This is a genomic window from Maritimimonas sp. 2210JD6-3, from assembly GCF_056591795.1.
This window is the reverse complement of the sequence record NZ_JBWQOJ010000013.1, coordinates 1-57,671: the sequence shown is the minus strand read 5'-3', so window position 1 is coordinate 57,671 and position 57,671 is coordinate 1. Positions and strand designations below refer to the sequence as shown.

Sequence of the window (57,671 nt, the reverse complement as noted above, 5' to 3'; positions counted from 1 at the left end):
TTGCTTGTACTTTTAATTGCATGTAGTGCCTCTAAAAGTACTACTAGTACTGCAAAAAATCCTGTTAAAGAAGAAAAATTAGCAAAGTCCTTACTCTGGAAAATTACTGGAAATGGTATTCAGAAACCATCCTACTTATATGGTACAATTCATTTAACTTGTGATTACGATTTAAAAGAGAAGATGAAAAATGCATTTTCTGAAACGGATCAAATAGTTTTAGAAGTAGATATGGACGATCCTCAGATGCAGATGAAAGCGATGCAGAGTATGATGATGAAAGATCAAACTATTAAATCGTTATTATCTGAAGAAGAATATACGACACTTGCTAAGTATATCAAAGATAATACGGGTATGAGCTTAGCCATGTTTAATAAGATGAAACCTTTTTCGTTGCTATCGCTGTTAGTAATGAAATCTGTAGATTGTGAATCACCTACAGCTTATGAAACAGAGTTCGTAAAGATTGCAAAAGAGCAAAATGAAGAAGTATTGGGGCTAGAGACCATAGAATCTCAAATGGCTATTTTTGATTCGATTCCTTATAAAGATCAATTAAATGATATTTTAGAAATGGCAAAAAAAGGGCTCGATCAGAATAAAAGTGAGTTTGCTGCATTAACAGATTTTCATAAGAATGAAGATATTGAAGGTATGTTGAAATTGGCCAACGAAACCGAAGGAATGACCAAAGAATTTTCTGAGATATTATTAGATGGTAGAAATAGAAATTGGATTCCAGTAATGGAAAAAATGATGAAAGAAAAACCTACTTTTTTCGGAGTAGGCGCTATGCATTTAGCGGGTGAGAGTGGAGTAATAAAATTACTACGTAAACAAGGTTACATAGTGACTCCTGTAAACTAATCTATTTTGAGATTTGTAGGCGCTTTATCTTTATGCTTAAAGCGCTTGTGAGTCCAAAAATAATATTCTGGTTGTTCTTTAACAATACGTTCAACTTCACGTAGATACATATCTGTTATTTGATAATCTTTGTATTCTTTTGGGTATTCAGCCAATACTTTAAAAGTACATTCGTAATAACTTCTTTTTATTCTTTTTACACTAAAGAACACCACAGGTAAATCGTATTTTTTTGCAAAAAATTCAGTTCCTGTTTGAATAGGTACAGTTACGCCAAAAAAATCACTCCAATAATGGGCTTTTTTAGCTTTAGGTGTTTGATCTCCTAAGAAGCCATATAGAGACAATAAATTGTTATTAAAATTTTGCTGTACAACTTTAAAAATCTCTTTAGTAGGTACCAAAACTGAGCGATAACGACCACGGGTTTCTTTCATTTTTTTATCGAAAAACTTGTTGGCAATTTTTTTGTAAATAGCAAAACCCGTGTATTTTACTTGCGTATTTAAAATAAATACCCATTCCCAATTCGAATAATGAGCTCCGTAAAGAATACCGCTCTTTCCTTTGTCTTCTAAGGCTTTCAAAACTTCGATATTTGTAATTTTAAAACGTCTTTTCGTTTCTTCTTTAGAAATAGTAAACGATTTGATCATTTCAACAAATATATCTGTAAAATGTCGATATGATTTTTTAGCAATTTGTTTGATCTCTTTTTCTGATTTTTCAGGAAATACTAGTTTTAAATTACCAAATACTACCTTTTTTCTATAGCCAACAATGTAATAAATAACATAATAGGCTAAATCAGATATAAAATGTAGTATAGGCATTGGTAAAATAGACAATAACCAAATGATAGGATAGACAAGTATATAAATTAAAAACTGCACAAAAAAAATTTAAGCAAATATCGCATATAATTTTATCTTTGATACTAAATAATATAAAGAATGAATGCTACTGTTCTAGCGTTAATTGCAGCTAATGTATTGGTTTCTATGAAGGGTTTTTCTGATAGACTTTTTTTAGAAAAGTATAAATTTCAAGTCGGTCCTATTTTAAGAGGTGAACAGCTACGAATGTTTACCTCTGGTTTTTTGCATGTTGACCAAATGCACTTGTTCTTTAATATGTTTGGCTTGTATATTTTTGCTGATGAAGTAATAGATAGGGTAGGTATTGTTAAGTTTCTTATCATTTATCTAGGAAGTTTACTTGCTGGTAGTACTTTAGCATTAAGTTTTCATAAAAAAGAGCCATATTATAGTGCAGTAGGAGCTTCTGGAGCTGTTATGGGTATCGTGTATGCAGCCATCATGTTGAATCCTAGTATGCGTTTATCTTTTATTTTTTTACCTATCGTTAGTTTTCCTGGCTGGGTTTTTGGTTTAGGGTACTTTTTGTATTCAATTTATGGTATGAGACATCAGGTGGGTAATATTGGTCATAGTGCACATTTAGGAGGAGCTGTTGGAGGGTTTATATTAACCTTGGCATTATTCCCACAAATATTTTCAGAAAACAGTAGGATTATTTTAATACTGGCACTTCCTATTGTTTTGATGTTTGTCTTTAAAGACAAATTAGAAAGAAATTAATTTTATTTTTTTAGAGAGACTTGTTTTTCATATTAATTTATTTTCTACATTTGGTTTGTATCATTAAGTAAAATGACAGATTTTGCTTTTTTCGATTGCATTTTTATCGAGAAGAAATTAAAATGCAATGTACAACGCATGTACAACGAAAAAATAAAGGTTATTTCTTCGAAACTTATATTACTAATTTGTGGCAACCATCTTCAAGTTGTCAGGTTACGTAATGTCTATTTAGAACTAAGAGTTTAATTTTTTAATATATCATAAGTGCTTCATAATGAGGTTTGAAGCAAATATTATTTATATTAAAAAATAAAATGAATACTAAATACATAGATTTAATTGAACAAACGTTCGATTTTCCACAAGAAGAATTTGCGGTAGCTCAAAATCAACTAACATTTCACGATATAGATTTAATGGAGCTCATCGAAAAATATGGAACTCCATTAAAATTTACATACCTACCTAAAATATCTGAAAATATAAATAGAGCAAAAAAATGGTTTCAGAGTGCAATTAAAAGGCATAATTACAAAGGTATTTACCATTATAGTTATTGTACAAAGAGTTCACATTTTAAATATATTTTAGACGAAGCTTTAAAAAATGATATTCATATAGAAACATCATCTGCTTTTGACATTGATATTGTCTTAAAACTTAAAGAAGAAGGAAAACTAAAAGATAGTTCTTATGTGCTTTGTAACGGATTTAAAAGAGATCAATACATTGTAAATATTGCAAAATTAATCAATCAAGATTATAAGAATTGTATCCCTATCATCGATAATTATGATGAGTTAGAGCTACTTCTAAATGAAACAGATAAAAACTTTAAAGTTGGTATTAGAATTGCTTCAGAAGAAGAGCCAAAATTTGAGTTTTATACCAGTAGATTAGGCATTGGGTATAAAAACATTGTGAATTTCTACGAAAAACAAATTGAAGAAAACCCACAGGTAGAATTAAAAATGCTTCATTTTTTTATCAATACGGGTATCAAAGACAATGCCTATTATTGGAGTGAACTTCTTAAATGTTTAAAAGTTTACATCAATCTAAAAAAAGTATGCTCATCATTAGATAGCTTGAATATTGGAGGTGGTTTCCCTATTAAGAACTCATTAGCATTTAATTATGATTATGAGTATATGGTTGACGAAATCGTTAATCAAATAAATACGGCATGCATTGAGGCGGAAGTTCCAGTGCCAGATATTTTTACAGAGTTCGGAAGCTTTACTGTGGGTGAATCTGGCGGTGCGTTATATGAAGTATTATACCAAAAGAAACAAAACGATCGCGAACGTTGGAATATGATTAATTCATCATTTATAACCACATTACCAGATAGTTGGGCAATTAATAGACGGTTTATCATGTTGCCCGTGAATAAATGGAACAGACAATATGAGCGAGTGTTACTTGGCGGATTAACATGTGATAGCGACGATTATTATAATTCTGAGCAACACATAAATGCTATTTATCTGCCAATTTATGAAAAAGATAAACCCTTATACATTGGTTTTTTTAATACGGGCGCCTATCAAGAAACTATTGGTGGCTTTGCAGGATTACAACACTGTCTGATTCCACATCCAAAACACATACTTATTGAAAAAGATACTAACGGAACGATAAGAACCAAAATTTTTAAACAACAACAGAAAAGTGAAGAATTCTTAGAGATTTTAGGCTACTAAGAAAAAGTTAAACAAAATGGAAAAAAGAAATTATGCTAGCATACCAGATCAGTATGCCAAACAAGAAAGAGCAAAGATTGTACTAATACCTGTGCCGTACGATGGCACGAGTACCTGGCAAAAAGGTGCAGATAAAGGCCCTGAGGCTTTTCTAGATGCTTCTGAAAATATGGAGTTGTACGATATTGAAACTGATAGTGAAGTATATAAAGAGGGTATCTATTTAGCGGATGCTATAACTGAAAATAGTTCTCCTGAAAAGATGGTAGCAACTGTACATCAAGAAGTAAAAAAATATATAAATAGAAACAAATTCGTTACTGTTTTTGGTGGAGAGCATGCTATATCTATAGGTACCATTAGAGCTTTTAATGAATGTTTTAATAACTTATCGGTATTGCATATTGATGCGCATGCCGATTTACGTAAAGAATACGAAGGCACATCTTGTAACCATGCCTGTGCAGTATATGAAGCAAATCAAACCACAAACCTAGTGCAAGTTGGCATTAGAAGTATGGATATTTCAGAAAAGTTATCAATGCATACAGAAAAGGTGTTTTTCGCACATGAAATGGCCGTTAATGATTATTGGATGGATGACGTGCTAGATCAATTAACAGGTAATGTATTTATAACTTTTGATCTTGATGCGTTAGATCCTTCTATTATGCCCAGTACAGGTACCCCTGAACCTGGAGGATTATTTTATTACGAAACACTAGAATTCTTAAAAAAAGTTTTTACAGAAAGAAACGTAGTAGGATTTGACATAGTCGAATTATGCCCTAATGAGCATGATAAATCATCTGATTTTCTAGCCGCAAAATTATACTACAAAATGTTGAGCTATAAGTTCACTTCTGATATGGAAGATGAAGAAGAATATAAAGAGGATAATGATAATTCTCCATTTAGTCAATTGTCTAAATTTAAAGATGATGATAATGACTTCTAGACCCATTACCAATTTTATTGAAAAGTATTTTTTGCATTTTAATGCTGCTGCTTTAGTAGATGCAGCTAAAGGATATGAAGATCAGCTAGATTCTAATGCAAAAATGTTAGTTTCTCTTGCCGGAGCTATGAGCACAGCTGAGTTAGGTAAAATATTTGCTGAAGTGATCCGTCAAGATAAAGTGCATATTATCTCTTGTACAGGAGCTAATCTTGAAGAAGATCTCATGAATTTAGTAGCGCATTCGCATTATGAAAGAGTGCCTAATTATAGAGATTTAACACCAAAAGATGAATGGGAGCTTTTAGAAAAAGGACTTAATAGAGTTACAGATACTTGTATCCCAGAAGAAGAAGCATTTAGAAGATTACAACAACATATTTATAAAATTTGGAAAGAGGCTGAAAAAAATAATGAACGCTATTTTCCACATGAATTCATGTATAAACTATTGCTTTCGGGAGTTTTAGAGCAGTATTACGAAATTGATATTAAAGATTCTTGGGTGTATGCTGCTGCACAGAAGAATTTACCAATCGTTGTACCAGGTTGGGAGGATAGCACCATGGGAAATATATTTGCAAGTTATGTGTTAAAAGGAGAACTAAAAGCTTCTACTATGAAATCTGGAATCGAATACATGACCTTTTTGGCCGATTGGTATACTGAAAATTCTAAAAATGGTATTGGCTTTTTTCAAATAGGTGGTGGAATTGCAGGAGATTTTCCTATCTGTGTGGTACCTATGCTTTATCAAGATATGGAAAGAACAGATACACCATTTTGGAGTTACTTCTGTCAAATATCTGATTCAACAACGAGTTATGGTTCTTATTCTGGAGCTGTACCAAACGAGAAAATTACCTGGGGAAAACTCGATATTGATACTCCAAAATTTATTATAGAAAGTGATGCTACCATAGTGGCGCCACTTATTTTTGCGTATTTATTAAAAATGTAAAATCAATTAAAAAATATTTTATTTTTATTCAAAAAAAAAATGAAAAGAGTCATAGTAGATTATAAAAAGCTAACCCAAAGCATCTTAGATCTTCTTGTAGAGAAGTATCCTGATGGCTATAACGATAATGATATTATCACATTTAAAAATGCAGCCGGTGAATTGGTAGAGGCTGTTGAAGTAAGAACAGAAGATACCGTTTATTTGGTAAAAGTAAGTGTAAAGCTTGAAGAACGAATGGAAAGTTTTATGGATGACGACGATGACGATGTAGATGATACTAATGATACATCTAATGACTTAAATATTGAGGATGATATTGATGATGATGATATTGAGGATGAGGAAGACAATAATGATGATTTAGATTAACAAGTAATTCTATATGATATGCCCGTATTTAATTTGAATGATTATAGAGAAGAAACGGCAATATTCATAAATTATGAAAATGGTTATTGTACGTTTGAACTTGAAAGCAAGGAAGAAATAATATTTGAAGAAATTAACAAGGCAATTTTTAACGAGTTTGATTTAAAAGATAAGGCCTTAAAAGGAAGCATTTTTACAATAGGTTTTCGTGAATTGTTAGAAGATGACGAAGATTTGGTTGTTTTTAGACTAGAAAAAATTAAAAGACATAAGCTATGAAAGCATCGTTTCATTTAGCGTTACCTTGTTTGAGTGTAACTGAAACAAAAAAATTCTATATCGATAAATTGGGAGCCTCTCTTGGTAGAAATGCTAATAATTGGGTAGATATTGATCTTTACGGAAACCAAATAACGTTTACAAAATCTGGCAGGTTCGATTTTAACTATCAGAATTATAGCTTTGAAGGAAAAATATTACCTTCTTTTCATTTTGGTGTTATTGTTGACATTATTACTTGGGGTAAAATATATGCTAAAGTAAATGTAGAAAACATTGAAGTTTTTGACGAAATCACCTTTTTAAAAGGAAAAAAAGGAGAACATATTTCGTTTTTTGTTAAAGATCCGAATGGTTTTATGGTAGAATTTAAATCATTTAGTCAAGAAGAAGAAGTTTTTGAGAAATAGAGTACTTATTTTTTAATAGTTCTAAAAGTTAAATTAACTCTTGATTTATGTACTTTTTTAGTAGGAGGTAAGCGATGTAACCAATGTGTTTGTGTTGTTCCTTTCATGACTAACAAGCTGCCATGCTCTAAAATCAAATCTACTTTTTGTTTGGTTTCTTTATGTTTAAAAGCAAATTTACGTTCTGCACCAAAGTTTAGAGAAGCGATGGCTCCATTTTTCTTAAGGTCTTTCTCACCATCACTATGCCATGCCATACCTTCTGAACCGTCATGATAGAGATTTAATAGACATGAATTATATGTTTCGCCTGTTTTTTCTTCAACGACTTTTTTTAATGCAAGTAATTCATCAGTCCATGGTAAGGCAATTTTTGTGCGATTAGAATAGCGATATTCAAATTGCTCATCTGCATACCAAGCGACTTTACGTTTGGTAATAATGAGTTTCCCAAAAATCACGGCTTCATCATTACGCCAATCAATAGTTTTTAATAATTTTTCATAGTAATTATTAGCATCCTTATAAGAGAATATCTTTCCATAATACTGCACTACACCATCTTTATGGAGTAAATTGTGAGGTTCATTTAGTGTATGCGAGAATAAATCCAAATTAATGCTCTTTATAATCCTCAACAAGTTTCTTAAAATTGTTCATCCACTTTTCACCTTGTTTTCTATACATACTAGGAAAGAGTACACCCATTACCTTTGGTAAAAAAGTCATACGTATATAATCTACTTCCATTGTATAGCGTGTTTTTTTAGCCTCTAACTCTATAAAACTGGCTAAAAACGTATTATCCATATGTTTATGATGATAAAATGCTTCGAAAGTATTAGGCAATCTATTAGCTTTTATGGTTTCTGTTAAAACCATGTCTCGTTTACCCTGTTTATAATACATTTTTGATATCGCACCGTCTTGACCAGCTTCACCTTGAATTAATTCTTTTTTTACAAAACCCTCTTGATAATCTTTTAAGTATTGAGGGTCTTCAAAGAATTTGGTAACAATAGCTAAAGATTGATTTATATCGATAGATGCTTTAAATTTCATGCCAATAATTATTTTGATTTTATTGGAATGGGTGGTGGTCCGTCTGGGATAATAGGCTTATAAACAGTGTTTCCTTTACGTTGTTTGTATTCTGCCTTTACTTTTTCTACTAGTTTCGGATTTTCAAATAAATCGAGCATGGTCATTCCCATAGCTTTAGAAGCATAGATCATTCCTTTGTGACCAATACTCATTCCGCCACAGGCAACGACAGCCCAAGAATGCCATGGTGTATCTTTAGGAGCTGATGTTACTGAAAGATTTATGTTTGCAACATTCCAGCTTACATCACCTACATCTGTAGAGCCACCACCAGGATGTTCTTTGGTGGTTTCTAATGGTTTTATGGTACTATCCATACCTACTTGTGGTTTACCAGTAACTTCTTGAATCTTTTTTCCAAAAGCAACTTCTTCATCAGTATAGGTAATAGGGCCTAATAATTCTAAGTTTTTTTGCATAATTTCACCACCAGATCTGTTTACCAAAACTTCATAAATACCTGAAATTAAAGAGATTTTATACTCTACATTTGCCATAATAGCAGCACCTTCAGCCATTTTTTGAACACGTTCATAAACAGGCATCATACCTTCTCGTTTCGTGTCACGAACACGTACCCATAGCTTGGCATAATCTGGAACTACATTCACCACCTGACCACCATCTTGAATATGATAATGAATTCTAACAGTAGGCTTTATATGCTCTCTGTAATAATTAATTCCGGTAGTATAGAGTTCTAATGCATCTGAAGCACTTCTACCATTCCACGGATCACCAGATGCATGTGCAGCCTGGCCAAAAAATTCGACCTTAAAATCAACCAAGGCTAATGAACTTTGTACATCGGCTTTTATGCTTGCACTAGGGTGCCAACTAATATTTACATCTACATCATCCCAGAGTCCGTCACGAACCATCCATATTTTGCCAAAAAATTTCTCTTCAGAAGGTGTGCCGAAGAATTTTATAGTACCTTTTATCGTTCCTTCTTCAATCAGCTCTTTAATTGCAATGGCTGCACCTAAGCTACCGGCACCAAAGAGGTTATGACCGCAACCATGACCTGCACCACCTTCAATCAATGGGTTCTTTGTCGGTTCTGTTTTTTGAGAAATTCCAGGTAAGGCATCAAATTCACCCAATACACTTATAACAGGTTTACCTGAGCCATACGTAGCTACAAAAGCTGTGGGCATACCTGCAACGCCACGCTCTACGGTAAATCCGTTTTGTTCAGCGTAATCGGCCAGTAGTTTAGCAGATTCATATTCTTCGAAAGCTGTTTCTGCTTTATTCCAGATTTCATCAGAAATTTTAATAAGATTCGCTTTGTGTTTTTCAACAGAAGCTTGAATAGCTTTTTTGTTTTTTGAAAGTTTCTTTTTCTTTTGAGGAAATACGATCAACGATAACGTAAAAAATGCTAGTACTAAAAGTTTGGTTTTCATTATATATGAATTTAGTCTCTACTAAATTACCATATTTTTGAGAATCTCAAGTATCAGTTTGTAAAAGTAATGTCACGCAAACTAAACAAAATAATGAGTTGGAAGAAGAGTAAGATTATCTTAGCGCTTTTTTAAGAATTGAAATTGGGTGCTCTGCAGTTCGCTTAGTACCATCAAATATTTGATGGCGACAACTAGTTCCGGCTGCAACTAAAGTTACGTTACTTTCTAGTTTTCTAACTTTAGGAAATAAGGTGTCTTCACCAACTTGCATACTCACCTCATAATGCTCTTTTTCATAACCAAAAGAACCCGCCATACCACAACAACCTGTATTCATTATTGTAGGTGTGTAGTTTTTTGGAATATTTAACATGGTAAAGGTTGAATGAATATTCGATAGCGCTTTCTGGTGACAATGCCCATGAATCTTTAATACCTTATCTTTATTTGTAAATGACTCAGAATGTATATTCCCTTTTTCGTACGCTTTAGCGATAAACTCTTCAATGGTAAACGTGTTTTTAGCAATATATTTTGCGGCCTCCTTATCATCAGCTAAACGTATATATTCATCTCTAAAGGTTAAAATTGCTGAAGGTTCAATGCCAATGAGCGGCGATTTATCAGATATAAGATCTCTGAAAGTAGAGAGATTACTATTTGCAATTTCTTTGGCTTCTTTTAAAAAACCTTTTGAAATGGCACTACGTCCACTTTCTTCATGCTTTATTATCTGAACTTTATAGCCTAATTTTTCTAGTAAGATTATGGCGTCTTTACCAATTTCTACATCATAAAAATTGGTAAACTCATCACAAAATAGATATACTATTTTTAAATTTTTTGATGCAGATTGTTTTGAATACCACTTACGTAACGTCTGCGAAGCTAATTTGGGAATGGTTCTTTTTGTAGCAATTCCCATAAAAGATTTTGCTAATGAGGTATTGAGAAAGGTATTTGTTATACTTGAAAATTTGACACCTAGCTTATTGTACTTTACACTATTGGCGAATAGTTTATTTCTAAAAGAATACCCGTTTGCTTCTTGATATTGATATAAAAACTCAGCTTTTAAAGTTGCGACATCAACGTTACTTGGGCATTCACTAGCACAAGCTTTACAACTCAAACACAAATCAAATACTTGTTTAAGTTCATTGTGATCGAACTTGTTGGTTTTATTAGAGTTTGTTAAAAACTCTCGTAAGGTATTTGCACGTGCACGTGTCGTGTCCTTTTCATTTTTTGTTGCGCGATAACTCGGGCACATGGTACCGCCAGCTTCCGCAGACTTTCTACAGTCACCAGAACCATTACATTTTTCGGCGAGTCGTAATATACCTTGATTATCAGAAAAATCTTGAATAGTCTCAATTTCTGGTTCTTTTCGATCAACTATATAACGCAAATTTTGATCCATTGGTAATGCATCAATAATTTTCCCTTTGTTAAATATATTATTGGGGTCGAATGTGTTTTTAATATCCTTTATGAGTTCGTAATTCTTTTTTCCAATCATCAAAGGGATAAATTCTGCACGCACAATGCCGTCGCCATGCTCACCACTGAATGAGCCTTTATACTTTTTTACAAGCTTAGCCGTTTGGGTTGTTATTTCTCTAAATAATTTAACATCTTCTTGCTTTTTTAGGTTTAAAATAGGACGAAGATGTAATTCTCCAGCTCCAGCATGTGCATAATAGACAGCATCCTGATTATAGCTATCTATTAAAGCTGTAAACTCATCAATATAAGCAGGTAAGTCTGATAAAGCTACAGCAGTATCTTCAATACAGGCAACAGCTTTTTTATCACCAATCATATTCCCTAGCAAACCTAGACCAGCTTTACGGAGGTTCATTACTTTATCGATATCAGTCTCTGCAATTTTTGGGTGATGATATCCAAAATTATACTTATTTAAGTCGGCAATTAATATTTCCGCTTGTTGGTTAGCATCTTCAAGTGTTTCTCCTTTTACTTCAAGCATTAACACCGCTTGCGGATCTCCTTGTAAAAAAAATCTATTTTTTGAATGCTCTCTATTGTTCTTGGTACAATCTAAGATCACCTTATCCATCAATTCGCAGGTATATAGATTATGTTTCATTGCTATTACCGTAGCCTTTAAACTTTCTTGAATACTATTAAAATGAGAAGTTACCATTACGCTGTGTTTAGGAGGTAATGTATCAAGTTGTAAAGTAATAGCCGTTGTAAATGCTAATGTACCTTCGCTACCGCATACTAATTTTGCAATATTTGTAGTGTTTTCTGCACCTCCAAATAAGTCAAAATCTAAGAACGTATCAATAGCATACCCAGTATTTCTTCTATGGATTGATTTTTTAGGAAATTCCTTTTCTATTTCATTTCTAATCTCTTCTTTTTCAAAAGAATTAAATATCTTTTTATAAATAGAAGCTTCAAGAGAATTAGATTTAGATTTTGCTAAAAATTCTACACTATTTATATCAGAAAATATAGCTTCACTACCATCACTCAATATGGTTTCTAAGGCTACTATTTTATCTCGAGTAACACCATATTGTATAGAGGTGCTTCCAGATGAATTATTACCGACCATACCACCAATCATACAGCGATTTGAAGTTGAAGTATTTGGACCAAAAAACAAGCTATAAGGTTTTAAAAAGCGATTTAGGTCATCTCTAATAATGCCAGGTTCAACCGTAATTATTTTCTTAGTTTCATCGAAAGTAAGTATGCGGGTGAAGTATTTTGAAATATCTACAACGATTCCATCACCAACGCATTGTCCAGCCAAAGAAGTACCTGCAGCTCTGGGAATAAGGGTTAATCTGTGTTTTGTAGCAAAGTCTATGAGTTTTTTGATATCATCCTTATCCTTGGGGTATGAAACAGCCAAAGGCAATTTTCTATACACTGAAGCATCTGTAGCATACATGCTCGCATGCAAGGCATCTGAATATAATTCACCAGAAAGTGTTAAGGCTAGTTGAGATAATGGTTCTTTCAAAGTCTTTTAGCTGATTTGCTCTCCGTTTTTAATAGTATTTGAAGCCTGTAACAAGATAATTTCTCCGTGTTTATTTGCTACACCCAAAATTAAACATTCACTTATAAAATTAGCAATTTGCTTCGGTTTAAAATTTACAATTGCAGCAACTTGTTTATTCAGTAATTCTTCTTTTGAATAAAGATTAGTAATTTGAGCGCTAGACTGTTTAATACCTAGGTCATCAAAGTTAATCTTAAGCTGATAAGCTGGCTTTTTTGCCTTCGGAAAATCATTTACTTCGATAATAGTACCTATGCGAATATCTACTTTGGTAAAATCTTCAAAAGAAATAGTATCTGCCATATATTTTGTAATTTTATTCGATAAATCTACAAATTAAATTGTTATGGCTAGAACTCCTTCTAATATGATTCCTTTAGGAACTACAGCCCCTAGTTTTACATTATATGATACGGTTTCTGGAGAAGATCTTTCGCTCTTTGAGTTACGCGGTAATACAGCTACAGTTGTCTTATTTATTTGTAATCATTGTCCTTTTGTATTACATGTAAATGATCAATTAGTACAAGTTGCTACAGATTATATGGATAAAAAGGTATCTTTTATTGCAATTTCATCGAATGATGTGAAGAACTATCCTGATGATGCTCCGCATTTAATGCAAAAACGAGCTTTAGAATTAAAGTATCCCTTTCCATATCTGTATGATGAATCACAAGAAGTCGCTATAGCTTATGATGCAGCTTGTACGCCAGATATATATGTATTTGATAAAAACTTGAAGCTTGCGTATCGAGGACAATTAGATGATTCACGTCCTGGAAACGGATTACCTGTTACTGGAGAGGATTTGCGTTATGCCTTAGACTGTATCATAGAAGAAAAAGAAAATACAAAAACTCAGAAACCGAGTATTGGGTGTAATATAAAATGGAAATAATAGTTTTAATCTTAGATTTTAAAATGATGGAAAATTTAAAATTACATTCTTCAGGACAAGAAAATCACTTAAAATCCTTAAAAAAAGAGTTGAAAACTTTATTAAATACTTTAAAAAGTGATCCCAAGTTATCTAATGAAGAAAAAGATATTGAAATAAGAAAAGCTAGAGCATCTTTTAACAAACAAAAGAAGCAGTTGTTAGATAAATTATTTTAGTTGCTGTTGGTAACTAACTGTATGTGCGCGTAATGATGGTTGCTGTGCCACGCATAAATGCCAATATTTTCAGCCAACGAGACTTCCTTTCCTGTTTCTGGGTGAATAAAAGATTTTTGTAATTCTTCAAAAGTCAACCCTTTTACTAAATAGACTAATTTTGCATGCGTACTTGTTAAAGCATTTAAAGAGAGTAGAATAGGAGCTTTTCTACTATCGTGCAAATCAGCCCAACGGTCTTCATAATAGGCTTTTATTATGGGTTTATCTTCAGTTAATGACCATTTAAAACGTATGTAAGAGTTATGGTGGCTATCGGCTAGATGGTGTATTACTTGTCGTACGGTCCAGCCACCTTTGCGATAAGGAGTTTCTAATTGTTTTTCAGTAAGTTTTGAAACTAATATTTCTAGTTTTTCTGGAAATTTTTCTAGGGTATCAATCCACTCAGATATATGTTGCTGTGTTATTTGATCGGGAATCTTTGGGTGACCTATAGGATATTTTAGCTCTTCTAACGTTTTATTGTGCATAGTTAATAGCGGATGATTCCTAAAGTAGCGTTTTGATTTTTAGCCAGATTCCATGCTTTCGCTGTTACTAATTTTCCTTGATCATCATAAACCATAAAAGCTGCAGTATTTGGACCTACTAACCCTTGATTCAAGGCAGTAAAATCTATTCTGTTATAACCAGGTTGCATTTGTAGTTCTATAAATGCGGAAATTCCTGTTAAGGTAATATTCTCTTCAACTATTTTTTCATTTAAAAAAATGCGAACGCGATCACCATCAACTAAACCATGATCAGCAAACTCAATACGAACGAATTTAGTAGAACTCTCAATAGTACCTAGACTAGCATTACTCTTAATTTCATTAATACTAGTATCTTTTCCGTTAAAGCTACGTTTTACCAACACATCGCTATCTACATTATTTTGCAAAGACATGGTCGATAAGTCTCTTTTGTTTGGCGCTTTGCTTTTAGTACCTAAATTTAAATAATAGTCAAACCCTTTGAGTGGCTTCGCTTCTTTTTTATCTAAATTAAATATTGGACTCAGGTTTTTTTCTTCTTTTTTGCCAATAACAAAACCATCAACAGATTTTGGCCCGTCATAGATACGCTTAAATGTTGTAGTCGTTTTTTTCTTCTTTTTGACCGTATCATTTTGTGCGTTAATCATCTGTGCACTTATACATACTATAAGTAGGGTAATTATGTAATACTGAGTCTTTCTCATCTATTTTTCTATTGAAAAATGTACATCAAATATAATGCCTTATTTATCATTTGAGACGAAGAAGCTGTTAATTAATTACAAAAAAGTCTTTGGTATGTGTTACCAAAGACTTTTTTAGTTATTATTCTAATAAATTATTTTACCTTCATTAACTCTACATCAAATATTAGTGGAGCACCAGGAGGAATAACACCGCCTGCACCTCTAGAGCCATAGGCTAAATCTGAAGGAATTACAAAACGGGCTTTATCACCAACTTTTAATAATTGAATACCTTCATCCCATCCTGAGATTACCTGACCAACACCTAAAGCAAAATCTATCGGTTGTTTGCGTTTGTAGGATGAATCGAAAACGGTACCATCTAATAACTGCCCTTTATAGTGCACAGATACCGTAGCACCTTTCGTTGCTTTTTCGCCCGATCCTTCTTGAATAATTTGATAGCGTAAACCACTATCGGTTTGCTTAAATCCTGCAGAAGCTTCCTTTAAAGCATCTTCTTGTGCTTGTCTTTCAGCAGCAACTCTTGCTTCACGCGATCCTTCAAAAGTTCTAAAAGCCTCAACAGCATTAAATTTTTCTGCATCTTCTCCTTTACGGATAATTTCTATGGTATTAATCATATCTCCTTGAGAAACAACATCTACAACATCTTGTCCTTCAACGACATTACCGAATACAGTATGCTTATTATCTAACCAAGGTGTTTCTACATGAGTGATAAAAAACTGACTTCCGTTCGTGCCAGGTCCCGCATTGGCCATCGATAAAACACCAGGTTTATCATGTTTTAAATCTGGATGAAATTCATCATCAAATTGATAACCAGGATTACCAGTACCTGTACCTTGTGGGCAGCCACCTTGTACCATAAAGTCAGAAATTACACGATGAAATTTTAATCCATCATAATAAGGAGTACCTTGTGGTTTTGCATCATTTTCAAGGGTTCCTTCAGCTAATGCTACGAAATTACCTACGGTGCCTGGAGTTTTTTCAAATTCTAGATTTACTACTATTACACCTTTAGAAGTATTGAACTTCGCATACAATCCGTTTTCCATGTATTTTAAAATTTAGGCTGCAAAGATACTTTAATCTATGGCATAAAAAAAGCACCTATCATTTAATTGATAAGTGCTTTTCGAAGAGTAAAGATATTGACGTTATTTTTTGAAAACTTTAAAGTTTTTTGTTTGGTTGTTCATTTCAACTTGAATGATATAAACTCCTTGACTTAAATTATTCATGGGTAGTTTAGTAGCCAATGTACTAGGTTGTCTAGCCATAACTAATTGACCGATAGCATTAAACACGATAACTCTCTTTATATCTTTATTTGCGTGGATATTAAGTTCGTTGTTTACAGGATTTGGAAAATAAACTAATTCACCTTCCAATAACTGTAGTGTTAACGTTTCATTTGTATTTATAAGTTTATAGTGATCTATGGCTACACCATAGGTTCTTGTATTTTCATCATCATATGAAAAACGTACTTTAAACTGATTATTGATATGTTCTGAAACGTCAATACGAGTAGTGGTAGTGATTTCATTACTATCTTTGGCTGGGCTATCGCTTTCAACAGTTAAAATATTTTTCCATTGGTTTCCATCCCAAGCATCAACAGTAAAAATACCAGAATCAACAAACGCCTGATGATTGTAAGTCAATTCTACTTCTGCGTTAACGACAGCTTTTGCAACTAAATCTATTTGAGGGCTTTCTAATGATAGTTTGTTGTTTTTAAAAGAACCACATTTGTTATCATCAAAAAGGAGACTGCCAGAGGTCAGTTTTATAGGTTTTTTTGGATTTATAAATGGTAGCTCATTTGTATAACCAAACTTCCACGAACAGTAGCTGTTAGTATCATTTACTTTCCAACCGGTAGGTAGTGAATTATCGTCAAAGGTTTCTTCTTGTAATTGTGCATAGGTGATAAAACATGACAATGTAAGTATGTAAAATATATATAGTCTTTTCATTTTTCTAAGTTTAGCAATATTATTCTTCTGTTTCGATTCTTTGGATAAATACTTGTGAATTACCAGCTACATCTGTTACAATCCATTCTCTTATAAGTAGTAATCCTCTTATGTTAACGCATCTTTCTAATGATGCAAACATCTCAATTACATTACCATTTCCGCCAATTGTACTACCATTATCTAAGGTGCCGTTATAGGATAGTCTAAAAGCAGCTCCATAACTACCTAACTCAGCTTTAGCACCAACCTCTATATAACTATTTGGGTTATTTTGCTCTAATGTGATTGAAGCATTTTCGTAAGCTCCAAACCCATTAAAGGTGTAGGGTTGAGTAAAGTCCACTTTAGCATATTCACGCTGATCTTGTAAGGCATCACCAGGTGCCTGTCCTCCAGAAGCGACCCATTGTACATACGGTATAATGCTTTCAAAATATATTTCTACGATAAATCCTGAAGATGGATCTGTATTATTAACAACTCTACCATGTACTTTCGGCCGAATATTCAATAGCATTTCGACATATCCATATTCCCAATGATGATTCTCGTCAAACGGAACATTTTCAAATCGCATATTGGTATTTGCATTTTGAGGACCAAATTCTGCCCAACAAGATTGAACCGCTTGATATTCTCTATATTCAATAGTTACATCTGAACAGTCATCACTAAAAGTAACATCAGGCAAGTTGTTAAAGTCAAATAATAACAGATGATCTTCTAAGTTATCTGCTGTTGGTGGCGTAACGTCGTTAATAATCACGCTTTGCGTCTGTGAGCTACTATTACCAGCTGCATCTGTAAAGGTCCAAGTTACCACAGTAGTTCCTTGCGCAGTTATCGGAAAGGATGTAGTTGTGGTTCCCGTAATCTGCCCATCACAATTATCCGTTGCGGTTGGGGCAGGAGGCATACTAATACTACATCCACTTCTCAAATTTGGTAAACTGCTAGTATCTGGAACTGGCGCTAGATTATCTATATTGATGATTCTTTGCGTTTGCGTACTGCTATTTCCAACGGAATCTGTAAAGGTCCAAGTTATAACTGTGGCTCCAGGTGTTGTTATTGGAAATGTGGTACTAGTTGTTCCTAAAATAGTTCCATCACAATTATCGGTTGCTTTAGGTGGTGCTGGAGCTGCTACGCTACAGTCACCATTTATGACTGGTAATGTTGTACTATTTGGTATAGGAGGAGTAACATCTTTAATGATAATATTCTGTGTTTGCGTAGTGCTATTGCCAGAAGTATCTGTAAAAGTCCATGTAATTAGAGTTGTGCCAGCGTCAGTTATGGGAAACGAAGTAGTAGTTATACCTGTTATAGTTCCATCACAATTATCGGTTGCTTTAGGTGGTGCAGGAGCTGCTACGCTACAGTCACCATTTATGACTGGTAATGTTGTACTATTTGGCATAGGAGGAGTAACATCTTTAATGATGATATTCTGTGTTTGCGTAGTACTATTTCCAGCAGTATCAGTATAGATCCAAGTAATAACGGTTGTACCAGTCTTCGTTATTGGAAATAAAGTAGTTGTCGCGCCAGCTATAGTCCCATCGCAAATATCATTTGCTGTTGGTGGAGTAGGAGCTTCAACATTACAATCCCCTTTAAGGTCTGGTAGTTTTGCAATACTAGGTACTGGTGCTTTGCTATCTTTTATAATTACATTTTGTGTCTGCGTACTACTATTGCCAGAAGTATCTGTAAAAGTCCATGTTACAACTGTAGTTCCTGGTGTAGTAATAGGTAATGTTGTAGTAGTTGTTCCTGTAATGGTTCCAACAGTACAATTGTCTTTTGCTGTAGGTGGTTTAAGAGTGGCGACATTACATTCTCCAATAATATCTGATAAAATGGAAGCATCTGGTTGCGGTGGCGTTGTATCGTTAAGACATGAACAATATACATCAGTTTTTACAGAACCGCCCATTACCCAAGACTGACCGTTCACAGATTGTCCATTCTTTTTGTTACGAGTATCTATTTTAATTTCAATTTCGCCTACATTACCTGCAACATTTGGTAATGAAAGTTCGAAAACTTTAATACAACATTGTCCATCAGGAAAGTTACTAATGGTTTCGGTAAGTGAAACTGAGCTACCATCTGCAGCAGAAGCCTCTATATGAATATACCTACCATCTGGGGTTAACTCAGAAATAGGTAATTCAATATCAACAGTTCTCGGACCAGCATCTGTTTTGATTGGAATTTTAATTGTTTCTATATTATTGTAACCTCCAATTGCTGTAAAGGTTCCTGAGCTGCCAATGCCATTATTATTTTTTCTAAACACATATGCGAGCATAGATTGTGCATTGCCTGCATTCGAGGTATTGTTGTATTTGATTTGTGATGTTGGGACAATCTCTGTTCTGTAGTACCAAACGTTAGAGCTACCTCCCGCAGGCACTTCTCTAGTTGCAGAGTAGTTATTACCATCAGCATCTTGAATTTGTATAGTGCTTCCAGGATTTTTTCCTTTATACACTATTTCAACTACTAGCCTTTCAATATTATCAGAATTTGGAACGCTAATTTGAGCTGGAACATTATTTTTAATTCCTAAACTTAGTAATTCAACCTCAATTCCGTCTTCACAAGTATATGACCAACTATTACTGCTAACACTGGTTACCTTACCAGCGTTTTTGCTAAGCCAGTTTTTTGATATTTGTGCATGAGTCATGCAAAGGGAATGGGAGACGAACAACATAATTGTTGAAAAAATCGTAATGTATTTTGTATTCATAGGCCTGTATTAAAAATCTATATAAAAAAATCCCTAGCGGAATATATCCGTTAGGGAGTTTTGATAATAACGTCTTTTTTTTACTATTATTTTCTAATAAGGTCTTTTTTTATAAAAAATAGTTTCAGAATAACTTCAGTTGTCTATTTCTTTCATTATTGAATAGCTCTAAATTATATGGAGGTAAATACTTATCTGATAAGTACATTTTTCTTGCTAATCGAAATTGTAAAGCAATCTGTTCAGCAATTTTACCTTCGCCACGCATGCGTTTACCAAAACGAGAATCATTTAAAGAACCATTATGGCAATCTTCAATTTGATGTAGAATTTTTTCTGCCCTTTCGGGGAAGGTTTTTCGCACCCAATTTGTAAAAATTTCACCAATAGCACCATTAAGTCTCACAATAGTATAGGCAGCGGAAACCGCACCCAATTCACTCACTTTCTTAACCAAATCAAAAATTTCATGGTTATTAATTGCAGGAATAATGGGTGCCATCATTACATTTACAGGAATTCTATTTTCTGATAAAATACGAACAGTTTCTAATCGTTTTTTTATGGATGCTGTTCGTGGTTCTAAAATTCTACGTGTTTCTTCTTGTAGCGAAGTAATTGAAATACTTACATGCACTAAATTGAGCTTTGCCATATTTTTAAGAATATCTAAATCTCTTAAAATCAACGCGTTTTTAGTAATTATTCCTGCAGGATGCTTGTATTTGTACAACACTTCAAGCATTTTACGTGTAATCTCTAATTTCTTTTCTATAGGCTGATAACAATCAGTATTGCCTGAAAACATGATTGGAATTGGTTTCCAGTTTTTACTTTTTAGCTTTTCTTCTAAAAGTTGAGGAGCACTTTTTTTGAATAATATTTTTCGTTCAAAATCTAAACCAGCAGAATAGCCCCAATATTCGTGGGTATTTCTAGCATAACAATAAATACAACCATGCTCACAACCTTGATACGGATTCATAGAATACGACATACCAATGTCTGGGTTATCGACTTTGTTTAAGATTGTTTTTGGATAAATTTCAATGTATGTAGTTCTATTGCTTTCATGTTCTTCCTCTTCTGCATAACAATAGTTTAAAAAGTCATCTTCTACGGTATGAGAATACTGTAAAAAACGATTGTGCGTGTTAATCTGTGCACCTCTACCTTTTATGTGTTTATTGTTTTCGATGCTTAAAAATACATCGAAAATTTAGTATAAACTAGCTAAGTTTTCAGTTTGAATTCACAGATTTTTTTGTTGAAAACTTATTCTTCAAAATGTCTCAAAAAAGCTGAAGGTGAATTTAAAAATGATTTTGTTATTGTGTAGTGCTCAGTGTTTTCCAATTTAGTTTTTATCATTTCTGATTCAGAAATTTCATAAATAGTTGCATTAGGATATGCCAAAATTATTGGAGAATGTGTTGCAATAATAAATTGAGAATTAAACTGTTGTAAGTGTTCTTGTAAAAAATAGATAAATGCTAATTGCTTTGATGGAGATAACGAAGCTTCAGGTTCATCTAATAGATATATGCCTCTTTGGTTTACCATTTGATGCATAATATGTAAGTATGCCTCACCGTGTGAAAAAACGTTTAAATCTTGTCCAAAATCTCTTTTTACTCTGTGTAATTGTTGGTTTGCACTATCTTTCATTTGTTGGAGAACGCCGCTAGGAATTTTTCCTTCTAAATCAGATAATTGCCTATGAATAGTATCATCTGTTCTTTGAACACTATTAAGATAATCTCCAAAATCTTCTGCTCTAAAAAAGAAACCAGTAGAGCGTTCTATACTCCATTCAATTTCTAAAAAGGGCACTAACATTTTTGCAGTATCAAAACTTTGTTTATTATAACTATAACCATCCATATGTGGAAGATGCAATCTACAGGCTAAAGTTTCTAATAGAGAAGACTTACCCGAACCATTTTCACCAACTATAAATGTTATTTTATTTGAAATATCTAAATTTTTAGCATTTTTTATCGCTGGGATACTATATGGGTATGGTTGTATTCTGTTGGTGTTTATATGAATTTTTGAAATATAGGTCACTTAATTATACTCTTCGAGTTTTATCTAATAAATAAAAGTCTGCCAAAACCATAGCTGCTAAAGCTTCTACAATAGGTACTGCACGAGGTACTACACAAGGGTCATGACGCCCTTTGCCTTGCATTTCAACAACATTACCTTGAGAATCTATAGTTTCATATTTTTGGAGTAGGGTAGCGACTGGCTTAAACGCTACACGAAAATAAATATCCATTCCGTTTGAGATGCCTCCTTGCACTCCGCCAGAAAGGTTGGTTTTTGTGCTACCATCACTATTAAAAGCATCATTATGCTCAGAACCTTTCATTTTTGCACCGCAAAAGCCACTACCGTATTCAAAACCTTTCACTGCGTTCAGGGAAAGCATGGCGTGCCCTAGTCGAGCATGTAATTTGTCAAAAATAGGCTCGCCTAAACCAACAGGAACATTTTGCAATACACACGTTATTGTTCCACCAACGGTATCACCTTGTTTTTTAATGATTTTAATGTGTTCTATCATCTTTTCCGCGAAAGCGTTATCAGGACAGCGAACACTATTGGTTTCGGTTTTGGTAAAATCTAATTCTTGATAGGGTTTTTTAAGAAAAATACTACCTACCGAAGAGGTATATGCATTAATATTTATTTTTGAAAGTAGTTGTTTAGCTATGGCACCCGCAACAATCCAATTAGCAGTTTCGCGCGCAGATGAGCGTCCGCCCCCACGATAATCGCGAAATCCGTATTTTTTATCATAGGTATAATCTGCATGTGAAGGTCTGTAGGAATCTTTTATATGTGAGTAATCCTTTGATTTTTGATTCGTATTCTTTATTACAAAACCTATAGAAGAACCTGTTGTTTTCCCTTCAAAAATTCCTGATAAAAATTCAACAGTATCTGGTTCTTTACGTTGTGTAACGATATTCGATTGCCCTGGTTTACGTCTATTTAGCTCTAACTGAATTTTTTCTATATTTAGTGTTAATCCTGCGGGACATCCATCAATAATACCACCCATGGAAGTACCATGAGATTCGCCAAAAGTGGTCAGTTTAAATAGTTTTCCTATTGTATTGCTCATAAAACAAAAATAACTTTAATTATTGAAATTGAATAGCTGCGGAAACCAAAGTTTTATAGCCATTGCAATTACTACAATTACTAAAAATATTCTTACAACTCCATCTCCTTTTTTAACTGCCCAACGACTAGCAAACCAAGCTCCAGAAGCATTACCAATTGCCATGGTGAGTCCGTATTTATAATTAATTAACCCTGCATACGCAAAAACAGCCACTGAAGCAATGGTATATACAATTACGATGGTAGTTTTGGCTGCATTACTTTTTACCAATGTAAAATGATTTATTGTTGAAAGTGCTAATAATATGAATATACCCGTACCTGCTTGTATAAAACCTCCATAAATTCCGATAAAGAAAAATATAACAATACTAAGCCAAAAGTGCACTCCTGAAGTTCGCTCGTGTAATTTTTCTAAAGTTGCAGCTTTTGGTTTTATAATCATATAGGTAACAATAACAATCATAACGATACCCAAGATTTTATTAAAAATATCATCTTTTATATAATTTGCTGCGAAATAGGCACCAAGTATAGATCCGAACATGGCAGAAATACCCAGGTATAAGCTAAACGGAAAAGCAGAAATACCCTTACTTTTAAACCCAGCACCTGAAGAGAAGTTCTGAATTAAAATTGCAATTCTATTAGTACCATTCGCTACATTTGATGGTAATCCGATAAAGATAAGCATGGGTAATGTAATTAATGAACCTCCTCCTGCAATTGTATTGACAATTCCAGCGATAAAGCCTACGATTACTAGTAAAATATAGTTTAAGGAACTATCCATTAAAATTTTAATATAAGGTCGTAAAAGTACTATTTATTAAAAGACAAAAAATATTTAAAAAATCTTTAATGAATTGAAAAAGCTTTCTATATTTGCATCCTCTTAGGCAAAAAAACTATAGAGAACGCAGACCGCGAAATTGGAGAAATGGCAGAGTGGTCGAATGCACTGGTCTTGAAAACCAGCGAGGGTCACACCTCCGGGGGTTCGAATCCCTCTTTCTCCGCTGAAATTTTAACAATTTCTACCAAAACCCCGTAAACTCTATGTTTATGGGGTTTTTTAATTTTCAAAAACATCAAATAAAGGCAATAAATCACATATAATAGGTGTCTAATTCGGTGTCACTTGCAATCATTACCCAACTGACACCGAATGGCTCTGAATCACCTTATTTTACTACTACTCCAGAAAAAAAGTTTGAATTATTTTTCGTAAATTTATTAGGAATCTTAATACTGACACCTATGGAAAATTCATTTACACTTCTTTTCTACATAAAAAGAAGTAAAGCTGACAAAAATGGGTATGCTAATATTTACCTTAGAATTACCGTAAATGGTAGGCGTTCTGAGCTAAGTATTAAACGAAAAGTACATGTTGAAAGGTGGAGTTCTGAGGCAGGAAAGGCAAAAGGGTTTTCGTCTGAATCACAAGAGATAAATAGGTATATTGATACTATTGCGAATAAGATTTATCGCATTCACCAAAGGTTAGTAGATGATAATATGTCTATAACAGCCGCTGGTATTAGAGACGTTTATTTAGGTAAAAAGAAAAATCAAAGAATGTTACTTGAAATCTTTCAAGAACATAACGACAAGGTTGATTCGCTGGTTGGTAAAGATTTTGCTTACGGAACGGCTGAACGCTACAGAACTGCAAAGAAACACGTTGGCGAGTATATTAGTCTTGAATATAGAGTTGATGATATTCCCGTAAGAGATGTAAACCACAAATTTATTAGTGGTCTTGAGTACTATCTAAAAACTGTTCGTAACTGTAGCCATAATACGGCTATTAAGTATATCACTAACTTTAAAAAGATAATTCGTATTGCTTATGCCAATAATTGGATATCCACAGATCCATTCTATAATTGGAAGGCTCGATTAAAGATTGTTGATAGGGAATTTTTAAATGAAGAGGAAATTCAAAAAATGGTTGAAAAAGAATTGCACACCCTTCGTTTGGATCAAGTTAAAGATATTTTTATTTTTTGTTGTTTTACTGGTCTCGCATATGTTGACGTTAAAAAGTTATGTAAAGATGATATTGTTATTGGTATTGATGGTGAAAATTGGATAAAAACAAAACGAACTAAAACGGATACAAGAAGTAATATACCTATACTTCCAACAGCAGAAGCTATTCTCGAAAAATATGTTAATCATCAAGATATTATTAATACTTATAAAGTTTTACCAGTTTTGAGCAATCAAAAAATGAATGCGTATTTGAAAGAAATTGCTGATTTATGTGGGATTCAAAAAAATCTAACGTTTCATCTGGCTCGTCATACATTTGCTACAACTGTGACTTTGACTAACGGTGTACCAATTGAGTCTGTAAGTAAAATGCTCGGACATAAATCGTTAAAAACTACACAACATTATGCTAAAATACTGGATAGAAAAGTTAGTGATGATATGAAAGCTCTCAAAGGAAAATTTAATTTAAGTAAAAGCATTAACCAAGTAGGTTAATTTTAACTCTTTGCTGTTGGTACAGAGCTTGTCCAAATTTTGGTCAACTGCTGTAACAGTTTGCCATTTTTTTACTTCATAAAATTTGTATCGTTTTGGTATTTTGAATTTTTGTTGATTTTTAAGAAATGAAAATTTAAAAATTAAAAAACTCTTTTTTTTGTTTTTACTGTTTGTTATTGTTTGTATATGTTTATATATAGATACCAGCGCTTGTCCACTGCTTGTCCATTTTTTGGACATGTAGTAGTACACTGCTAGTCCAGTGCTAGTCCAAAAAATGGACAACCTAACATTTAGTATTATTTGCATTGTTTTAGTGCTTTTTGATGATTCAAAATTTTTAATGATTTTTAAATTTTTCATACTCTTCTAGACTTAAATTTAGTTTTAAATAGTTCTTTCCAAAACTTCTTTTCTCAACCACAATCTTGCTCAATAAATCATCAAAATTGTGCTTTAACTTCACATTTTCTTGTTGTGATTTTTGATACTCATTTCGATAATATTCCAGTTCTTCATTTTCGGTTATGAGTGTTGGTGTACCAAAATCATAAACTTCTTCCTCTTCTTCTTTAGAGGCTTCTTGAAACAACTGTTGCAACATGGCATTAGTAGGCTTGGTTTGTGTTTTTTCAATATCTCTCATAATAGCAACAACACAGTTAAAACGTTTTTTCATAAGGTGTTTGATGCTAGAAATTGTTTCGCCCAAACGCTCATTTGGTGCGATTTCATTCACTTTAAAAAAATCAATCATATCGAGTAATGTCATTGATTGTGATTTAGAATACTGCTTACAAAACTTCTTGAATTTTTGCGCCACAGAATCCTTAATGCTTATACTCACAAATCGCTCTTTTTCATATCCTTTATCCATTTTTTCGTGAAAAATTCCTTGATTTTACTTCGCTTTCATCATTTTTCCGTGAAAAAACAAGAAAAACATCAAACTATTAAATTGTCGTAACCCTTTATTTTTAAAGGGATTTCGGCTGAAATAGAATATGTAACATCGCTTTAGCGTGTTACCCTCTTGCTTCTCCATTTTTGCCCTTTAATGGGACAAAAACAGAAAACATCCAAACCGAATTTTTGGTTGAATTTTGAGGAATATTAATTACTTAACCTGCCGTTCTTTAAGATAATTTGAATTGAGTTTTTAAAAAAATGAAGTTTGATATCAATTAGCATTTTTTTAAGCCAATATTTATGATTTTATCAAATTTTTAAAAAATAGACGTCAGATTGATTGATAAAGAAATAGAAAATTGATTTACTTATTATATCTAGAAGCGTTTTCCTTTTTTGCTTTTTTAGTGTCACTTCCTTTTTAGATATTTTGATATGATTTTATACTTCGATTATTTTGATTTACTTCCCATAGAGCTGTCAGCTGTTACCTTTTTTGCCATTAGTTGTCTAATATTTAGGATTATTAAGGACTTATAAAAAGTGCGAGCGAGTTTACCCTGAGCGTAGACGAAGGGAGCCTGATTATGCAGTCCGTTTAAGACTAAATATTGTTGTTTTACAGGTAAAAAAGGTATAAGGGTGGTGGTTCGGGTTTGAAGCAAAATTGTAGCGTGAAGAATTGAAAACTATAGGAAGTGATACTAAATGAAAATATGAAATTCCGATTAAGCGGACTTAATTCACTATTTTGGCCTGTAATGCAAGGCTAAAGTTGTGGATTGTGTCCAAGACTTTTTTAGCGAACCTTTTTTCTCGAAATGAAGAGGAACGCAATATCGAGAAATGTGGTTAAACGGTTTATAATTAATACACTAACTTGGTTTTATTAGTCTATAAATGTTGTTTGGTCCATATTTTAGAATATTCGATATTCTTTAGTTTATCAAGGTGCAGATATCCCGCTGATAAATGTTTCAACAAATTTTAAAATTTTAGAGGTTACACGCTCCGACTTTGTTTTGCGTTCTTTTAAACTAGGCCTCTTATTCATAATTGCTACGATATCATCACGAAGCGGTATTTTTTCAGTAAATAAATAATCACCTATGATTTTTTCTAGTTTCTCAGGATTTAAGTCTTCTTGTTCACTAAGGTTTTTAATAGCAATACGTTTTTCTTTTCCTATGAAGTTGGCGAATTCGTCTGGCACATCATCAGAATCTTCAATATATGGTAAATGTTGATTTATAAATCGTTCTATTAACTCTCTCTTACTTCGTAATTGTGTTTCTCCTGCAATTAAATCATAGATAGATTTTTCTTGCTTCTCTTTTTCCTCTGGTGTTGCATCTTTCAATTTAGCTAAGAGCTTTAAGATATAAGTAACGTTAATCTCATCTCTATGAATTAGCTCCAATTCAAAATCTATATCCTGTAGTATTGATATTTTTTCTTTAGCATCATGGCTCTTTACTTTATCATACAAATCTAAATACTTACTCTTATAATCTTCAAAGGCTTGTTCGTTAATGCTTAAATCACTAAACGAGAATTCTGTAAATGTGATTAGTATATTTTTAATACGCATTAATTCCCTAAACGTTTTTGCAAAAGCTAATTCTTCTTCTTCATCTTTAAGAGCATTTACACTATCAACGGTTGGTGCTATTTGAAGTAATGCTATAAAAGCCTCATTCATTTTCTTGACATAAGCCTCATAGGGTTGCATGATGATTTCATCCTTGGCATCGATATTTGAAAACAAGGTAATAGCATCATCTGTAGCGTTTTTCAAGTTTCTAAAAGCAACAACGTTACCTTGTGATTTTAACTCGTTTAAAATTCTATTGGTTCTAGAATAGGCTTGTATTAACCCATGATAACGTAAATTTTTATCTACATAAATTGTATTCAATGTTTTGCTATCAAAACCAGTTAAAAACATATTAACGACTAGCAGAATGTCAATTTGTTTGTGCTTTACACGTTTTGCAATGTCGTTATAGTAGTTATAAAACGTTTGCGAATCTTTTGTAGAATAATTTGTACTAAATAATTTGTTATAATCTCTGATAAAATTATCGAGATGTTCTCTGTTATGTTGATAGTTGTTGCCATAACTAGCTTCAGGTTCTGCCGCTGCTAAAAATGCATCATCTTCCCAAGTTACTCCCTTAGCTTCTTTATCATCTTCATTGGTTTGATAAGAAAATATGGTAGCTACTTTTAAGTTATGCTCATTTACATCTTTTTTTTGCTGAAATAGTTTGTAGTACTTAATAAGCGTTTCAACATTACTAACACAAAATATTGCTGTAAACTCTCTACCGTGAGTTTTTCTATTGTGATTAGCAATAATGTAATCTACAATGTTGTTTAAACGTTGAGGAGTTTCCATTACTCCTTTTTCGTCTATGGCTTCAACCTGTATATCTTGAATTCCGTCTTTTTGTTTGAATGTACTTATATATTCTACTGAAAATTTAAGTACATTTTCATCGCGTATAGCATCTGTTATAACGTACTTGTGTAAATCTTTATCGAAAAGCATTTTAGTAGTACGTTTACCATATTCGTTTGTGCCTGCATTTTTCTCAAAGATTGGTGTGCCTGTGAAACCAAACATCTGGCTATTTTGAAAAAAATCTTTTATAGCCTCATGCGTTTTACCAAATTGCGAACGGTGGCATTCGTCAAAAATGAAAACAATACGTTTGTCTTGAAGTTTTTCCAACTTTTTTACATGCCTGGATTTGTTAACAGCTGTATTTAGCTTTTGAATGGTTGTTACAATTAGTTTAGCATCTCCAGATAATTGTTTAACCAAAGTTTTGGTATCATTAGTGCCATCTATACTCCCTTTGCTAAAGCTGTTAAACTCTTTGGTAGTTTGATAGTCTAAATCCTTTCTGTCAACTACGAAAACCACTTTATGTACTTGTGGCATTTGGGTTAATATTTGACTAGTTTTAAAAGACGTTAAGGTTTTTCCCGAACCAGTAGTATGCCAGATATATCCATTCTTAGTTGTGGTTTTTACACGTTCTATAATAGCTTCAACGGCATAAAATTGATATGGTCTGAGCACCATTAAAAACTTACCTGACTCATTAAGAACAATGTATTTGCATATCATTTTAGAAATGTGACAAGGCTCTAAAAATATCGCTGAAAAATCTGCAAGTTGTGTAATGAGTTTATTCTTAATGTCCGTCCAATAAAACGTTTGCTTAAACGAACGCGCTTTTATTGGGCTATTGGCATAGTATTTTGTATTAACTCCGTTGCTAATTACAAAGATTTGAATAAATTGAAATAATCCCGCACCAGCACCAAAACTATGACGTTCGTAACGGTTAATTTGATTAAAAGCTTCTTTTAGCTCTAAGCCTCTACGCTTTAATTCTATTTGTACTAAAGGTAAGCCGTTAATTAAAATGGTAACGTCATAACGGTTTTTATATTTTCCTTCAATTTCTATCTGTTGTGTTACTTGAAACTCATTTTGACACCAATGTATTTGATTAATTAGTTCTATCGTTTTAGATTCGCCTTTGTCGTTTACATAAGGAACACGGTCTCTTAAAATTTTAGCACGCTCATATATTGTACCTTTATTGATATAGTTTAGAACTTGCTTAAAATCTTGTTCAGATAGGCTAACTTTATTGTGCTTTTCTAATTGCGATTTTAGATTAGATAATAATGTTTCCTCATTTGTAATAGTTACTTTTTTATATCCTAAAGCCACCAATTGAGTAACTAAATTATTTTCTAAAATTTGTTCGGGTTGTGTGGTCATTTATACTTGGTATAAGGTAAAATAGTTTACCTCTAATTTATTTAGTGTTAGGTTGCGATAAATTTAACGATTATTATTTCAGTGAGCGAAACATTTGGTTTATCGTTTTTTTCTTTTGTTCCATATTAGGATGCACATATAAATTTAAAGTTGTGCTTATATTAGAATGCCCTAATAACACACTTACCGTTTTGTAATCACATTTACTTTCAATACAACGAGTGGCGAAGCTATGTCTAAGTCCATGAAACTTGAGTGCTGGTATATCAAGCTCAGTCATTAGTTTTTTGTAATAACTTCTATACGTTCTAGGCTCTGTAGGTTTTTCATTATTGGTTAACACAAAAAAGGAAGTATTCATTATTTTTTTTAAAGGTTTTAATAGTTGTAAGAGTTCGCGACTCATAGGAATTTCGCGAATAGAATTTTTAGATTTTGGGCTATCGATAATCAATTCGGTTTTTTTGGTATTCTTCTCAATAGTGTATATTCGTTGAATGGTTTTACAAATCTTTACAACACCTGTATCGGTATCTAAGTCGCTCCAAGTAAGTGCGCATACTTCTCCTATTCTTATACCTGTACTTAGGCAAATGTAGATACCTAAATTTCGAAATGTAAAATGAGTAGTAACATGTTGCATTATCTTTTTTTGATGTGTACGGCTTAACACTTCTATTTGATACGTTTTATGATTGGTAGGAAATTGTATATCGAATGGTTGATACGTTATCCAATTGTGCTTAGCACCAAATTTGAGAATCATTTTTAACACAATTAAAATATCTTTTACTGTTTTTTGGTTTAAACCCTTTTCTAGTTTTTGAAGTACAAAGGTCTGCACATCTTGTTCTTTAACGGTTTGTAATTTTCCAAAAGCAGGTACAATGTGATTTTCAATTAACAATGCATAAGCTGCAAAGCTTGATTTTTTCACATACTGTTTTTTGTCGTTTTTCCATAGAGTGCTAATTTCTGAAATGGTTTTTGTCATGATTTATAAGTTTTATGTTTTAAAAACATCAAAGTAAAAGCTTTAAATATTTTAAATAATTAAGGATTCGTTAGAGTTAATGTTCCCAATTTGAGATTTCCTGAGTTTGATAATTTTTGGAAAAAAAAGAAACTAGAAAGTTTATGCTCAAAAATAGGTAGTGGCAAAACACCCAGAGGAGGCGAAAATGTCTATCAAAAAAGCGGTATTCCATTTATAAGAAGTCAAAATGTAGTTAATGATTCCTTGGTGTTAGATAATACACATATCCCGAATGAGATACATTTGAGTATGAAAAGTAGTAAGGTTTTCTCAAATGATATTCTGTTAAACATTACTGGAGCTTCTCTTGGTAGAAGTTGTGTTGTCCCAAGAGAATTTAAAGAAGGAAACGTAAATCAACATGTCTCAATTATTAGATTAATAAAAGATAATCCACATTTTTTACAATCAATTTTAAGTTCAGATATTGGTCAAAAACTTATTTTAAAAGAACAAACCGGAAGTGGTAGGGAAGGATTAAATTTTGAAAGTATTAAAAATTTCAAAATATATCTCCCTGAAATTGAAGAACAAAATAGAATCGCTTCATTTTTAACTCTCCTTAATACTCGTATAAACACCCAAAGCAAAATAATTGACAACCTTGAATCTCAAAAAAAAGGGTTTGCGCAACAGCTATTTTCCCAACAATTTCGATTTAAAAAAGATAATGGGAAAGATTATCCGAAATGGGAAAAAGAGAGGTTAGATTATATTTTTAAAGGAGAAAAAGGAAACGGTTTAGCAAAAACGGATTTAAATAAATATGGAAAGTATAAGTGCATTCTGTATGGTGAATTATATACTACTTATGATGAAATAATAAATAAAGTTCATAGTAGAACAGACAAAAAAGTAGGCAAACTTTCGAAAGTAGGAGATTTATTAGTTCCATGCTCAACAACCACAAGAAATATTGATTTAGCTAATGTAACTTCTTTAAAAGAAAATGATATTAAGTTAGGTGGAGATATAACAATATTAAGAGCAAATAAAGATGTTAGTAGTGATTTCTATGCTTATTATCTTTCAATATATAAGAAAACAGCGTTAGCTAAATATGGGCAAGGAACTACAATAGTACATCTTTATTATAACCATTTTAAAGTTATGAAAATTGATTTTCCGTGCCTAGAGGAACAAACCAAAATTGCTAACTTTTTATACTCGATAGATCAAAAAATTGAAATTGAGAAAGAGCTTCTGATAAAATACAAAGAACAGAAAGCTTATTTTTTACAGAATCTATTTATATAAAAAGTTGCTGTAAAAAGAACTTTTTCTGTTGGGTTAATTGTTCTAAATATTTGGTTTCTAGCTCTATCTTTTTATTAATAGCCGTAAGTGTTGTAGCTATTTTTTGTTGTTTGGTAATATGAGGTAATTTAACTTCCAACTTTAAGAAATCATTTTTAGAAATATTGTATCTAGTACTTCCTTGTGCTAAAGGAATTACTGCTTTTCTAAACAGTTCACTTCTAAATAAATATTGAGCAAATTCTGGAATTATTAGCTCCTTATTTAACCTAAATCCAAAACAAAAACTATTTAAATAAATTTCATTAATATTATCCAAAAAAACCGAGCATGTGGCTATTTCTAAAGGTGTTTCCGAAGAGGTTGTAAATAGAGCATCTCCATATTGAACTTTGTTTTGATTTTCACTTTCATATATCTCAACAAGAGAACACTCATTAAAATTAATTTTAGAATCATTAAATATTTGTTTGTATTGAATATATGGTTTTCCCAATCCGAAATTTTCTTTTGTTTTTCCAGTAAGTCCATTATATAAACTCCCTAAGGTTGAAAGCTTTATTGGTTTCTGTGATAAATGATTACTTTCATTAAATAACCTTTTAGAAACACTTTTGAGTAGCTTTTTTAAATCCTTAATTATTTTGCTTTGGGTGTTTATACGTTGGTCAATTACATTAAAAAAGTGGGCTATTTTTTTCTGTTCTGTTGTCTTTGGAATATTCAGATTTAGAGTTGCTAGTTGACTTGCATATAGATGTACAACTGAAATTCCTTGTGCTAGTTTTGCAATATCTTTTTTCTTTTTATTGCTTAAATAATATGATAAAAACACACCATTTATAGATGTCTTGATTATATTTAAGTCTCCACCAAGAGCAATTCCTCCTTTTAAAACACACGATGCCGTAGCAATATCAATAGAAGTTTCGCCAGATGACGGTATAATAACATCATTTTCCTCACTGAGTATTAAATTTTCTTTCTGTATATCTGTTCTAGAGTTTATTTCATTAATAATCTCTCCATATTGTGTATATAATTCGCCATATCTAATACATTCGTTTTTACCATTTTCGTTAATGTCAGCTTTACTAATTCCCTTTCCTTTTGAAAATTTAGAAACTTCTCCCAATTTTATTTCCATTAACTCATCACTAAACTCAGGAAATCTCAAATTGGGAACGTTACGACTATTTTTATTGCTTTTTTTCATCTAAACAGCATCAATGTTTGTGCTATAAAACTTAAGGATTTTATCATAAAAAAAATTAGAATACTAAACCAAGTTCTTTAAAATAGACATCTATTTGTTGATCTAACTCGTTACGTTGGGCTTCTAACGATTTAATGTTAGCCATAACCGCGTCTAAGTCTACAGGTTCTTCTTCCTCAAAAGTATCCACATAACGTGGAATATTGAGGTTATAATCATTTTCGGCAACTTCTGCTAATGAGGCAGCATAGCTGTATTTGTCGTTTGTTTTTCGTTCGCGAAAAGTATTTATAATTAAGTCAACGTCTTGGTGTCTTAATTCGTTCTGGTTTTTTAACTTTTCGTAATGGTCATCGCCACTGGCATCAATAAAAATAATATTGTCATCTACCTCTCTACATTTTTTTAATACTAAAATACAAGTGGGTATAGACGTACCGTAAAAAATATTGGCAGGTAAACCTATGACAGCATCTAAAGCATTTAATTCTTCTATTAAATATTTACGTATAACACCTTCGGCTGCACCTCTAAATAAAACACCATGTGGTAAAACGCAAGCCATAGTACCATTTTCGGAAAGTTGGTAGTACATGTGGGTTAAAAATGCATAATCGGCTTTTGTCTTTGGTGCTAGTCTACCAAATTGGCTAAAGCGTTCATCTGTGCTATAAAGTGGATTGTCTTTACCTTTCCAATGTGCCGAAAAAGGAGGATTGGCTACCACAGCTTCAAAACGTTTTTCGATATGTTGCGGGTTTTCTAAAGTGTTCTCTTGCTTGATGTCGAAATTATTATAATGTACATCGTGCAAAATCATATTCATACGTGCTAAGTTGTATGTAGTACGGTTAAGCTCTTGTCCATAAAACTCACTCACATTAGCTTCTTTAGCTACACGCAACAGCAATGAACCCGAACCACAAGTAGGGTCATACACTGATTTTATTTTAGTTTTTCCTGTGGTTACAACTTTTGCAAGTATTGTAGAAACTTGTTGAGGTGTATAGAATTCGCCCGCTGTTTTTCCTGCTCCTGAGGCAAACTTACCAATTAAATATTCGTACGAATCGCCTAAAACGTCTGACTCTAAATCATCAAGTTTAAAATCAATATCATCTAACTCATTAATTATTTTTACAATGATTTCATTTCTTGCACCAACAGTCCTGCCTAATTTAGTTGAAGTTAAATCTAAATCTTCAAATAAGGCAGCAAAATCATCTTCGGAGTCGTTACCCATAGTGCTTTGCTCAATATGATTGAGTATTTCTTGTAAATCGTCCAAAATGTATGTGCTTTCGCCTTCAATTTTGGCGTTTCCTTTTTTAGCTACAGCAGAAAATAATTCTTCGGGCTTTAAATAATAACCAAGCTTAATAATCGATTCTTCACGAATGGCATCAAGGGTTTCTTGATCTGTTACTTTAGTAAATTCGGTAATGTCTTCGTCAATTAGCAATTCATTCGCATAAAGCTCTTGTTTTTCCGATAGATATTTAAAGAAAATAAATCCTAAAATATAATCGCGGTAATCATCAGGATTCATTTTACCTCTTAGTAAGTTGGCAATTGCCCAGAGTTTACTTTGTAGTAGTTGTTTTTGTTCTTCAGACATTGATTTTTATTTTAATTAAGTTTCTCAATCACTTCACTTTTCAACCATTGAAAAGCTAGTTCTTGGTCATATTTTATCTCTGGGCGTAAAAGCGCCTCCATATCTCCTGTAAAATTTGGGTCTTGTTTCTTTTCTTCAATATTTAACAAAAACTCTTTTTGACTTGGTGGTCTATTTCCTGTTGAAAATGAAATGTATTCCTTAAAACATGAAATTATTTGGTTAATATCCAATTTCATATGCAATCTAGAATAATCCAAATCGAATAAATCACGCCCTTTACTGCGTTGGTATAAGGCTCTTAATTTTGTGCCCAATAATTCATTTATATTATACGTTCGAATATTGGCTTTACCCTCAAACCAATCACTTTTTACTTCAAAAGGAAATTCTACCCAAGGCAACACATTAAAATGTTCTTTACAATTAATTTCTAATTTTAAGCGCAGTCTAATGTCTTCATATTCAGAAGTGAAACGGTATAATGCTTTTGCTCCGTGTCCTTTTACTTGTGTTTTTCTTGGTTCTTCAAAAAACGTAATTACCTCATTTAGCCTTTTCATTATAGGTTTAATAGGTCCTGCTTTAACTTGTACTAAATCAATATCTTCAGAATATCGTGGTGCTGGATTTAAATACAATTTGTGAAGGGCTGTACCACCTCTAAATGCCAAATTTTCATTTAAAAATTCATCTGAAAAAATTTCTACCAAAGCACGACTAATAACAAGATCTTGTTCTACTTGATAAAATTGTTTCCACGGTGCATGTTCTTGCCATTTTGCTATATAAGGCCTTGAAATCATAAATCGCTCTCCAATTTTATGTTTACATCTACTTTCCAAGTATTATGAACAGCTCCTGGTTTCTCTTTTGACGTTAGACTCAATAATACAGGGTAATAGTTTGATGCCGTTAGACGCTCCTTGATTGGTTTATACAAATTCGATTCAACTTGTAGTTCCTCTTCTAACAAAAATCCTAAGCGTTGTAGGGTGCTTTTGTGAGAATACCAGCTAACTAAGTCCGTAATGTCTTGAACTGTTATTTCCTCAGATAACTCTTCAAGAATAGCTAACATTCTATTAAGTCCACCTAATTTGGATTGATGATGGATTAAATCTACAGCAGTAAGTGCTGGACTGGAAATATTAAAAATACCTGCATCCGATTTTTTCTTTAAAATATTCTTTGTCGGCCATTTTGAAGTTGTAAAAAAATGAATGTCTATCGAGGATTTTTTAATAGTAGGGAATGATTTATCTGTCATTATATATTCCCGTTGTACTTGTTGATGCCCTGCTCCATGAAACTTTGCAGCAGAGTAAAAGCCCAAATAGTAATTACTATCCAAATAGTTAAAAAGCTTATTTATAAACAATTGCACAGGCAATTGCGCTTGTTTTGAGTACCTTGGTGGAATGATTAAATAAAACCCTTTTCTTAAATTTATAATCGCTTTTTTGGCTACCAAACGTGAAAGCTCCCGCTTTAGAGCAGTATCAGTTTTAGGACAATTTTTTACAAGTTCATCCCAAGAAAAGGAATATTCCTCAAAAGACTGTAGTTGTTTTATGTATTCCGAAATATCCACCTAAAAGTAAATTTTCGAGAAAGATACCACTTTAAGGTAATTATCTCATTATTTTACTATAATTTTTTCTTAATTTTGTTAACTGCTTGCCACAAGGCGATATAGCAACACTACCAATATGAAATATCTTTTCGTATGCTCCGCAAACAAACAACGCTCTAAAACGGCGGAGGACTACTTTGCGTTCGAATATCCTAAGCACCAATTTCTGAGTGCGGGAACCAACCTTAAGATTTGCAGAAAAGAGGGAACTACTGAACTAACTGAAGATTTATTAAAATGGGCTGACAAGGTCTATGTGATGGAAAATAAACATCTGGAACAAATTAAAAAGCATACTGGGGCAACTTATTATTCCAAGATTGAGGTTTTGAATATTCCAGATATATACAAATATTACGATGCAAATTTGATTTTGACGTTAGAAGACAAGATTTCATTTTAAATCTATAATAGTTTTGATAGTATTTACCATTTTGATAAAATATAATCTTATTTATGTTAAAAGTGTTAAAGTTTAATTCGCGGTGTCCAATTCGGTGTCAGTTGAATTTTTAGTGCTTTTGGAAGCCTTATAAACACTGAATTTTGTGTTTTTTGGATAGTTCCTCTTTCTCCGCAATCAAGCGCGAGGCTTGAAAAATAGAAAATCACCAAGTTTTACTTGTGTGGTTTTTTTGTTTTTAAAGATATAAGCATTTGCAAAATGCCGTATGAGGGTGTGCAACAATCCCTCTTTCTCCGCAAAAGGAAAACCATAACAAACGCTATGATTTTTTTTATTATTCAATAATGTCTTTCACACTACCGCACTTCAACATAACATCTCCAAAATAAGGATTAAGCACTTGCTCTTCCTTACTTATCCAAAAAGCACCCTTATTATTATCAGCCATTGGGCAAAATTGAACAAATAATTTATCATTAACTTTATCAAAATTTCTAACCATTTCAATGAGTTTATCTGAAATCATTTGAAACAGTTTACGCTGATGTTCCAAACTCACATTTTCATTTATACCTTTAGAAGTTTTATGCAGCATAGACCAGTAATTATGTGTTTGTTCTCTCTGACTTACAGGCATTTCTTCTAATACTTTTCTAAATGATTCACTTTTAGATGCTACTAACGATACATCAGACTGAATTAAAGCATCTTTGAGGTTGATATAAGCGTCAATAACAGGTTGAAATGATTTTTCTACCGTACTATTAAAATCAACTTTTTCGGGCATCATATCCATTGTATGTCCTTCGTGCCCTGACATTGTTTTACCTCCATCTTTATTCATCATCGACTTTTTACCTTGAAGCTGTGCAGAGGCATCCACAGTAAATGTACCATTAGTAACAATCTCGTCTCCATCTTTTAGCCCATCAACAACTTCATATTGTTCTCCAACTTGTTTTCCTAAAACAACTTCTCGCATTTCAAAAACAGGTTCATTAGGATTCGTTTTTAAATACACTACTGAACGCTCACCAGTCCACAATACAGAAGAAGATGGAATGGTTAATGTTTGTTCTGGTTGAGAAATAGCGTTTTCAATCTCACCTTGAACAAACATACCTGTTTTAAACTCTCCTGATTTATTATCTAGCACAACACGAAGAGCAACAGTTCTTGTCTGGGGATTCATCATTGGGTCGATAAAATCAACTTTCTTATTAAACTCCTTATTTGGATAGGCATTTATAGTAACAGTAATATTCTGTCCTTTTTTGAACAGTTCAATCTGATTTTCATACACATCAAATAAAGCCCAAACTGTATTTAAGTTGGTTATCTTTAGCAAAGCCTGGCCTTGTTTTACGTAATCACCTTGTTCTGCTAATTTTTCTGACACCGTCCCTGAAACTGTAGCATAAATCGGGACATTTTGAATTACCTTGCCAGAAGTTTCAATTTGGTCAATCTGGCTATCAGAAATTTTCCAAAGCTTTAGTTTATTGCGAACTGCATTGTACAAAGCTGGTTGTGATTCTTTTAATGAAGAAGCCGTAATTAGTTCTTGTTGAGCAGAAAATAATTCAGGAGAGTAAATGGTTGCCAAAAGCTGTCCTTGACGAACTTCTTCTCCTACAGAACTTATATTTAATCGCTCTATGCGTCCTGAAAAATAACTTGCTTGTACCACATTGGCATCTTCGTTCTCACTTATCTTGCCAGATAGCTTAATGGAATTGCCTTCAAGAGAAGCACTGCCTACTACAGAGGTTTGGATATTTGCTAAAGCCATGGTATTCTTGGTGAGTTTAAACTCGTTAGGGCTTAAACCATCCGCACCAGCTTCGGCAGGGATTAAGTCCATACCACAAATGGGACAATCTCCTGGTTCTGGTTGCATAATTTGTGGGTGCATAGAACACGTCCACATTTGATTTTTAGAAGCCATTTCAGAATGATTATGTTCCATTTCATTGTTAGATGAATTACCAAATAATAGCCAACCCAATAGCAAGCCAGCTACTAATATTCCTGTATAGATTGCATATTTTTTCATCTCTATTTATTTTTTTTTCTTTTTAATAATTTTCTAATTGATGGTGACGATGTGTACCAAAGTAAAAAGCCGCTTAAAACAGTTATAAGTCCTAAAAGAGAAAAGGCTCTTAAAACAATTGTATTGAAGTTATCTCGTCCTTCATAGTCCATGGTGTGCGTCATCCATAGAAAATCAAACCAACGCCAACTGCGATGCCTTACAGTTTGAAACTTTCCATCGCTTATAGACACATAGGCTTTTAAAGCTTCATCAGTTTTATATGAGATAACATAAGCTGGCAATAACTTTTCACGATATTCATGATGTTTCCCAACTTCTGCTATTTGCTCAATAGATTCAACTTCTATTCCTTCTTTCATATGGTTTTTAGCGATATATAATGCTTCATCTTTGGTGATACTATTTTTTTGGCTTCCATCTATAGCATTATATAATTGTTTCTTGTTCACCCAATAATAAGGTGTGTTATCTATATCTCTTAACTCAATAGTATTAACGCCTTCTGAAATATTAAGACTTGAAGGACTCATAAGATTACTAAAGGCTTGGGGCTGATAGTCCAGATTCTTAAAATGGTCTCCGTGTATATCGTCTATGTTTGTCCAACTAAAGTATAAACCACTAATAGTCCAAAATAGAAATTGAATACCTAAAAACAATCCTAAATAACGATGCGTCTTTCTAATTTTTAATGCTGTATGTCTGTTTACCATAGTTGTTTAGTTTACTAACATTAGTATTGCCATAACTATCATAATGGCATTTTCAATAAATGTCGCCTCTGTCATAGGAAGCTTTAAAGCTGTACCTAAACAAGCACATCTTATGAACCTCTTATCTAATAGTGTTTTTGTAACTCCAATAGTTGTAATTCCCAATACAATAAGTGTTATTATCAATGCTATTTTAACTTCAAATCGCATTAGAAACATTAAACCCAATGCTGTTTCAATAAACGGATAAACCCATCCATAGATTGGAACTCGTTTTGCTAAAGGGTCGTACATTCTAAAAGACTCTGGAAAGCCTTTTAAATCTAATAGTTTAAAGAAACTAAAAACGATGTAGAACAAGCCCATGAAATCTAACATTACTTCTCCCCAATTCCAGTTTTTATAATGTAGTAATACACTTGCAATGGCTATATAAAACAGAATTAGAAGCAATGGTTTAAGTTGCTGTAACTTGCTTTTTTCTTCCTCAATTTCAAAACTAGATGCACTTGTAGAAGCAAAAACATTTTTAACTTCCTTTTCGGAAATACTATATTTTGGAGGTAATGCCTTTTGTAGTTCTGCTGTGTCAATATGCCTGCTCATAGAAATGGTTGCTTCACCTTTTTCAAGGTTAACTTCAACATCTTCTACTTCTTGCAACTCAATTAAATTTTTCTCTATGGTTGCCTTACAGTTACCACAGGTCATTCCAGATATTTTATATGTATGTTTCATCTGTTCGTTTTATTGTTTTAGAGTTCAGAAGGTAATTCGCAAAAGCATCTTTTCAGCTAAATCTGAATTAATTACTATGTTAATTTTATGACTGTACATCTTATTCAATCTTATATTAATTAAATCTATTTTAAGGCAGTACTAAAAGCTTAATACTGCCTTATTTCTATAGCCTAATGTGTATGCCCGTCTTTTTTGTGGTCTTCATTTTTTACGTAATCCATTCCACATTTTGGGCATTCACCTTCAGTATCGCTACCACTACCTTCACAATGCATTGGGCATACATAAGCAGATGCGTACTCTTTCTTCTGTGCTTGTTCGGTTTTAGTAATTGTTTCTTCCTTTTTATCTCCTTTACAAGACACTGTTGTAAGCATTAAGCTTAAAACCATGATTCCTAAAATTGTCTTAACTGTTTTACTCATGACATTTACATTTTTGTTTTTTAATTCGTGATTTTTCTTCGAAAAGTTCATTTTAATTGTATTTTAATTTGTTAAATAATTGATGATAGTTCTCTGCAAATAATAATTCTTAATTGATTCTATCTGATTCATTTGAAATTTTAGCTGCAATTCCTGAACATCTAAAACATCATTAAAATTAATAGTTCCAGTCTCATAGCTTTTCACCAAAATGGTTTCTGCATCTTTTGCCTGTTTCAAATTTTTAGTTTGTGTATCATAACTTATTCTTGCCGAATTACTACTTCTAATCGCTCTATCGAGCAAGGTTTCCAATGTATTTAATCGACTTTCTTTTTGCGCTAAAATCTCCTGTTGTTTTAGTTCGTTTTGTTTCGATTTGGACTTATACTTGTTATTGAAAATTGGAATAGAAACATTTACCATAGGCATGACGATATCCTTACCATTGTCGCTAAAATCCATATTTGGGCGTTCTGAAACGGCTATATAATCCAAGCCAAAACCTAACATTGGATTACTTTCTTTTTGATTTAACAATTCAGATTGTTCTATAGAAGTATAAAGCTTATCGTATTTTAATAATTCAGGATGCAAAGCCAGATTATCCGAATTAATTAATTCACCTTCTAAAGGCATCATTAATCCTTTGTCAATAATGACTTCTGTACTTTTATCTCTATTAAGTAGTTTATTAACTATTGTTAGTTCAGCTAAATAATCTTGTTCTAGAACTTGCTTTAACTGCTCTAATTCATTTTGACGCATTTGCAATCGTAAAACATCTACTGCTGACGCCTTACCAACTTCAACTGAGGTTAAAGCTAATTCTTCATAAGTTTTCAGCAGTTCGATATTCTCTTCTAGAATTTCCTGTTTTTCCTTGATAGCATATAGATTGTAGTATGATTGTGAAACAGAAGCTACCAGTTTTCTTTTTACTATGGTGATGTCTTCATAAATGGCATCTGCTAACGCATTAATATAATTCTCTCTTGCGGTTATAGCTCCAAACGAAGGCAGCATTTGTTTTCCTGAAATCTTGAATTTTTGAGCACCCGTTCTGGTTTCTGGCTCACTAACAAAATAGCCAACACCAAATTGCGTATTTGGTAATGTATTTGCTTCGTTTACTTTTTCTTTTGCCACCTGATACTTCAATTCAAAAGTTTGGATTTCAGGATTGTTAGCTAATGCTTCATCTATTAAAATGTCTAATTGTTGAGAGTTTCCTTTTAGAAACAAGAAGCAGGAAACAAGAAACAAGACTAACTTTATGTTCAATTCTAAATTTTTCATTTTTAATTCTTCATTTTTAATTCTTCCCTCCAACTATATAAAACGGGTACTACAAAGAGTGTGATCAATGCGATTAACATACCGCCAAAACTTGGAATTGCCATAGGAATCATAATATCGCTTCCTCGTCCTGTAGATGTGAGTACTGGTAATAATGCTAATATGGTGGTTGCTGTTGTCATTAAACACGGTCTGATTCGTTTTTCTCCTGCTTCAACTATGGATGCTCTAATTTCCTTTTTATTTTCTGGTGTGTTTCTATCAAAAGTTTGCGTTAAATAGGTTGCCATTACTACACCATCGTCGGTTGCTATTCCGAAGAGTGCTATAAATCCAACCCAAACTGCAACACTTAAATTAATGGGATGCATCTGGAATACTTCTCGCATATTTTCGCCAAAGAAATTGAAGTTTAAAAACCAATCTTGACCATACAACCAAATCATTATAAAGCCACCTGCAAAAGCTACTGCTATGCCTGTAAACACCATTAATGAGGTTGCCACAGAACGGAATTGGAAATACAGTATTAAAAAGATAATTGCCAAGGCTAATGGCACAACAACAGATAGCGTTTTTTCGGCTCGCAACTGATTTTCATACGTTCCTGTGAATGCATAGTTAATACCTTTTGGAACTATCAATGCGCCAGAATCTATCTTTTCTTGAATCAATGCTTGTGCATTTTCAACAACGCTTACTTCGGCAAAACTAGCTTGTTTGTCAAACAAGACATATCCTACTAAAAAGGTGTCTTCACTTTTTATGACTTGTGGACCTTGTTCGTAACGAATAGTTGCCAATTCGCTTAATGGAACAGGACTACCTGTTGAAACTGGCACATAAATCTGTTGTAAGTCTGTTGGATTTGCTCGTAATTCTCTTGGGTATCGCACACGAACACCATAGCGCTCACGACCTTCAACCGTTTGTGTTAAAACCATACCACCAACTGCGACTTTTAATACATCTTGAACATCTTGTATCGAAATGCCATAACGTGCAATTTTCTCTCTATCAATATCAATTAACAAATAGGGTTTACCAACGATACGGTCTGCAAAAACAGCTTCTTTTTTAACACCTTCAGCTTGTTTGAGTATATCTTCCAATTGGACACCAAAGGCTTCAATTTGCTTTAAGTCTTGACCTTTTACCTTAATTCCCATAGGTGCTCGCATTCCTGTTTGAAGCATTACCAATCGGGTTTCAATAGGTTGTAGCTTTGGTGCTGACGTAACACCTGGCAATTTTGTAACTCTTACAATTTCATTCCAAATATCGTCTGGGGATTTTATTTCTGGTCTCCAATTACGATAATATTCACCATCCTCATCTTCGATTAGTTGAGACCTTTTAACTGTGCTATAAGCAACATTTTCAGAATTATTAGGATTAGAAATAAAACGACCATCTTTTAATTCAAACAAACCATCCTCATTTACTTTGTAGCGTTGTCTTTCTCCATCTGCATTCAGCATATATTCTGGTTTGTACTGAATGATGTTTTCATACATTGATAGTGGTGCTGGGTCTAACGCTGATTCCGTTCTTCCTGCTTTACCCACAACTGTTTCAATTTCTGGAATACTAACTACTGCCATATCCAATTGCTGTAAAACTCTTTTATTTTCTTCGACACCAGAATGAGGCATTGAGGTAGGCATTAGTAGAAATGAGCCTTCATTTAAGGAAGGCATAAACTCTTTGCCTGTATTCTTCATAATGAAAAACCCTGCAATTACAATAGCTGTTGGTACAGATAGAAACAATAATTTATTATCTAAACACCATCTTAAAATACGTGTGTAGTATTTGATGAATAGTGAAAAAACACCTAATAAACCAAAGCATATAACACTTACAAAAATGAGATTCCAAAAGATACTTTTATCAACACCTAATGGTCTCCAATATTCGGCTAACAGGAATACGATTGCTGATGCTGAAATAATGATATTGATAAGATTAATTGTAAGTGAAAAGTGAAAAGTGAAGAGTGAAAAGTGAAAAGCGTCTTGTTTATAATATAGAAATATTAATGCAACGAACGAAAATGCTATCAATGTTAATCCTAACCAATAACCGTAAAATATCGCTACAATACCTAATGCTATTAAAACACCATTTAAAATAGTTTTAAAAGTGTTTTTAATGCTTTTCTTTCTAAATAAAAATGCTGCAAATGGCGGTATTAAAAATAAAGCGACAATAATAGATGCTGTTAAAGCGAACGTTTTTGTAAATGCCAATGGTCTAAATAGCTTACCTTCGGCACCAATCATTGTAAATACAGGAATGAAGCTAATAATGGTGGTCATTACAGCGGTTACAATAGCGCCTGAAACTTCTGCTGTGGCGTTATAAACGATTTGATTTATGGATAATCTGTCTTTTTGAATGGCGGAAAGACTTTTGTTATGAGATTCCTCGTCGCTCGTGCCTCGCTCCGTCGGAATTACATTTTCATTTTCACCTTCTAACTTTTCATTGTTCACTTTTAACTTTTCACTTTCGTCCAAATGCCTTATAATGTTTTCTGAAAGTATAACTCCAACATCGACCATGGTTCCAATAGCAATTGCAATACCAGATAAAGCGACAATATTGGCATCAACTCCAAAGAACTTCATAGCTATAAAAACCATTAAAACCGCAACAGGCAATAATCCAGAAATTAATACTGAAGCTCGAAGATTGAATACCATAATGATAATAACCAAAATGGTAATTAATATCTCTAATGTTAAGGCTTCATTGAGTGTGCCTAACGTTTCTTGAATCAATTCTGTTCTATCGTAAAATGGTACTATGGTTATTTGTGAAGTTCTACCGTCTGCTAATACTTTTGAAGGTAAGCCTGCACTTAATTCATTAATTTTTTCTTTTACATTATTGATAACTTCCATTGGGTTTGCGCCATATCGCGCTACTACAACAGCACCAACAACTTCTGCACCTTCTTTATCCAACATGCCGCGTCGTGTTGCAGGACCTAACGATACGTTACCAATGTCTTTAATTCGTATTGCTGTATAATCTTCGGAAGTAACTACCGCATTTTCGATGTCCGAAATGGATTTTACATAACCTAAACCACGTACCAAATATTCTGCATTATTAATTTCAATAGTTTGTGCACCAATGTCTTTATTACTTTCCTTAACTGCTTTTACAACGTGATGTAATCCAATATTATATTGACGCATTAATTCAGGATTAACATCTACTTGATATTCCTGAACGTAACCACCAATAGATGCTACTTCAGAAACACCACTTGCAGAGGATAGTGCATACTTTACATAGTAATCTTGAATACTTCGTAACTCTTGTAAATTCCAACCACCTGTTACGTTTCCGTTTTCATCACGTCCTTCAAGCGTGTACCAAAATATTTGTCCCAATCCTGTTGCATCTGGTCCCAAAGCAGGATTAACACCATCAGGTAGTAAGCCATTTGGTAAGGAATTGAGTTTTTCGAGAATACGACTTCTACTCCAGTAAAATTCTATGTCTTCTTCAAAAATGATATAGATACTTGAAAAGCCGAACATAGACGAACTACGAATGGTTTTTACTCCAGGAATACCTAGCAAGGATGTGGTTAATGGATAGGTAATTTGGTCTTCAATATCTTGTGGTGAACGACCATCCCATTTCGTAAATACAATTTGTTGGTTTTCTCCAATATCAGGTATAGCATCTACTGCTACAGGATTGCTTGGCAAAAATCCAGTATCCCAATTAAAAGGTGCATTTACCGTTCCCCATCCTACGAAAAGGATGAGTAGTAGTACTGCTACGAGTTTGTTTTCTATTAGAAATTTGATGCTTTTATTTAGCATTGGCTTTGATTGTTAAACAGTTAGACATTGGTGTTATGACAACACCGAATACAAAGAATTATCCTTATGGGCTAAAGCCATAGGATAACACAGTCTATTTGTTTAAAAATCAAATTAAATAGGTCTCGTCAATCTTGTAGAGTTGCCTAATGACGAGTGGCGGTTTATATTCTTCAAAGGAAGATACGTTTTTATCAAAACCTTCAAAAAGGTTAATATAGCTATAAACAAAGGAAGCTATGAATACTTGTTGTTCAAATGAAATTTTGTCAACTTGCAGTTGTAGTTCGTCTTGACCATCGACTACCAATTGTTCATCATTACAACAATTTTTCTTTGTGATAGAACATCCTTCAGTAGATGGTTTCTCCATTTCCATACCGCAACCTTTGGTTTTATGAAAAATAGCTGTTTCCACTAAAGTATCTCCACAATAATGCATGTTCAAAGTAAATGACATTGTAGAGAGTAGTACTACAAAAGCCATAGAGATGGATAATATTTTGTGAATAACACTTTTCATTAATGCAAAATTATTAAATATTTAAGCATTTAGGTGCTTTTTAACGTATTATTTGTGCTATTATTAGTATTTAACTATAGTATTCCTACTCAAATACTTGACTCCTGAACCCAGAATAAAGCATTCGAACCCTCGAAGTTTTTTATTTTAAATGTTAAATTTTAAAATAAATCAAAAAAAATTGAGTGACTTCTGCGTTCTAAAATTTAGAGTATCAGTTTTAGTCAAAAATAATGAAATCATGTTTTTTGAGGTTTAAAATACTGGATTTCAAGGTGTTAAAAATTAGGCGCATAATTAGGCGCATAAATTGAAAATATTTTATCGTAATATTCTGTAAATCAACAATTAAGAAGTTAGTGGATAGTTCCTCTTTCTCCGCAAGATAAATGCTTCATCGTATGATGAGGCGTTTTTTTTCGACACATTGCAACTCTTTTTATAAGTATAAACAACTAAATAAGACTTTGCTATTACAAAAAAATATTTTGCATGACTAGCTCTCTTTTATTACGATTAGGAGTAAAGTGAATAATCCTTAGAATTTTATCAACATTTCACATTTACGAATAACAAATACAAAAGCTCGTTCTGCATATATTGCTTAAGGCTTTACAAATAAAAATTTGCTATAGCTAGATATGTTTTATGTAGTTACTTTAGTTATTTAAGAAGCTAAATATTTGCGTAGCTCGAACAAGTTGTTTCGTATTCGCTCTTATTTTTATTTTGAATTTTAGGAAAATAGTATTAAAATATAGGTATCGAGCAAATAACATCAACAGATTTAAGTACTTTTCGAAAATTATTATTATACTAGATAAATCTTAACTATTATACTGTTATTTGACTTAAGATATTCCTGTTTTAAATATGAAAATCATAAATATTCTTATTATTTACTTATGCTGTTTTTCGTTTTTCTCGACGACTGTTTTTGCACAAAATAAGATTCTAGATAGTTTAGAAATTAAATTACAAAATCATAAAGAAAGCGATTCGACAAAGGTGAATATATTAAACACCCTAGCAAGTTTATCTTACCGTCAAGATAGAGAATTAGCATTGAAATACATTCAAGATTCTGAAAAAATCGCAGATGCAATAGGTTTTAAGAAAGGAAAGGCTAAAAGTTTATTTCTAAAAGGAAAGACACTTTATTCCCAATACAATTATGAACAAGCAATAACACAATACAATAAAGCACTATTACTCTATGAAATGATAGATAATAGAATAGGTGTTGCAGAATGCTATGAGGCAATGGGATTAGCGGCACATTATAAAAGTGATTTTCAAGAATCTATTTCGTTTTACAAAAAATCTATTGCAATAAGTGAGAAATTAGGGAGCTTTAAAAAAACTGCAACTTCATTAAAGTTTATTGGGTACAATTATACAGATATGGGCAACTATGATGAGGCTTCTATCTACTATAAAAAGGCATTAGATCTAAATATTACTTATGGTAATAAACCAGAAACTTCAACTTGTTATATGAGTATTGGTAGTCTATATTTAGAAAAGGCAAACTATCCTGTTGCACTAGAATATTACAATAAGTCTTTAAAAATTGCTGAAGAAATAAATGACACTATCCGAATCTCGATGTTGTTAAACAACATAGGTATAGTACATAAAAATTATGGAAATACAGATAAAGCTATTGAAAATTATAAAAGAGCATATGTACTACAAAAGAAGATTGGCAATAAAAGAAATATGTCAAGTGCATTAAGTAATATAGGGAGTGTTTACATAAAAAAGCTGGACTATACTAATGCTTTAAAAAATTATAATGAAGCGTTAAGCATATCTAAAGAGATAAATGATAAAAAACATAGTCAATCACTATTAATTAAAATAGGACGTGTTTACGCAGAACTTAATGATAACACCAAAGCACTTCAAAATTTTATAAAGGCTAAAAAGATTGCTATTGATATAGGAGATCAACTTGAATTATCTAATGCATATTATAGAATAGCCATTTCAAACTTTTATAAAAAGAATTATAACGAAGCCTTAATTAATGCTCTAGAATCAGAAAAAATTTCTGAAAAATTAGGATCCTTATATTTTCAAAAAGATGTGAATGGACTTCTGGCCGATATTTATTCGAAGACCGGTCAGTATAAAAAAGCATTTAAAAGACATCAAAAATTTAAGGTTTTAAATGACAGTCTTTTTAATAAAGAAAATATCACAAAGATTGCACAATTAGAAGCCGATTATAAATACAAGCAAAAATTAGACTCTGCGAGTATTAGAGAGTTAAAACTCACTAAAACAGTAACTGCAACCAATATAGATTTAGAAAAATCGAAACGTAATTATTTATTAGCAATTATTGGATTTTTATTAGTCTCTATTCTTTCAGGAGGAATGATATTCTATTTAAAGTTCAGAAATATTAAATCTAAAACACAAAACATAATTATTGAACAAAAGTTATTGCGTTCTCAAATGACTCCGCATTTTATCTTTAATTCTTTATCTGTATTACAAGGAATGATTTTAAACAAAGAGGAAAAAACTTCTGTTTTATATTTATCTAAATTCTCAAAGTTATTACGAACTATTTTAGAAAATTCAAGACATAAAACTGTAGCGCTTTCAGAAGAACTGTCAGCAATAGATAGCTATATGGCGCTCCAAAATTTAGATGTTGACCCTCCATATGAGTATAATCTTACGGTAGATTCTAGAATTGACGAAACTACTTTGAAAATTCCTCCAATGTTGATTCAACCTTTTATAGAAAATGCTATCGAGCATGCATTTCCCAATAAAAAGAATCATAAAGAAATTAATTTAACATTAACTTTTAAAGATAAAAAACTAGTTTGCACGATTGAAGATAATGGTATTGGCATTGACCTTGACAAACAAAAAACTAAAAAAGAAAAACAATCATTAGCTAGTACAATTACTTCAGAACGAATTGCGATGCTATCTAAAGAATTTAAAACTGAAGGCTCTGTTACTATAAAAAATAGGGCATCATTTAATAAAAATGGAACATTGATTACTTTAGTGATTCCCTATAAAATCGAATCTGTTAAATGAACGCACTCATTGTAGAAGACAAAGCCCATATTAGAAAAGCATTATTGCATTTGTTGGCCTCAATTGATACGAGGGTGAACGTAATAGGTGAATGTGAATCTGTAGAACAAGCTGTTGTAGTTGCAAACGCCTGTAAGCCAGAATTAATCTTTTTAGATATTAACCTTACAGATGGTAACGCTTTTAACTTTTTAGATCAAACAGAAAATCTCGCTTTTAAAATCATTTTTATTACTGCTTACGAAGAATATGCCCTAAAAGCTTTAAAAATTGGTGCCGTTGATTATCTTTTAAAACCTGTTGATGTAGATGAGCTTCAAGAGGCGCTGAATAAAGTTCAGAATCTAACTATTGCAGAACAACAAAAGCAAATCAAGACCGTAAAAGAGGTCTGGAATAACGAAGATTCTAACCTCATATTATCGTTTCATGATAGCTTTCAGGTTATAGATTTAAATGAATTACTCTTCTGCGAATCAGATAAAGGCTATACAACATTTTATTGTAGCGATGGTAAAAAATATATGGTCTCTAAAACCTTAAAAGAGTTTGAAGAGCGATTAACTGCTACTAATTTTGTTCGTTCACATCAATCGTTTATAGTTAACTTAAAATTTATCGATAAATACGAAAAAGCGGGCATTATTTATTTGAAAAATGGTAAAAAAATCCCCGTATCTTCTCGAAAAAAAGAACATTTTGTAACAACTTTTTTAAATTGGAATAAAAACTAAAGTTTTATGGTTTACGCATATTCTTTCAAGTATCACGGTTATTAATTCTTACCTTATATAAATAGTTTCTCTATTTTTTTCTACACAAGTTCCTTATACATTTATGATTCAAAAAATAAATAAATCATAGTATGGAACAAATCAAATCAAAATTAGGTAAGGGAGGATTATTACTAGCTGCCATGGGTATTATCTCTATGGTACTCTCAATTTTTAATTACAATATCAGGTTACTTTCTTGGGTAGATACCTGGGGCAATGGCATGGCATGGGTTATCAGAATTTTACTAATCGTTGGTGGAGGCGCCCTGTTTTTTCTCTTTGGAAGAGATGAAGAGGAAGAAGAAGAACTATAAAAACAATAAATAGAATACATGAAAACATTAAAAAGTATAACACTCGTAGTAATGGCAATACTAACACTCATCTCTTGCGGAGGAGGGATGGGTAAACAACCAGCAACTGCCAAAGGCTTTACAGCTATAGAAAAAGAAATAAAAAGCAAATTTGGTGATGATGCCTACTACACAGATTTAAGCATAACTTATAATAAGGATATTGGAAATATAATTAACCTCACTGTTACTGATGCGCCAGAAACTTTAAAAATGGGTACTTATGTTTTTAACGAGCGCACTTCTTGGAAACAAAATTCAGATGTGACATTAGAAGTTCCTCAAGGTACAAAAGCAGCAGATTTTATGTTTCAATTAAATGATAAAATTAGCTTAACCAAATTAGGGGAGTTGGTTGAAAAATCTAAAAAACAATTAACTGCGGAGAAAAATATTGAAAATCCAACCTTATACACTGCGCTAATAAAATACCCCAAAAATGGTGATATCTCTAAAATGGAGTACTCTATTAGCCTAAAACCTGAAAACGGTGGAACAACGTTTCATTTTTACTACACATTAAATGGTGACCTTGTTAAAATGGACTATTAAACATATGTAAGTTGCTGTTAGAAAATTAAGTTTATCACTTTCTGCTGCCTAACTTACCATATACTAAACGTTATTTTCCATAAAAAAACTAAAGAGCATGTACAATACTTGCTCTTTTGGAATTGATTTTGATGGTAATTTTTATGATTAGATTAATAAAAAGGAGCTACATTTATAGGAAACGAATGTGAATGGAACAAAAAAGTAAATGATAATAGAAACAATCTTATACCAGTTCTGATGCTAAATTACACAGTAGAAAATGATGAGTTTTTGCGTTAGATAAAAAAGAAAAATTAGTCATAGCCATAGCTACGGGTTATTTTTATTTTGAAATATAAGGTGAAAAGGCGCATTTTAATTGAGTCATTTAGAATTAGAAATGGTATTAAATGTAAAATAATATTAAGTTTAGATTTAAGGCTATTAATGTTCAGCTACACATTATAGATTTTAAAAAAATGGTTTTCAACAAACCCAAAAGCCGTATGCAAGGGAATTCTGTGCTAGACCAAAAAAAATTAGTTTGCAAAAAAAATGAAACATTTTATAATAATCATCATAATCTTCAGTTCAATATGTATGCAGAGCCAAACGTATGAAGGAGTAATTGGGAAGCATCAAATATTTTTAGAATTAGATGGAGATTATAACGATAATCGGTCAAGTGCCTTTTATTTTTACAAATCTCAATTAAAAAATATTCCTTTAGATGTAAAATCTAATGCTACAGAGTTACTTCTTTATCAGAAATTTTTCGATACAGAGGAGCAAAAAGAAGTATTTATCCTATCTGTAAATAAAGATAAAATCACTGGTACTTGGCAAAAGAATGGGCTTACATTAAATGTAGATTTAACCAAGACAACAAAAAATCTCGAAGACTATAAATTAAGCAAATTGGTGTATGTTAAAGACAGCATAACATCCTATGAAAAAAAAGAGTTGGTTTGGTTTACAGAAAAGTATTCAAAACAATCATTCTTCAGGGTTGGCAATGGATTTAAAAAATCTGAATGCAAATTTATGAATGCTAAATTAGAAAAAATACATGCTTACTATGCTCTAACACAATTAGATTGTATTGGGCTAGAACTAAAAATGGAATTAGAACTCTTATCAAATCAATACTTTAGTTTCACTACGTATCCATACATAAATTGTGGAGATGCACATCCTAGTTACAACACAATAGGCTATAATTTTGATTTCAAAAATAAGAAGCAATTAGATAAAATAACTGCTCTGTATCCGAATTTAAACCTATTTCAATTACTTAAAAAAAAGTATGCCAACGATAATACCGATAGGTATTCTGAATGCGAATATTTTACACAAGGAGAATGGATTTGGGAACATGCTTCTTGGGTAATGACTAAAGATGGAATAACTTTTACTCCATCATATCCGTATGCGATGAAAGTATGTGAAGAAGAATTTTTAGTAACCTATAAAGAGTTAGAACAATATAATAGAGACTAAAATTATGAAATATAGCGTTATTCTTTTTGTCGTTTTAATATTAACTATTTGTTCTTGTAAAAACAAGGAAATTAAAAATAATTCTATAAACACCTATAATACTTCTTCACAGCACGAAATTAATATTCAGAACTTACAAAAGAGTTTTATAGCAAAAGATGAACAAGAATTTTTAAATCAGTTTCCGAAAAGTTTTAATCAGTTTTGCAAGTATTTTGGTTGGGATTCTGTTAACGATGCACCTCAAGAGCTGTACGAAGTATCTAATGATTATATACGTTACTGGTTTAAGTTACTAGAAAATGAAGCTTACAAAAGTCATGAAAGTAACGTCATGGCAATTTGTAAAGATGGACACTGGGAGGCAGATGCCATAAGTTACTTTCAAGACGCATCTATAAAATATATTAAGAAAAAAAAGAAGTATTACTTAATCAATACTTTAAAAGACAGCGAAGCTAAATCTATTTTGTTTTTTTTGTTTGATGGACCACATCCACAATTTGATGCAGATTTCGCTTCTCATTTAAACACTGCAAAAAAAGTGGTGCTAGACGATTTGTTTAAAACAAGTTTTTTTGATACTAATGAAAATCCAGACCCACCAGAAGAAAAAGATATTTCGGTATCGTATAAGCTTTCAGATTTTGAAGGTTTCGAGCATTATTTTATAAAGGACATCGACATTAATAGCGACGGCATTTTAGATAAAGTTGTGAGTGCAGACCCTTATCAAGGAGGTGAACTTTTGTTGTTTTTAAAAGAAGGAGACAACTTTAAGTTTGTTTTAAAAACAATTAATTTTTCACAAGATGGTGGCAATCAAATTATAGATATCAAAGAACATACAGATGGCTTTGTGGTTGTAACGGCTTTTCTAGATGGCGGTTTTTTTGAAGCTCATTATTATATTTCGTTAATAAACAACCAATGGATTTTAACCAATACCATTTATAAAACCAAATCTAGCAATCAAGAAGATGCGTTTATTTATATATGCGATGTTAAACAAAACATAGATATTAGTGATGCAGTTAGTTTGAGAACACTCAAATCAATACCAGACGAGTCAGAAAGAGATAAAAAATGTTTAAAAGAGAGGTGGTAATACTTTAATATTAATATCATTTATAGATAATTTAAAATAGAAATAAAAAAGGTATATATCTTAATTTTATCAATACTTGTTTTTGCTCTAAAATTTATGGGCAAGATTTATAAGCAGAATAGAAAAACTAGAATTTTTGATATTACTAAAATCCATTAGAGAAACAAATGAAACTATTACATCTAACCTTCTGTATAATTATATGTCAAATGTCATTTTCTCAAGTAATTAAAGACTTGGATAAAGATGGTGTTAAAGACAGTATTTCGTATGACCAACATCAAGGCATACTAATTTGTAAACTTTCAACCAATAAATTCAAACCCATCAGCAGTCAGCCTAATTTAAGTCAGGAACTAAATTCAGGTGTAAAAGAAACAAAAAGTGGTTTTGAATTTTTTGTAAACCACATGAGGGCAGGCTATGCCGTACAATTTAGATACGAAGCAAAAGATAAAAAAATTAGGCTCATAGGCATGTCTCGATACGAGTTTGGGTCGGCAAACAATGATGGTAGCGGACAATCGAGTGTTAATCTATTAACCAACAGCTATATAGGTGAATGGAATTATTATGATTTGAAGAAAGAGACACTCGTAAAATTGCCTACCATAACATCAAAAATGTATTTTCCGAAAAGATATCTTGAAAATTACAATGGGAGCTATAAATCTCAATATGAAGAAAAATGCAGTGCATTATATCATCAACAGAAAATGAAAATCAAGAATTAGACAGATGAAACATTCATAACTAATTGATAATTAAACTATAAACTGTATGAGGACAAAATGAAAAAAATCCAATATTAACACGAAATTAAAATGAAAAAAACACTTTTTGTAATACTCTTTATAATTGCTTCTATCACTATGCATTCTCAAGAGTTTAAATCGGGACTCATAATGCCCAATAAAAATTTTAATGTATGCTGTGTTTATATACCAACCGCTGGCCTTACAATTTACAACAAACCAAACGGCAATGCTCAAGGCGAAATTTGTTTAAAAAACCCTGATGGTAGTAATGAATTTTACACAGCTTATGTTAAAACAAATGGTGTTGAAAAAGAATTAGAGGACAATACCCTTGAAATGGTTGGGTACGAAGAAATGGCCTTGATATTTGTAAACTTAAAAAATGAATTTATAAAGCTACCTAACGGATACTGGATTAGCATAAAAGAATTAAAATCTAAAGATTTAATGCTAACCTCATGGATGGATTATGCAATTGAGAAAAAAACGGAATGGTATGCCAATAAACCAGGACTAAATTTAAGAACAGGCCCATCAATTAAGCACGAAAAAATAACAACGCTAAAAGGAGACTTATTTGGTATTACTCTTACAGATGAAAGAAAAGGAAAATGGTGTAAAGTTGATGTTATACACTATAGAAAACATCCTTGTTCTGGAGAAGGTAATCTAGTAATAAAAAGACTATCAGGATGGATTAAACTATTATCTGAAGAAGAAACACTTAATGTATGGAATAATCCTAAAGGATGTTAAAACTATACATAGCAAAGATTATAGCCAGTAAAAACAACATACCAAAACCAATGTGAATCCTAATTAATAATAGCGTAAAGAATAACAACACATAATAACTCTGTTTTTTTTAAAAATGTTGGGATAAAAAATGAACTGCCTCAAGGCAGAGCCATAGAGGTTTCATAATCAATAAACTAGACCTTTTGTCTTGACTCTTGGTTCTAGCCTCTTTGGTTCCCTTGTAGGGCGTGAACAACTTGATGTTACACCCGAGGCAGAGCCTCGGGGAATTCTATCGATTAAAGAGGGTATTTGAGTTCTAGCTATACTATCACTCCCGAAAAAAATAATAATAGTAAACGACCTCGGGGCAAGCCCACGAGGCATTCGAAAAGGAAAAAACCTTAGCGTGTCGAGGCAAGCCTCGGAGCATTCAAATCTCGATTATCGAGTAAAAGAAAAATCATAACAGTATGACGATAGCTGAATTCGAAAATAGAGCTCAATATCAGAATGGGTATGATAGACAATTTAATAATTGGAAAATAATTGATATTCACCAAATACCAGTTGATTTTGATAGAAATCACGAAATTGATTTCTACTGTTGCGATGGAGAGAAAGTTTATTTGCTTAGACTTAGAAATAGGAAAACAGAATTTTATGAGAGGATTGATATTAAAGAAAATCAATCCATCACATATTTGATTGCTGAATTTCCAGTAAAAAGACTAGATAATCAAACTATAGAAACAGTATTAAGTAAATTCAATTTAAATAGAACGAGCTAAAAATGAAAGAATTTACAATTGGAATTCATTTCTAAAGGGGCGGGTTTGTAAGTACACACCAAACTGAAAATCTGCAAGGATTTTCAGAAGTAAGCGAGTACAAGCAATTACTTATGGTAATTGTTGGGTTTAGTTATTTCTTATTCAGAGATTTTAAAAATTCGTCTGCTGTCATCACAGGTAATAATGATTTTTTAAAGTCCTTTCCATTTCTAGTTATTATTATTTCACATTCTGATTCTGTCGCACTAAAATATTGCAAAGCATCCTCAAAATCCTTTATAGAAGAATTAAGTCCCTTTTCAATCGTTTGTTCATCCAGAGAGCATATTTCGCAGATTATCTTAAATTTTCTTAGTTTTTCCCTCGCAACTTTTCCATTCTCAAATTTTGAAATAAAATAGTTTACCGTTGCAAATGAAATAGGTGAAACCACCATTGTCAGTTTTTCTTTTTCAGCTAAGGTTGCAATTTTCGCAATCGGTTCATAAAATGGTTTTCGCTCTCCTAGAAAGTCCAGCATTACATTTGTGTCTATAAAAATCCTTTTGCTCATTTATATTTCTCAATTAAATAATCAGAATATTCTTTTTTATAGTCCAAATCAGCTGGAATTTCAGTTCCTGTTGAGATACTTTTTACAAAAGGCGAAATCTCAAATTCAGAGGTGTCATTTTCAGAAGTTAAAGATTGTAAATAGGCTTCAACAATTCGAGATAAACTCATTTTTTTATTAGAAGCGTACTCCTTCGCTTTTTCAATAACCCTTTGATTAAGCTTTAAAGTTAATTTTGTGTCCATAATAAATTAGTTATACGTACAAATATAATAAAATAATCCGTACTATTGAAATGAATAATGACTTTTAATGTGAGGTTTAAGGTGGTCCAGACGGTTTTACATATGTAAAACAGCAGGATTACTACATTTGCCCCAATAGAAGTATTGTACCGTTTAAGAAGGTATTTAACGACTACCGTAGCGGCACGAAGAAGAAAGAATACCGTATTTCAAGTAAAGTTTGTAGCCAATGTAAGTTAGCTCTTAACTGTCTTGGTAAAA

54 protein-coding genes and 1 tRNA gene (1 of these 55 running past the window's edge) are annotated in these 57,671 nt (G+C 32.4%); 23 read left to right on the top strand and 32 right to left on the bottom strand.

Translation table 11 applies throughout. The annotated features are described in order from the left end of the window. Positions 1 to 870, top strand: partial view of a TraB/GumN family protein gene (locus tag AC1EUY_RS07720; RefSeq protein WP_480194938.1) — the 3' portion only. The gene continues 36 nt to the left of window position 1, outside the view; only the last 870 of its 906 coding nucleotides appear in the window; its start codon lies beyond the left edge, outside the window; it ends in the stop codon at positions 868 to 870. Here the strand turns inward: AC1EUY_RS07720 and AC1EUY_RS07715 are convergent. Next, positions 867 to 1,763, bottom strand: coding sequence for a lysophospholipid acyltransferase family protein (locus tag AC1EUY_RS07715; RefSeq protein WP_480194937.1), 897 nt, complete (start codon positions 1,761 to 1,763; stop codon positions 867 to 869). The two genes, AC1EUY_RS07720 and AC1EUY_RS07715, sit on opposite strands and share 4 nt — an antisense overlap. Before the next feature lie 60 nt (positions 1,764 to 1,823). Here AC1EUY_RS07715 and AC1EUY_RS07710 point away from each other — a divergent pair, with 60 nt between their 5' ends. From AC1EUY_RS07710 to AC1EUY_RS07680, 7 genes are all read left to right on the top strand, one after another. Further along, a complete protein-coding gene (locus tag AC1EUY_RS07710; RefSeq protein WP_480194936.1) occupies positions 1,824 to 2,471 on the top strand; it encodes a rhomboid family intramembrane serine protease in 648 nt (215 codons plus the stop codon). A gap of 317 nt (positions 2,472 to 2,788) precedes the next feature. Beyond that, positions 2,789 to 4,180, top strand: coding sequence for an arginine decarboxylase (locus AC1EUY_RS07705; protein WP_480194935.1), 1,392 nt, complete (start codon positions 2,789 to 2,791; stop codon positions 4,178 to 4,180). Between the two features lie 16 nt (positions 4,181 to 4,196). Beyond that, positions 4,197 to 5,138: an agmatinase gene (gene speB, locus AC1EUY_RS07700; protein ID WP_480194934.1), complete on the top strand. Its 942-nt coding sequence runs from the start codon at positions 4,197 to 4,199 to the stop codon at positions 5,136 to 5,138. Continuing rightward, entirely contained in the window at positions 5,122 to 6,099 is a 978-nt protein-coding gene (locus AC1EUY_RS07695; protein ID WP_480194955.1) for a deoxyhypusine synthase family protein, read from the top strand. The genes speB and AC1EUY_RS07695 overlap by 17 nt, the downstream gene beginning before the upstream one ends. A 39-nt stretch (positions 6,100 to 6,138) precedes the next feature. Further along, entirely contained in the window at positions 6,139 to 6,471 is a 333-nt protein-coding gene (locus tag AC1EUY_RS07690; protein ID WP_480194933.1) for a hypothetical protein, read from the top strand. 18 nt (positions 6,472 to 6,489) lie between these two features. After that, positions 6,490 to 6,750 carry a hypothetical protein gene (locus AC1EUY_RS07685; protein WP_480194932.1) on the top strand — a complete coding sequence of 87 codons (261 nt, stop codon included), beginning with the start codon at positions 6,490 to 6,492 and terminating at the stop codon, positions 6,748 to 6,750. Then, entirely contained in the window at positions 6,747 to 7,160 is a 414-nt protein-coding gene (locus tag AC1EUY_RS07680) for a VOC family protein (protein ID WP_480194931.1), read from the top strand. Before AC1EUY_RS07685 ends, AC1EUY_RS07680 begins: the two co-directional genes overlap by 4 nt. Positions 7,161 to 7,165: 5 nt before the next feature. Here the strand turns inward: AC1EUY_RS07680 and AC1EUY_RS07675 are convergent, their stop codons facing one another. The 5 genes from AC1EUY_RS07675 to AC1EUY_RS07655 all read right to left on the bottom strand — a co-directional run bounded on the left by AC1EUY_RS07675 (position 7,166) and on the right by AC1EUY_RS07655 (position 13,028). Next, entirely contained in the window at positions 7,166 to 7,774 is a 609-nt protein-coding gene (locus tag AC1EUY_RS07675; protein WP_480194930.1) for an alpha-ketoglutarate-dependent dioxygenase AlkB family protein, read from the bottom strand. 1 nt (position 7,775) lies between these two features. After that, positions 7,776 to 8,222, bottom strand: coding sequence for an SRPBCC family protein (locus AC1EUY_RS07670; RefSeq protein WP_480194929.1), 447 nt, complete (start codon positions 8,220 to 8,222; stop codon positions 7,776 to 7,778). Between the two features lie 8 nt (positions 8,223 to 8,230). Beyond that, positions 8,231 to 9,676 (bottom strand): amidohydrolase, encoded by a 1,446-nt coding sequence (locus AC1EUY_RS07665; RefSeq protein WP_480194928.1) that lies wholly within the window; start codon positions 9,674 to 9,676, stop codon positions 8,231 to 8,233. Positions 9,677 to 9,791: 115 nt separating this feature from the next. Continuing rightward, complete coding sequence (locus AC1EUY_RS07660; protein ID WP_480194927.1) at positions 9,792 to 12,683, bottom strand: FAD-binding and (Fe-S)-binding domain-containing protein; 2,892 nt, start codon at positions 12,681 to 12,683, stop codon at positions 9,792 to 9,794. Between the two features lie 6 nt (positions 12,684 to 12,689). Then, the gene (locus AC1EUY_RS07655) at positions 12,690 to 13,028 is read right to left on the bottom strand and encodes a tRNA-binding protein (protein ID WP_480194926.1); all 339 of its coding nucleotides are present in this window, start codon (positions 13,026 to 13,028) and stop codon (positions 12,690 to 12,692) included. A gap of 43 nt (positions 13,029 to 13,071) precedes the next feature. Here AC1EUY_RS07655 and AC1EUY_RS07650 point away from each other — a divergent pair, with 43 nt between their 5' ends. Together AC1EUY_RS07650 and AC1EUY_RS07645 are read left to right on the top strand one after the other, a co-directional pair. Then, positions 13,072 to 13,626: a thioredoxin family protein gene (locus AC1EUY_RS07650; protein ID WP_480194925.1), complete on the top strand. Its 555-nt coding sequence runs from the start codon at positions 13,072 to 13,074 to the stop codon at positions 13,624 to 13,626. Further along, positions 13,617 to 13,844 carry a hypothetical protein gene (locus AC1EUY_RS07645; protein WP_480194924.1) on the top strand — a complete coding sequence of 76 codons (228 nt, stop codon included), beginning with the start codon at positions 13,617 to 13,619 and terminating at the stop codon, positions 13,842 to 13,844. Before AC1EUY_RS07650 ends, AC1EUY_RS07645 begins: the two co-directional genes overlap by 10 nt. On the opposite strand, the gene AC1EUY_RS07640 is transcribed toward AC1EUY_RS07645, so the two are convergent. The 9 genes from AC1EUY_RS07640 to AC1EUY_RS07600 all read right to left on the bottom strand — a co-directional run bounded on the left by AC1EUY_RS07640 (position 13,841) and on the right by AC1EUY_RS07600 (position 23,782). Then, the gene (locus tag AC1EUY_RS07640; protein WP_480194923.1) at positions 13,841 to 14,377 is read right to left on the bottom strand and encodes a YfiT family bacillithiol transferase; all 537 of its coding nucleotides are present in this window, start codon (positions 14,375 to 14,377) and stop codon (positions 13,841 to 13,843) included. The two genes, AC1EUY_RS07645 and AC1EUY_RS07640, sit on opposite strands and share 4 nt — an antisense overlap. Positions 14,378 to 14,379: 2 nt before the next feature. Beyond that, positions 14,380 to 15,090, bottom strand: a complete 711-nt coding sequence (locus tag AC1EUY_RS07635) for a hypothetical protein (RefSeq protein WP_480194922.1) — start codon at positions 15,088 to 15,090, stop codon at positions 14,380 to 14,382. Positions 15,091 to 15,224: 134 nt separating this feature from the next. After that, complete coding sequence (locus tag AC1EUY_RS07630; RefSeq protein WP_480194921.1) at positions 15,225 to 16,157, bottom strand: peptidylprolyl isomerase; 933 nt, start codon at positions 16,155 to 16,157, stop codon at positions 15,225 to 15,227. 102 nt (positions 16,158 to 16,259) lie between these two features. Further along, the gene (locus AC1EUY_RS07625) at positions 16,260 to 17,084 is read right to left on the bottom strand and encodes a T9SS type A sorting domain-containing protein (RefSeq protein WP_480194920.1); all 825 of its coding nucleotides are present in this window, start codon (positions 17,082 to 17,084) and stop codon (positions 16,260 to 16,262) included. A gap of 19 nt (positions 17,085 to 17,103) precedes the next feature. Continuing rightward, entirely contained in the window at positions 17,104 to 19,788 is a 2,685-nt protein-coding gene (locus AC1EUY_RS07620) for an HYR-like domain-containing protein (RefSeq protein WP_480194919.1), read from the bottom strand. A gap of 187 nt (positions 19,789 to 19,975) precedes the next feature. Continuing rightward, positions 19,976 to 21,049 (bottom strand): PA0069 family radical SAM protein, encoded by a 1,074-nt coding sequence (locus tag AC1EUY_RS07615; RefSeq protein WP_480194954.1) that lies wholly within the window; start codon positions 21,047 to 21,049, stop codon positions 19,976 to 19,978. A 77-nt stretch (positions 21,050 to 21,126) separates the two neighbouring features. Further along, entirely contained in the window at positions 21,127 to 21,921 is a 795-nt protein-coding gene (locus AC1EUY_RS07610) for an AAA family ATPase (protein WP_480194918.1), read from the bottom strand. Positions 21,922 to 21,925: 4 nt separating this feature from the next. Further along, on the bottom strand, positions 21,926 to 22,987 hold the full coding sequence (gene aroC / locus AC1EUY_RS07605; protein WP_480194917.1) for a chorismate synthase: 1,062 nt from the start codon (positions 22,985 to 22,987) through the stop codon (positions 21,926 to 21,928). A 15-nt stretch (positions 22,988 to 23,002) separates the two neighbouring features. Beyond that, positions 23,003 to 23,782, bottom strand: coding sequence for a sulfite exporter TauE/SafE family protein (locus AC1EUY_RS07600; RefSeq protein ID WP_480194916.1), 780 nt, complete (start codon positions 23,780 to 23,782; stop codon positions 23,003 to 23,005). Between the two features lie 141 nt (positions 23,783 to 23,923). On the opposite strand from AC1EUY_RS07600, the gene AC1EUY_RS07595 reads away from it, so the two are divergent. Both AC1EUY_RS07595 and AC1EUY_RS07590 read left to right on the top strand, forming a co-directional pair. Then, a tRNA-Ser gene (locus tag AC1EUY_RS07595) sits at positions 23,924 to 24,008 on the top strand. Between the two features lie 241 nt (positions 24,009 to 24,249). Further along, positions 24,250 to 25,488, top strand: coding sequence for a site-specific integrase (locus AC1EUY_RS07590; protein WP_480194953.1), 1,239 nt, complete (start codon positions 24,250 to 24,252; stop codon positions 25,486 to 25,488). On the opposite strand, the gene AC1EUY_RS07585 is transcribed toward AC1EUY_RS07590, so the two are convergent. The 4 genes from AC1EUY_RS07585 to AC1EUY_RS07570 form a co-directional block, all read right to left on the bottom strand. After that, the gene (locus AC1EUY_RS07585) at positions 25,459 to 25,854 is read right to left on the bottom strand and encodes a hypothetical protein (RefSeq protein ID WP_480194915.1); all 396 of its coding nucleotides are present in this window, start codon (positions 25,852 to 25,854) and stop codon (positions 25,459 to 25,461) included. The genes AC1EUY_RS07590 and AC1EUY_RS07585 overlap by 30 nt on opposite strands. Further along, on the bottom strand, positions 25,832 to 26,368 hold the full coding sequence (locus AC1EUY_RS07580; protein WP_480194914.1) for a BfmA/BtgA family mobilization protein: 537 nt from the start codon (positions 26,366 to 26,368) through the stop codon (positions 25,832 to 25,834). The genes AC1EUY_RS07585 and AC1EUY_RS07580 overlap by 23 nt, the downstream gene beginning before the upstream one ends. Positions 26,369 to 27,346: 978 nt before the next feature. Continuing rightward, the gene (locus AC1EUY_RS07575; RefSeq protein WP_480194913.1) at positions 27,347 to 30,205 is read right to left on the bottom strand and encodes a type I restriction endonuclease subunit R; all 2,859 of its coding nucleotides are present in this window, start codon (positions 30,203 to 30,205) and stop codon (positions 27,347 to 27,349) included. 73 nt (positions 30,206 to 30,278) lie between these two features. Continuing rightward, the gene (locus AC1EUY_RS07570) at positions 30,279 to 31,199 is read right to left on the bottom strand and encodes a tyrosine-type recombinase/integrase (RefSeq protein ID WP_480194912.1); all 921 of its coding nucleotides are present in this window, start codon (positions 31,197 to 31,199) and stop codon (positions 30,279 to 30,281) included. Between the two features lie 90 nt (positions 31,200 to 31,289). Between AC1EUY_RS07570 and AC1EUY_RS07565 the strand changes: the two genes are divergently transcribed. Continuing rightward, the gene (locus tag AC1EUY_RS07565) at positions 31,290 to 32,498 is read left to right on the top strand and encodes a restriction endonuclease subunit S (protein WP_480194911.1); all 1,209 of its coding nucleotides are present in this window, start codon (positions 31,290 to 31,292) and stop codon (positions 32,496 to 32,498) included. Here the strand turns inward: AC1EUY_RS07565 and AC1EUY_RS07560 are convergent. Genes AC1EUY_RS07560 through AC1EUY_RS07545 form a run of 4 tightly spaced genes read right to left on the bottom strand, consistent with a single transcriptional unit; the run spans position 32,491 to position 36,926 of the window. Then, complete coding sequence (locus tag AC1EUY_RS07560; RefSeq protein WP_480194910.1) at positions 32,491 to 33,714, bottom strand: restriction endonuclease subunit S; 1,224 nt, start codon at positions 33,712 to 33,714, stop codon at positions 32,491 to 32,493. The two genes, AC1EUY_RS07565 and AC1EUY_RS07560, sit on opposite strands and share 8 nt — an antisense overlap. Before the next feature lie 55 nt (positions 33,715 to 33,769). Beyond that, positions 33,770 to 35,332 carry a type I restriction-modification system subunit M gene (locus tag AC1EUY_RS07555; RefSeq protein ID WP_480194909.1) on the bottom strand — a complete coding sequence of 521 codons (1,563 nt, stop codon included), beginning with the start codon at positions 35,330 to 35,332 and terminating at the stop codon, positions 33,770 to 33,772. 11 nt (positions 35,333 to 35,343) lie between these two features. Further along, positions 35,344 to 36,138, bottom strand: a complete 795-nt coding sequence (locus AC1EUY_RS07550) for a nucleotidyl transferase AbiEii/AbiGii toxin family protein (protein ID WP_480194908.1) — start codon at positions 36,136 to 36,138, stop codon at positions 35,344 to 35,346. Next, on the bottom strand, positions 36,135 to 36,926 hold the full coding sequence (locus AC1EUY_RS07545) for a type IV toxin-antitoxin system AbiEi family antitoxin domain-containing protein (protein WP_480194907.1): 792 nt from the start codon (positions 36,924 to 36,926) through the stop codon (positions 36,135 to 36,137). Before AC1EUY_RS07545 ends, AC1EUY_RS07550 begins: the two co-directional genes overlap by 4 nt. Positions 36,927 to 37,044: 118 nt before the next feature. Here AC1EUY_RS07545 and AC1EUY_RS07540 point away from each other — a divergent pair, with 118 nt between their 5' ends. After that, a complete protein-coding gene (locus AC1EUY_RS07540) occupies positions 37,045 to 37,371 on the top strand; it encodes a phosphotyrosine protein phosphatase (RefSeq protein WP_480194906.1) in 327 nt (108 codons plus the stop codon). Between the two features lie 337 nt (positions 37,372 to 37,708). On the opposite strand, the gene AC1EUY_RS07535 is transcribed toward AC1EUY_RS07540, so the two are convergent. The 7 genes from AC1EUY_RS07535 to AC1EUY_RS07505 form a co-directional block, all read right to left on the bottom strand. After that, entirely contained in the window at positions 37,709 to 39,430 is a 1,722-nt protein-coding gene (locus AC1EUY_RS07535; protein ID WP_480194905.1) for an efflux RND transporter periplasmic adaptor subunit, read from the bottom strand. A 2-nt stretch (positions 39,431 to 39,432) separates the two neighbouring features. Further along, on the bottom strand, positions 39,433 to 40,146 hold the full coding sequence (locus tag AC1EUY_RS07530) for a PepSY domain-containing protein (protein ID WP_480194904.1): 714 nt from the start codon (positions 40,144 to 40,146) through the stop codon (positions 39,433 to 39,435). Positions 40,147 to 40,152: 6 nt separating this feature from the next. After that, the gene (locus AC1EUY_RS07525; RefSeq protein ID WP_480194903.1) at positions 40,153 to 40,884 is read right to left on the bottom strand and encodes a heavy-metal-associated domain-containing protein; all 732 of its coding nucleotides are present in this window, start codon (positions 40,882 to 40,884) and stop codon (positions 40,153 to 40,155) included. A gap of 173 nt (positions 40,885 to 41,057) precedes the next feature. After that, on the bottom strand, positions 41,058 to 41,363 hold the full coding sequence (locus tag AC1EUY_RS07520; RefSeq protein ID WP_480194902.1) for a heavy metal-binding domain-containing protein: 306 nt from the start codon (positions 41,361 to 41,363) through the stop codon (positions 41,058 to 41,060). 12 nt (positions 41,364 to 41,375) lie between these two features. Then, positions 41,376 to 42,611 (bottom strand): TolC family protein, encoded by a 1,236-nt coding sequence (locus AC1EUY_RS07515; protein ID WP_480194901.1) that lies wholly within the window; start codon positions 42,609 to 42,611, stop codon positions 41,376 to 41,378. Positions 42,612 to 42,613: 2 nt separating this feature from the next. Then, positions 42,614 to 46,459: an efflux RND transporter permease subunit gene (locus AC1EUY_RS07510; RefSeq protein WP_480194900.1), complete on the bottom strand. Its 3,846-nt coding sequence runs from the start codon at positions 46,457 to 46,459 to the stop codon at positions 42,614 to 42,616. 109 nt (positions 46,460 to 46,568) lie between these two features. Then, a complete protein-coding gene (locus AC1EUY_RS07505; protein ID WP_480194899.1) occupies positions 46,569 to 46,982 on the bottom strand; it encodes an HYC_CC_PP family protein in 414 nt (137 codons plus the stop codon). Positions 46,983 to 47,855: 873 nt separating this feature from the next. Here AC1EUY_RS07505 and AC1EUY_RS07500 point away from each other — a divergent pair. From AC1EUY_RS07500 to AC1EUY_RS07460, 9 genes are all read left to right on the top strand, one after another. After that, on the top strand, positions 47,856 to 50,051 hold the full coding sequence (locus AC1EUY_RS07500; RefSeq protein WP_480194898.1) for a tetratricopeptide repeat-containing sensor histidine kinase: 2,196 nt from the start codon (positions 47,856 to 47,858) through the stop codon (positions 50,049 to 50,051). Continuing rightward, positions 50,048 to 50,785, top strand: coding sequence for a LytR/AlgR family response regulator transcription factor (locus AC1EUY_RS07495; RefSeq protein ID WP_480194897.1), 738 nt, complete (start codon positions 50,048 to 50,050; stop codon positions 50,783 to 50,785). Before AC1EUY_RS07500 ends, AC1EUY_RS07495 begins: the two co-directional genes overlap by 4 nt. 131 nt (positions 50,786 to 50,916) lie before the next feature. Next, positions 50,917 to 51,141 carry a hypothetical protein gene (locus AC1EUY_RS07490; protein WP_480194896.1) on the top strand — a complete coding sequence of 75 codons (225 nt, stop codon included), beginning with the start codon at positions 50,917 to 50,919 and terminating at the stop codon, positions 51,139 to 51,141. An 18-nt stretch (positions 51,142 to 51,159) separates the two neighbouring features. Then, entirely contained in the window at positions 51,160 to 51,732 is a 573-nt protein-coding gene (locus AC1EUY_RS07485) for a hypothetical protein (protein ID WP_480194895.1), read from the top strand. Between the two features lie 582 nt (positions 51,733 to 52,314). Further along, positions 52,315 to 53,214: a hypothetical protein gene (locus AC1EUY_RS07480; RefSeq protein WP_480194894.1), complete on the top strand. Its 900-nt coding sequence runs from the start codon at positions 52,315 to 52,317 to the stop codon at positions 53,212 to 53,214. A gap of 4 nt (positions 53,215 to 53,218) precedes the next feature. Then, positions 53,219 to 54,322, top strand: a complete 1,104-nt coding sequence (locus tag AC1EUY_RS07475) for a hypothetical protein (RefSeq protein WP_480194893.1) — start codon at positions 53,219 to 53,221, stop codon at positions 54,320 to 54,322. A 209-nt stretch (positions 54,323 to 54,531) separates the two neighbouring features. Then, on the top strand, positions 54,532 to 55,056 hold the full coding sequence (locus tag AC1EUY_RS07470; protein WP_480194892.1) for a hypothetical protein: 525 nt from the start codon (positions 54,532 to 54,534) through the stop codon (positions 55,054 to 55,056). A 90-nt stretch (positions 55,057 to 55,146) separates the two neighbouring features. After that, positions 55,147 to 55,836, top strand: coding sequence for an SH3 domain-containing protein (locus tag AC1EUY_RS07465; RefSeq protein WP_480194891.1), 690 nt, complete (start codon positions 55,147 to 55,149; stop codon positions 55,834 to 55,836). Positions 55,837 to 56,291: 455 nt separating this feature from the next. Beyond that, a complete protein-coding gene (locus tag AC1EUY_RS07460) occupies positions 56,292 to 56,609 on the top strand; it encodes a hypothetical protein (protein ID WP_480194890.1) in 318 nt (105 codons plus the stop codon). 133 nt (positions 56,610 to 56,742) lie between these two features. Here the strand turns inward: AC1EUY_RS07460 and AC1EUY_RS07455 are convergent, their stop codons facing one another. Further along, positions 56,743 to 57,165, bottom strand: coding sequence for a type II toxin-antitoxin system VapC family toxin (locus AC1EUY_RS07455; RefSeq protein ID WP_480194889.1), 423 nt, complete (start codon positions 57,163 to 57,165; stop codon positions 56,743 to 56,745). After that, positions 57,162 to 57,410, bottom strand: a complete 249-nt coding sequence (locus AC1EUY_RS07450; protein WP_480194888.1) for a DUF6364 family protein — start codon at positions 57,408 to 57,410, stop codon at positions 57,162 to 57,164. The genes AC1EUY_RS07455 and AC1EUY_RS07450 overlap by 4 nt, the downstream gene beginning before the upstream one ends. Positions 57,411 to 57,671: the final 261 nt, after the last annotated feature.

Coding starts and splice junctions, on each gene's coding strand:
- AC1EUY_RS07665 (WP_480194928.1), bottom strand. CDS start 9,676: ATGAAAACCAAACTTTTAGTACTAGCATTTTTTACGTTATCGTTGATC.
- AC1EUY_RS07695 (WP_480194955.1), top strand. CDS start 5,122: ATGATAATGACTTCTAGACCCATTACCAATTTTATTGAAAAGTATTTT.
- AC1EUY_RS07680 (WP_480194931.1), top strand. CDS start 6,747: ATGAAAGCATCGTTTCATTTAGCGTTACCTTGTTTGAGTGTAACTGAA.
- AC1EUY_RS07705 (WP_480194935.1), top strand. CDS start 2,789: ATGAATACTAAATACATAGATTTAATTGAACAAACGTTCGATTTTCCA.
- AC1EUY_RS07500 (WP_480194898.1), top strand. CDS start 47,856: ATGAAAATCATAAATATTCTTATTATTTACTTATGCTGTTTTTCGTTT.
- AC1EUY_RS07465 (WP_480194891.1), top strand. CDS start 55,147: ATGAAAAAAACACTTTTTGTAATACTCTTTATAATTGCTTCTATCACT.
- AC1EUY_RS07555 (WP_480194909.1), bottom strand. CDS start 35,332: ATGTCTGAAGAACAAAAACAACTACTACAAAGTAAACTCTGGGCAATT.
- AC1EUY_RS07710 (WP_480194936.1), top strand. CDS start 1,824: ATGAATGCTACTGTTCTAGCGTTAATTGCAGCTAATGTATTGGTTTCT.
- AC1EUY_RS07535 (WP_480194905.1), bottom strand. CDS start 39,430: ATGAAAAAATATGCAATCTATACAGGAATATTAGTAGCTGGCTTGCTA.
- AC1EUY_RS07650 (WP_480194925.1), top strand. CDS start 13,072: ATGGCTAGAACTCCTTCTAATATGATTCCTTTAGGAACTACAGCCCCT.
- AC1EUY_RS07655 (WP_480194926.1), bottom strand. CDS start 13,028: ATGGCAGATACTATTTCTTTTGAAGATTTTACCAAAGTAGATATTCGC.
- AC1EUY_RS07520 (WP_480194902.1), bottom strand. CDS start 41,363: ATGAACTTTTCGAAGAAAAATCACGAATTAAAAAACAAAAATGTAAAT.
- AC1EUY_RS07540 (WP_480194906.1), top strand. CDS start 37,045: ATGAAATATCTTTTCGTATGCTCCGCAAACAAACAACGCTCTAAAACG.
- AC1EUY_RS07625 (WP_480194920.1), bottom strand. CDS start 17,084: ATGAAAAGACTATATATATTTTACATACTTACATTGTCATGTTTTATC.
- AC1EUY_RS07455 (WP_480194889.1), bottom strand. CDS start 57,165: ATGAGCAAAAGGATTTTTATAGACACAAATGTAATGCTGGACTTTCTA.
- AC1EUY_RS07580 (WP_480194914.1), bottom strand. CDS start 26,368: ATGGATAAAGGATATGAAAAAGAGCGATTTGTGAGTATAAGCATTAAG.
- AC1EUY_RS07470 (WP_480194892.1), top strand. CDS start 54,532: ATGTCATTTTCTCAAGTAATTAAAGACTTGGATAAAGATGGTGTTAAA.
- AC1EUY_RS07635 (WP_480194922.1), bottom strand. CDS start 15,090: ATGAGAAAGACTCAGTATTACATAATTACCCTACTTATAGTATGTATA.
- AC1EUY_RS07530 (WP_480194904.1), bottom strand. CDS start 40,146: ATGGTAAACAGACATACAGCATTAAAAATTAGAAAGACGCATCGTTAT.
- AC1EUY_RS07590 (WP_480194953.1), top strand. CDS start 24,250: ATGGAAAATTCATTTACACTTCTTTTCTACATAAAAAGAAGTAAAGCT.
- AC1EUY_RS07480 (WP_480194894.1), top strand. CDS start 52,315: ATGCAGAGCCAAACGTATGAAGGAGTAATTGGGAAGCATCAAATATTT.
- AC1EUY_RS07685 (WP_480194932.1), top strand. CDS start 6,490: ATGCCCGTATTTAATTTGAATGATTATAGAGAAGAAACGGCAATATTC.
- AC1EUY_RS07505 (WP_480194899.1), bottom strand. CDS start 46,982: ATGAAAAGTGTTATTCACAAAATATTATCCATCTCTATGGCTTTTGTA.
- AC1EUY_RS07490 (WP_480194896.1), top strand. CDS start 50,917: ATGGAACAAATCAAATCAAAATTAGGTAAGGGAGGATTATTACTAGCT.
- AC1EUY_RS07510 (WP_480194900.1), bottom strand. CDS start 46,459: ATGCTAAATAAAAGCATCAAATTTCTAATAGAAAACAAACTCGTAGCA.
- AC1EUY_RS07450 (WP_480194888.1), bottom strand. CDS start 57,410: ATGGACACAAAATTAACTTTAAAGCTTAATCAAAGGGTTATTGAAAAA.
- speB (WP_480194934.1), top strand. CDS start 4,197: ATGGAAAAAAGAAATTATGCTAGCATACCAGATCAGTATGCCAAACAA.
- AC1EUY_RS07600 (WP_480194916.1), bottom strand. CDS start 23,782: ATGGATAGTTCCTTAAACTATATTTTACTAGTAATCGTAGGCTTTATC.
- AC1EUY_RS07630 (WP_480194921.1), bottom strand. CDS start 16,157: ATGGAAAACGGATTGTATGCGAAGTTCAATACTTCTAAAGGTGTAATA.
- AC1EUY_RS07550 (WP_480194908.1), bottom strand. CDS start 36,138: ATGATTTCAAGGCCTTATATAGCAAAATGGCAAGAACATGCACCGTGG.
- AC1EUY_RS07575 (WP_480194913.1), bottom strand. CDS start 30,205: ATGACCACACAACCCGAACAAATTTTAGAAAATAATTTAGTTACTCAA.
- AC1EUY_RS07460 (WP_480194890.1), top strand. CDS start 56,292: ATGACGATAGCTGAATTCGAAAATAGAGCTCAATATCAGAATGGGTAT.
- AC1EUY_RS07645 (WP_480194924.1), top strand. CDS start 13,617: ATGGAAATAATAGTTTTAATCTTAGATTTTAAAATGATGGAAAATTTA.
- AC1EUY_RS07620 (WP_480194919.1), bottom strand. CDS start 19,788: ATGACTCATGCACAAATATCAAAAAACTGGCTTAGCAAAAACGCTGGT.
- AC1EUY_RS07475 (WP_480194893.1), top strand. CDS start 53,219: ATGAAATATAGCGTTATTCTTTTTGTCGTTTTAATATTAACTATTTGT.
- AC1EUY_RS07485 (WP_480194895.1), top strand. CDS start 51,160: ATGAAAACATTAAAAAGTATAACACTCGTAGTAATGGCAATACTAACA.
- AC1EUY_RS07515 (WP_480194901.1), bottom strand. CDS start 42,611: ATGAAAAATTTAGAATTGAACATAAAGTTAGTCTTGTTTCTTGTTTCC.
- aroC (WP_480194917.1), bottom strand. CDS start 22,987: ATGAGCAATACAATAGGAAAACTATTTAAACTGACCACTTTTGGCGAA.
- AC1EUY_RS07585 (WP_480194915.1), bottom strand. CDS start 25,854: ATGAAAAATTTAAAAATCATTAAAAATTTTGAATCATCAAAAAGCACT.
- AC1EUY_RS07525 (WP_480194903.1), bottom strand. CDS start 40,884: ATGAAACATACATATAAAATATCTGGAATGACCTGTGGTAACTGTAAG.
- AC1EUY_RS07640 (WP_480194923.1), bottom strand. CDS start 14,377: ATGCACAATAAAACGTTAGAAGAGCTAAAATATCCTATAGGTCACCCA.
- AC1EUY_RS07560 (WP_480194910.1), bottom strand. CDS start 33,714: ATGAAAAAAAGCAATAAAAATAGTCGTAACGTTCCCAATTTGAGATTT.
- AC1EUY_RS07690 (WP_480194933.1), top strand. CDS start 6,139: ATGAAAAGAGTCATAGTAGATTATAAAAAGCTAACCCAAAGCATCTTA.
- AC1EUY_RS07495 (WP_480194897.1), top strand. CDS start 50,048: ATGAACGCACTCATTGTAGAAGACAAAGCCCATATTAGAAAAGCATTA.
- AC1EUY_RS07670 (WP_480194929.1), bottom strand. CDS start 8,222: ATGAAATTTAAAGCATCTATCGATATAAATCAATCTTTAGCTATTGTT.
- AC1EUY_RS07570 (WP_480194912.1), bottom strand. CDS start 31,199: ATGACAAAAACCATTTCAGAAATTAGCACTCTATGGAAAAACGACAAA.